General features: G+C 40.3%; 52 protein-coding genes and 1 tRNA gene (2 of these 53 only partly in view). 21 read left to right on the top strand and 32 right to left on the bottom strand.

The window, feature by feature from the left end; all coding sequences use genetic code 11:
* Window positions 1-938, top strand: the 3' portion of a protein-coding gene (locus F984_RS19430; protein ID WP_004711559.1) for an aldo/keto reductase. The gene continues 64 nt to the left of window position 1, outside the view; only the last 938 of its 1,002 coding nucleotides appear in the window; its start codon lies beyond the left edge, outside the window; the stop codon is at window positions 936-938.
* A 47-nt stretch (window positions 939-985) separates the two neighbouring features.
* Here F984_RS19430 and F984_RS19425 read toward each other — a convergent pair whose 3' ends face one another.
* Both F984_RS19425 and F984_RS19420 read right to left on the bottom strand, forming a co-directional pair.
* Window positions 986-1,381 (bottom strand): hypothetical protein, encoded by a 396-nt coding sequence (locus F984_RS19425; RefSeq protein ID WP_004711557.1) that lies wholly within the window; start codon window positions 1,379-1,381, stop codon window positions 986-988.
* A gap of 25 nt (window positions 1,382-1,406) precedes the next feature.
* Window positions 1,407-2,150 (bottom strand): hypothetical protein, encoded by a 744-nt coding sequence (locus F984_RS19420; protein WP_004711555.1) that lies wholly within the window; start codon window positions 2,148-2,150, stop codon window positions 1,407-1,409.
* 226 nt (window positions 2,151-2,376) lie between these two features.
* Between F984_RS19420 and F984_RS19415 the strand changes: the two genes are divergently transcribed.
* Window positions 2,377-3,264, top strand: a complete 888-nt coding sequence (locus F984_RS19415; RefSeq protein ID WP_004711552.1) for a DMT family transporter — start codon at window positions 2,377-2,379, stop codon at window positions 3,262-3,264.
* Here the strand turns inward: F984_RS19415 and sxtR are convergent.
* Window positions 3,261-4,181: a multidrug efflux pump transcriptional activator SxtR gene (gene sxtR / locus F984_RS19410; protein ID WP_004711551.1), complete on the bottom strand. Its 921-nt coding sequence runs from the start codon at window positions 4,179-4,181 to the stop codon at window positions 3,261-3,263. The two genes, F984_RS19415 and sxtR, sit on opposite strands and share 4 nt — an antisense overlap.
* Before the next feature lie 138 nt (window positions 4,182-4,319).
* Here sxtR and sxtP point away from each other — a divergent pair, with 138 nt between their 5' ends.
* The 3 genes from sxtP to F984_RS19395 all read left to right on the top strand — a co-directional run bounded on the left by sxtP (window position 4,320) and on the right by F984_RS19395 (window position 6,101).
* Window positions 4,320-5,564, top strand: a complete 1,245-nt coding sequence (gene sxtP, locus F984_RS19405) for a multidrug efflux MFS transporter SxtP (protein WP_004711549.1) — start codon at window positions 4,320-4,322, stop codon at window positions 5,562-5,564.
* 23 nt (window positions 5,565-5,587) lie between these two features.
* A complete protein-coding gene (locus F984_RS19400) occupies window positions 5,588-5,914 on the top strand; it encodes a gamma-glutamylcyclotransferase family protein (protein WP_004711548.1) in 327 nt (108 codons plus the stop codon).
* 111 nt (window positions 5,915-6,025) lie between these two features.
* Window positions 6,026-6,101, top strand: a tRNA-Thr gene (locus F984_RS19395).
* Between the two features lie 331 nt (window positions 6,102-6,432).
* Here F984_RS19395 and F984_RS19390 read toward each other — a convergent pair.
* The 4 genes from F984_RS19390 to F984_RS19375 all read right to left on the bottom strand — a co-directional run bounded on the left by F984_RS19390 (window position 6,433) and on the right by F984_RS19375 (window position 10,309).
* Window positions 6,433-6,858: a GFA family protein gene (locus F984_RS19390; protein ID WP_002052170.1), complete on the bottom strand. Its 426-nt coding sequence runs from the start codon at window positions 6,856-6,858 to the stop codon at window positions 6,433-6,435.
* A gap of 8 nt (window positions 6,859-6,866) precedes the next feature.
* A complete protein-coding gene (locus F984_RS19385) occupies window positions 6,867-7,694 on the bottom strand; it encodes an SAM-dependent methyltransferase (protein WP_025469367.1) in 828 nt (275 codons plus the stop codon).
* Window positions 7,695-7,698: 4 nt separating this feature from the next.
* Entirely contained in the window at window positions 7,699-8,997 is a 1,299-nt protein-coding gene (locus tag F984_RS19380; protein WP_002052191.1) for an NAD(P)/FAD-dependent oxidoreductase, read from the bottom strand.
* Window positions 8,998-9,436: 439 nt separating this feature from the next.
* Window positions 9,437-10,309 carry a pirin family protein gene (locus tag F984_RS19375; RefSeq protein ID WP_004711542.1) on the bottom strand — a complete coding sequence of 291 codons (873 nt, stop codon included), beginning with the start codon at window positions 10,307-10,309 and terminating at the stop codon, window positions 9,437-9,439.
* Between the two features lie 275 nt (window positions 10,310-10,584).
* Here F984_RS19375 and ycaC point away from each other — a divergent pair, with 275 nt between their 5' ends.
* A complete protein-coding gene (gene ycaC / locus F984_RS19370) occupies window positions 10,585-11,211 on the top strand; it encodes an isochorismate family cysteine hydrolase YcaC (protein WP_004711540.1) in 627 nt (208 codons plus the stop codon).
* Between the two features lie 20 nt (window positions 11,212-11,231).
* A complete protein-coding gene (locus F984_RS19365) occupies window positions 11,232-12,206 on the top strand; it encodes a LysR substrate-binding domain-containing protein (protein ID WP_004711539.1) in 975 nt (324 codons plus the stop codon).
* Between the two features lie 105 nt (window positions 12,207-12,311).
* Here the strand turns inward: F984_RS19365 and F984_RS19360 are convergent, their stop codons facing one another.
* Together F984_RS19360 and gabT are read right to left on the bottom strand one after the other, a co-directional pair.
* The gene (locus F984_RS19360) at window positions 12,312-13,760 is read right to left on the bottom strand and encodes an NAD-dependent succinate-semialdehyde dehydrogenase (RefSeq protein ID WP_002052182.1); all 1,449 of its coding nucleotides are present in this window, start codon (window positions 13,758-13,760) and stop codon (window positions 12,312-12,314) included.
* Window positions 13,757-15,049 (bottom strand): 4-aminobutyrate--2-oxoglutarate transaminase, encoded by a 1,293-nt coding sequence (gene gabT / locus F984_RS19355; protein WP_004711537.1) that lies wholly within the window; start codon window positions 15,047-15,049, stop codon window positions 13,757-13,759. The genes F984_RS19360 and gabT overlap by 4 nt, the downstream gene beginning before the upstream one ends.
* A gap of 156 nt (window positions 15,050-15,205) precedes the next feature.
* On the opposite strand from gabT, the gene pdxR reads away from it, so the two are divergent.
* Window positions 15,206-16,705 (top strand): MocR-like pyridoxine biosynthesis transcription factor PdxR, encoded by a 1,500-nt coding sequence (gene pdxR / locus F984_RS19350; RefSeq protein ID WP_004711534.1) that lies wholly within the window; start codon window positions 15,206-15,208, stop codon window positions 16,703-16,705.
* Window positions 16,706-16,769: 64 nt separating this feature from the next.
* Here pdxR and F984_RS19345 read toward each other — a convergent pair whose 3' ends face one another.
* On the bottom strand, window positions 16,770-18,212 hold the full coding sequence (locus F984_RS19345; RefSeq protein WP_004711533.1) for an amino acid permease: 1,443 nt from the start codon (window positions 18,210-18,212) through the stop codon (window positions 16,770-16,772).
* Window positions 18,213-18,517: 305 nt separating this feature from the next.
* Window positions 18,518-19,066, bottom strand: a complete 549-nt coding sequence (locus tag F984_RS19340) for a helix-turn-helix domain-containing protein (RefSeq protein WP_002117406.1) — start codon at window positions 19,064-19,066, stop codon at window positions 18,518-18,520.
* A 68-nt stretch (window positions 19,067-19,134) separates the two neighbouring features.
* Between F984_RS19340 and F984_RS19335 the strand changes: the two genes are divergently transcribed.
* Entirely contained in the window at window positions 19,135-19,830 is a 696-nt protein-coding gene (locus F984_RS19335; protein ID WP_004711532.1) for an AzlC family ABC transporter permease, read from the top strand.
* Entirely contained in the window at window positions 19,827-20,150 is a 324-nt protein-coding gene (locus F984_RS19330) for an AzlD domain-containing protein (RefSeq protein WP_004711531.1), read from the top strand. Before F984_RS19335 ends, F984_RS19330 begins: the two co-directional genes overlap by 4 nt.
* Window positions 20,151-20,190: 40 nt before the next feature.
* On the opposite strand, the gene ssb is transcribed toward F984_RS19330, so the two are convergent.
* The 3 genes from ssb to F984_RS19315 form a co-directional block, all read right to left on the bottom strand.
* Window positions 20,191-20,775, bottom strand: a complete 585-nt coding sequence (gene ssb, locus F984_RS19325; protein ID WP_002053972.1) for a single-stranded DNA-binding protein — start codon at window positions 20,773-20,775, stop codon at window positions 20,191-20,193.
* 51 nt (window positions 20,776-20,826) lie between these two features.
* The gene (locus F984_RS19320; protein ID WP_004711530.1) at window positions 20,827-22,191 is read right to left on the bottom strand and encodes an MFS transporter; all 1,365 of its coding nucleotides are present in this window, start codon (window positions 22,189-22,191) and stop codon (window positions 20,827-20,829) included.
* Between the two features lie 146 nt (window positions 22,192-22,337).
* Window positions 22,338-23,420 carry a DUF475 domain-containing protein gene (locus F984_RS19315; protein ID WP_002054048.1) on the bottom strand — a complete coding sequence of 361 codons (1,083 nt, stop codon included), beginning with the start codon at window positions 23,418-23,420 and terminating at the stop codon, window positions 22,338-22,340.
* A gap of 263 nt (window positions 23,421-23,683) precedes the next feature.
* On the opposite strand from F984_RS19315, the gene tenA reads away from it, so the two are divergent.
* A complete protein-coding gene (gene tenA / locus F984_RS19310; protein WP_004711529.1) occupies window positions 23,684-24,358 on the top strand; it encodes a thiaminase II in 675 nt (224 codons plus the stop codon).
* Between the two features lie 50 nt (window positions 24,359-24,408).
* On the opposite strand, the gene F984_RS19305 is transcribed toward tenA, so the two are convergent.
* The 4 genes from F984_RS19305 to F984_RS19290 form a co-directional block, all read right to left on the bottom strand.
* Entirely contained in the window at window positions 24,409-24,750 is a 342-nt protein-coding gene (locus tag F984_RS19305; RefSeq protein WP_002053924.1) for a GlpM family protein, read from the bottom strand.
* Between the two features lie 52 nt (window positions 24,751-24,802).
* Window positions 24,803-25,156: a DUF1304 domain-containing protein gene (locus F984_RS19300; RefSeq protein WP_000580161.1), complete on the bottom strand. Its 354-nt coding sequence runs from the start codon at window positions 25,154-25,156 to the stop codon at window positions 24,803-24,805.
* A 66-nt stretch (window positions 25,157-25,222) separates the two neighbouring features.
* Window positions 25,223-26,200, bottom strand: a complete 978-nt coding sequence (locus F984_RS19295; RefSeq protein WP_004711528.1) for a zinc-binding dehydrogenase — start codon at window positions 26,198-26,200, stop codon at window positions 25,223-25,225.
* 3 nt (window positions 26,201-26,203) lie between these two features.
* A complete protein-coding gene (locus F984_RS19290) occupies window positions 26,204-26,806 on the bottom strand; it encodes a TetR/AcrR family transcriptional regulator (RefSeq protein WP_004711527.1) in 603 nt (200 codons plus the stop codon).
* Between the two features lie 294 nt (window positions 26,807-27,100).
* On the opposite strand from F984_RS19290, the gene uvrA reads away from it, so the two are divergent.
* Entirely contained in the window at window positions 27,101-29,935 is a 2,835-nt protein-coding gene (gene uvrA, locus F984_RS19285; RefSeq protein WP_004711524.1) for an excinuclease ABC subunit UvrA, read from the top strand.
* Between the two features lie 33 nt (window positions 29,936-29,968).
* On the opposite strand, the gene F984_RS19280 is transcribed toward uvrA, so the two are convergent.
* Window positions 29,969-31,675: a GGDEF domain-containing protein gene (locus F984_RS19280; RefSeq protein WP_004711523.1), complete on the bottom strand. Its 1,707-nt coding sequence runs from the start codon at window positions 31,673-31,675 to the stop codon at window positions 29,969-29,971.
* A 993-nt stretch (window positions 31,676-32,668) separates the two neighbouring features.
* On the opposite strand from F984_RS19280, the gene omp33-36 reads away from it, so the two are divergent.
* Complete coding sequence (omp33-36, locus tag F984_RS19275; protein ID WP_002054064.1) at window positions 32,669-33,571, top strand: porin Omp33-36; 903 nt, start codon at window positions 32,669-32,671, stop codon at window positions 33,569-33,571.
* Between the two features lie 57 nt (window positions 33,572-33,628).
* On the opposite strand, the gene F984_RS19270 is transcribed toward omp33-36, so the two are convergent.
* From F984_RS19270 to F984_RS19255, 4 genes are all read right to left on the bottom strand, one after another.
* The gene (locus F984_RS19270; protein WP_004711521.1) at window positions 33,629-35,596 is read right to left on the bottom strand and encodes a BCCT family transporter; all 1,968 of its coding nucleotides are present in this window, start codon (window positions 35,594-35,596) and stop codon (window positions 33,629-33,631) included.
* A gap of 166 nt (window positions 35,597-35,762) precedes the next feature.
* Window positions 35,763-36,455, bottom strand: coding sequence for an ion channel (locus tag F984_RS19265; protein ID WP_004711519.1), 693 nt, complete (start codon window positions 36,453-36,455; stop codon window positions 35,763-35,765).
* Between the two features lie 169 nt (window positions 36,456-36,624).
* Window positions 36,625-38,340 carry a cation acetate symporter gene (locus F984_RS19260; RefSeq protein WP_002053821.1) on the bottom strand — a complete coding sequence of 572 codons (1,716 nt, stop codon included), beginning with the start codon at window positions 38,338-38,340 and terminating at the stop codon, window positions 36,625-36,627.
* Between the two features lies 1 nt (window position 38,341).
* Window positions 38,342-38,674: a DUF485 domain-containing protein gene (locus F984_RS19255; RefSeq protein ID WP_002053967.1), complete on the bottom strand. Its 333-nt coding sequence runs from the start codon at window positions 38,672-38,674 to the stop codon at window positions 38,342-38,344.
* 183 nt (window positions 38,675-38,857) lie between these two features.
* On the opposite strand from F984_RS19255, the gene F984_RS19250 reads away from it, so the two are divergent.
* Entirely contained in the window at window positions 38,858-42,355 is a 3,498-nt protein-coding gene (locus tag F984_RS19250) for a hybrid sensor histidine kinase/response regulator (RefSeq protein WP_004711516.1), read from the top strand.
* Between the two features lie 389 nt (window positions 42,356-42,744).
* Window positions 42,745-43,512, top strand: a complete 768-nt coding sequence (locus tag F984_RS19245) for a hypothetical protein (protein WP_004711515.1) — start codon at window positions 42,745-42,747, stop codon at window positions 43,510-43,512.
* A 42-nt stretch (window positions 43,513-43,554) separates the two neighbouring features.
* Here the strand turns inward: F984_RS19245 and F984_RS19240 are convergent, their stop codons facing one another.
* On the bottom strand, window positions 43,555-44,205 hold the full coding sequence (locus tag F984_RS19240; RefSeq protein WP_001023261.1) for a response regulator: 651 nt from the start codon (window positions 44,203-44,205) through the stop codon (window positions 43,555-43,557).
* 376 nt (window positions 44,206-44,581) lie between these two features.
* On the opposite strand from F984_RS19240, the gene msuE reads away from it, so the two are divergent.
* Both msuE and sfnG read left to right on the top strand, forming a co-directional pair.
* Window positions 44,582-45,319 carry an FMN reductase gene (gene msuE / locus F984_RS19235; protein WP_004711512.1) on the top strand — a complete coding sequence of 246 codons (738 nt, stop codon included), beginning with the start codon at window positions 44,582-44,584 and terminating at the stop codon, window positions 45,317-45,319.
* A 44-nt stretch (window positions 45,320-45,363) separates the two neighbouring features.
* On the top strand, window positions 45,364-46,476 hold the full coding sequence (sfnG, locus tag F984_RS19230; protein ID WP_002053823.1) for a dimethylsulfone monooxygenase SfnG: 1,113 nt from the start codon (window positions 45,364-45,366) through the stop codon (window positions 46,474-46,476).
* A 91-nt stretch (window positions 46,477-46,567) separates the two neighbouring features.
* Here the strand turns inward: sfnG and F984_RS19225 are convergent, their stop codons facing one another.
* Window positions 46,568-46,981, bottom strand: coding sequence for an Lrp/AsnC family transcriptional regulator (locus F984_RS19225; protein ID WP_001019411.1), 414 nt, complete (start codon window positions 46,979-46,981; stop codon window positions 46,568-46,570).
* Between the two features lie 105 nt (window positions 46,982-47,086).
* Here F984_RS19225 and F984_RS19220 point away from each other — a divergent pair, with 105 nt between their 5' ends.
* Complete coding sequence (locus tag F984_RS19220; protein ID WP_004711510.1) at window positions 47,087-47,629, top strand: cysteine hydrolase family protein; 543 nt, start codon at window positions 47,087-47,089, stop codon at window positions 47,627-47,629.
* A 42-nt stretch (window positions 47,630-47,671) separates the two neighbouring features.
* Here F984_RS19220 and acs read toward each other — a convergent pair whose 3' ends face one another.
* Window positions 47,672-49,621 carry an acetate--CoA ligase gene (gene acs / locus F984_RS19215; protein ID WP_002053963.1) on the bottom strand — a complete coding sequence of 650 codons (1,950 nt, stop codon included), beginning with the start codon at window positions 49,619-49,621 and terminating at the stop codon, window positions 47,672-47,674.
* 294 nt (window positions 49,622-49,915) lie between these two features.
* Between acs and F984_RS19210 the strand changes: the two genes are divergently transcribed.
* The gene (locus F984_RS19210) at window positions 49,916-50,491 is read left to right on the top strand and encodes a DUF805 domain-containing protein (protein WP_002053807.1); all 576 of its coding nucleotides are present in this window, start codon (window positions 49,916-49,918) and stop codon (window positions 50,489-50,491) included.
* A gap of 113 nt (window positions 50,492-50,604) precedes the next feature.
* Complete coding sequence (locus F984_RS19205) at window positions 50,605-51,576, top strand: mechanosensitive ion channel family protein (protein WP_002053811.1); 972 nt, start codon at window positions 50,605-50,607, stop codon at window positions 51,574-51,576.
* On the opposite strand, the gene F984_RS19200 is transcribed toward F984_RS19205, so the two are convergent.
* From F984_RS19200 to prfB, 5 genes are all read right to left on the bottom strand, one after another.
* Window positions 51,565-52,272, bottom strand: a complete 708-nt coding sequence (locus F984_RS19200) for a 16S rRNA (uracil(1498)-N(3))-methyltransferase (RefSeq protein ID WP_004711508.1) — start codon at window positions 52,270-52,272, stop codon at window positions 51,565-51,567. The genes F984_RS19205 and F984_RS19200 overlap by 12 nt on opposite strands.
* Window positions 52,269-53,561 carry a 3-deoxy-D-manno-octulosonic acid transferase gene (locus F984_RS19195; protein ID WP_004711505.1) on the bottom strand — a complete coding sequence of 431 codons (1,293 nt, stop codon included), beginning with the start codon at window positions 53,559-53,561 and terminating at the stop codon, window positions 52,269-52,271. Before F984_RS19195 ends, F984_RS19200 begins: the two co-directional genes overlap by 4 nt.
* Window positions 53,562-53,729: 168 nt before the next feature.
* On the bottom strand, window positions 53,730-54,788 hold the full coding sequence (locus F984_RS19190) for an alkene reductase (protein ID WP_004711502.1): 1,059 nt from the start codon (window positions 54,786-54,788) through the stop codon (window positions 53,730-53,732).
* A 28-nt stretch (window positions 54,789-54,816) separates the two neighbouring features.
* Window positions 54,817-55,119: an ArsR/SmtB family transcription factor gene (locus tag F984_RS19185; protein ID WP_002053977.1), complete on the bottom strand. Its 303-nt coding sequence runs from the start codon at window positions 55,117-55,119 to the stop codon at window positions 54,817-54,819.
* A gap of 199 nt (window positions 55,120-55,318) precedes the next feature.
* Window positions 55,319-56,414 (bottom strand): peptide chain release factor 2 gene (prfB, locus tag F984_RS19180; protein WP_099143691.1). Its coding sequence is split into 2 segments (ribosomal slippage): window positions 55,319-56,341 and window positions 56,343-56,414, totalling 1,095 coding nucleotides; the frame shifts between segments, so codons are not numbered across the junction.
* A 392-nt stretch (window positions 56,415-56,806) separates the two neighbouring features.
* Here prfB and F984_RS19175 point away from each other — a divergent pair.
* Window positions 56,807-57,574 (top strand): putative porin, encoded by a 768-nt coding sequence (locus tag F984_RS19175; RefSeq protein ID WP_002053751.1) that lies wholly within the window; start codon window positions 56,807-56,809, stop codon window positions 57,572-57,574.
* 42 nt (window positions 57,575-57,616) lie between these two features.
* Here the strand turns inward: F984_RS19175 and recJ are convergent, their stop codons facing one another.
* Window positions 57,617-57,671, bottom strand: partial view of a single-stranded-DNA-specific exonuclease RecJ gene (gene recJ / locus F984_RS19170; protein ID WP_004711499.1) — the end only. Its footprint extends 1,646 nt past the window's final position; the window shows 55 of its 1,701 coding nt (coding positions 1,647-1,701); its start codon lies off the right edge, out of view; its stop codon occupies window positions 57,617-57,619.

Here is a 57,671-nt window from a genome sequence, read left to right as displayed (position 1 = left end):
GAATGAGCTTTGCCTATGGTGCCTCAGACGACACACAAAGCATTGCCACTCTAGAAAAAGCATTAGACCTCGGCATTAACTTTTGGGACACTGCCGACATGTACGGCAACGGTGCAAACGAAGTTTTGCTCTCAAAAGTTTTAGAAAAAAACCGCGACAAAGTGTTCTTGGCGACCAAATTTGGCTTTCGTTATAAAGAAGACAACCTTAACCCACAAAACTCTTTAGAGTCTTATATCGACGGTTCTCCAGAGTGGATTAAAGTTGCGGTCGAAAACAGCTTAAGACGCTTAAATACAGACGTGATTGATTTGTATTATGCACACCGTATAGACCCAAATGTTCCGGTTGAAGACACCATTGGCGCAATGGCTGACTTGGTCAAACAAGGTAAAGTTCGTTATTTAGGACTCAGTGAAGCTTCGGCTGAAACTATTCGTAAAGCGCATGCGATTCATCCGATTGCAGCGGTTCAACATGAATACTCGCTACTTACTCGTGAGTTTGAGCAAACCCATTTGCAAACCATTCGTGAGTTAGGCATTAGCCTTGTACCGTATTCACCACTTTCGCGTGGTTTAATCACCAATACACTTGATGTGGGCAGCCTAGACGAAAATGATTTCCGTCGCCAGTTACCACGTTATCAGGGCGATAACTGGAAAAATAACCAAAGCTTGGCGCAAGCATTTAGCGAGTTTGCCCAAAGCAAAAATGCGACAGCGGCTCAACTGGCTTTGGCTTGGATTTTGGCGCAAGGTGACGACATTATTCCAATTCCGGGTACGCGTAAAATTGAGCGACTTGTAGAAAATGCGGGTGCTGTAGACCTTCATTTAACAGCAGCAGATTTGGCAGAAATTGAAGCGATCATCGCGAGATACCCAAACATGGGCGCACGCTATAACGCTCAGCAACTCGCTGCGGTGAACCACTAATATACAAGCTATAAAAAAAGTCCGACTCTGTGTCGGACTTTTTTAGTTTAGTCTTTGCTATATGTGCCTTGCTGGCGTCCGCCCTGCCAGACTGCATCTAAGGATTTATCCGAAATCGTTAGGCTCTCAGGGAAAATACTTAAATCCTTTTTAAATTTGGCTTCTGGTTTTAAACCAATACAGTCACCGTTTTTCCACCATGTGCCTTCGGCATATTGGTCTAACGCGCCCACGGCAAGCATCCATTTAAACTTGCCATCTGGTTGAAGTAAAAGTTCCGAACCGACTTCCATCACACCATGTAAATAATAGTGCCCACTCCACGCTTCATCGGCCTTTTGGAATTTCACTTCTTTACATGATGTATTTGCTACATCTGCATACACCTGTGCAGACAAAATAACCGTCGAAAGAAGTAGTAAACGTGCAAATATATTTTTCATTATTTAGTTCCTATAATTTTTAAGATTATTTTCCAGACTCAACTTTTAAATAAGTGCCGTCTGCATAAACGTTATGTCCAAAGCCACAGCCCGAGTTGCCCTCGTTTTGTTTAACTTGAATGTAATTGCCTAACTTCGCGTTAGATTTAAAATCAAGCTGAATACGGCAGTCTTCGTCTTTATAAATGGTTTGCTTGGCATTGGTCGGCATTTTGGTGTCAAACTCACCCATATTTGGGCCATAAATTAAACTTCTTATGCCCATATAAACACCCGAATAGCCAATGGCATACTGGCCCTGCTTACGACTTACCGTAATGTGATCCCACTCACCAAAACCTGAGTAACGTACATACTCACCCGACAAGTCATTTGAGGTTTTAGGTGCAGGCAATTGCTGAAGGTTAAACTGGCTAGATTTTGATTTTTCATCGAGCATAAACCATGCTCTTGCCCACAGTGGCTGACCCAATTTGGCATAGGCCAAACCTACGTTATTGTTAGCAACTTCAATATCACGGTCGGTAAATTTAACTGTGGTTTCATCTTCATTGGCTTTACAAAAAGCAGTCCAAGAGGCTTGGTTATGAAAGTTTTCGAGCGCTTTTTTATATTGTTTTTGGTCGTAGTTTTTCTTACCTAAGCTTGCGTATTGCTTCACTTTATTACAGCCTTGTTGTAATTCTTGTTCATAAGAAAACTCAGCATGAGTCACTGCTAAAGCTGAAAGTGTAAGAACCGCGCAACCTGTAATAATCGATTTAATCATTTTTAAAATTCTTTAATAATTAACTAATTATATAATATGAGTTAGCGCTATAAATCACAATTATTTGAAACAAAAGTCTATGAGAAGTGTTTAGTTTTTTATAAAACTGGTTAAATTCACACAGAATAAACTACTGTAAATATTCCACCTTAACTGGTTATTTTAATTGAATATTCATCCAAAAAATCATGTAGACTGCATGTAAAATTTAGGAAGAATTATAAGAGTGAATAATTTAATTATTGGAACCCTATTTGCACTGTGTGCAGCGGCTTTAAATGCGTCGATTGGTGTAATTAGTAAATTACTCATGCATAGTGGTTTAAACCCACAAGACATTGCCTTTTTAAAAACCATTATCGCCTTTTTCTTTTTAAGTGTTTTTTTATTTAAAGTACCTGTCAGCCAAAAGATTGCGTACATTAGCAGCACACCAAGTAAACTCAGTGTTTTTACTCAAATTGCCATATGTGCTTTTTTAGGGATTTTCTCTTTATTCTTTTTTGAAACCATTGCCTATAACCACGGTGCTGCCGCCAATGTCGTGGTGGTACTCATGGCTTCGGCTGCCATCTCTGCCCTATTTTTTGGTCGGTTCATTTTAAAAGAAAGCATCTATATTCACTCTCTTGTTGGAACATTATTGGCGGTTGCGGGTATTAGCATCATTTCGTGGAAAGGTGAAAATAGCCTTTTAATGCTGATTAATGCCTCAATTGCCGGCACTGGCTATGGCTTATTTTCAGTATTAATTAAAAAATTTAGGCTAAATGGTGGGCTGTTTCTTACCAAGTATTTATTGCTATTTGGTAGCGTTTATCTTGCAGTTCCGTTTTTAATAAATTTACACAGCATAAACTTTAATACCGACATCATTTTAGGTTTGATTGGTTTAGCTGTTCTACCAACCATACTCGGGTTTTTCTGCACCACCAAAGCGTTGTCTTATATGAGTGCCGCAAAGGTGCAAGTGACCGAGCTTTCCGAACCTATTTTTGCAGCGCTCATGGCTTGGGTTTTCATTCATGAACAGCCGACTTTATCGTTTTTATATGGCGCAATCTTTATTATTTCAGGCATCTTTTTAATGAATAAAGCACCGAAATCAAACTAGCCAATTTCATCAATTTCGTTGGCGTGGTGGCAAGCCACTTGCACCACACTGGCAAAGTTAATCGCCATTTGTGAAGGGGCATGTTTTTTATAAGCAAGCCCTAAACCCACCGTAGGGATAGGTGCTTTCAAAGAACGATAAGCTACACCCTGTATTTGTAATTGTTTAGTCGACTCGGGAACCAAAGATACTCCTAAGTTTGCAGACACCAACGATAAAATTGACACAATTTGCGGGGCATTTTGTCCAATTTTAGGTTCAAAGCCGCGCTCATGACAGGCTTGTTTTATCGCATCAAAAAGCCCTGCGCTAATTGAAGGTGGAGAGACAATAAAGTCAAGCTCTCGCAGTGTGGTTAAATCAATTTCTTGTGTTGAATCGTCCAGTTTAAAAGACTCGGAAGGTAAAGCAGCAATGAGCGGCTCTGCTAATAATTCTTGCAAAATGAGGCTATCTGGAATATTGCGTGGTGAGCGAATAATTGCGACATCTAAACGGTCTTCAAGTAATAAATCGATGAGCAGTAAGGTATTGGCTTCTTCAAGCTTTAAATCCACTTTAGGATATTGCTGCTGAAAATAGCGAACGCATTTAGGAATTAAAGGATTCAGCATTGAAGTGCCTGTAAAACCTAATCGTAATTGGCCGACTTCGCCATTTGCCACTTGCTTCACAAGGTTTGCTGCATCTTCTACACGCTGCTGTACTGGCTGAATTGCATTTAAAAAGGCAAGCCCAGCTTCGGTCAGCTCCACTCCATGAGGAGAACGAATAAATAGATCTGCACCTAGCTCTTCTTCTAAGTCCCGTATTTGCATGCTTAAAGGTGGCTGACTCATGTTTAAGCGCTGCGCAGCTTTGGTAAAGTTTTTTTCTTCTGCTACTGCCAAAAAGTAGCGTATATGCCTGAGTTCCATTGCTATATATAAAACATATCATGACCTATTGTTAAATATATTAGAAAAATACCTTCTAAATTGCTAATTTTAATTTATCGAATTTTCTCGATGCAGCATGCCTTTAGGCACTGCTCTTTTTTCTGTCATGGTCATGATATGAACTCTTCATCTACACCCAGTACCTTAAACACTGAGGCAACGTCCGTTCTTTCCCGTGAGTGGATTCACAAAGGGACTAAAGCTTATAAACATGCAGGATTTGCTTTATTCCTCGTAGGTTTTGCCAGTTTCTCTCTCATTTATTGTGTACAGCCGCTGTTGCCTGCATTTAGCCAAAGTTTCCAGATTAGCCCTGCGAGTAGCTCTTTGGCACTGTCATTAACGACTGCCTTTTTAGCCATTTCGATTGTGTTATCGAGTGCCTTTTCACAAGCGATTGGCCGTCGCGGTGTAATCTTTACGTCCATGCTGTGTGCCGCAATTTTAAATATTGTCTCGATGTTTACACTGAACTGGCACAGTTTGCTGATGACGCGTGCGTTAGAAGGTTTATTGCTTGGTGGTGTACCCGCAGTGACAATGGCTTGGATTGCCGAAGAAATTGCACCTGAGCACCTCGGTAAAACTATGGGGTTGTATATTGCAGGGACAGCCTTTGGTGGCATGATGGGCCGTGTCGGCATGGGTATTTTGGTTGAATATTTTTCATGGCGCACCGCTTTAGGCTTGCTTGGCGCAATCTGTTTTATTTGCTCAATTGCCTTTTTAAACTTACTGCCTGCTTCGCGTAATTTTGTGCAGAAAAAAGGACTGAATGTAGGCTTTCACATACAAATGTGGCGTGCTCATTTAAGCAATACTAAATTATTACGCCTGTTTGCGATTGGTTTCTTGCTCACCAGTGTGTTTGTGACTCTGTTTAACTATGCGACCTTCCGCTTAAGCGGTGCACCTTATTCACTGAGCCAAACACAAATTAGTCTTATTTTCTTGTCGTATAGCTTCGGTATGGTGTCTTCATCGTTGGCAGGTAGCTTAGCCGATCGCTTTGGTAAAAAAACCATGATGATGAGCGGCTTTGCGCTCATGATTGTGGGTAGCCTCATGACCCTACTCAGCTCGCTTTTTGGCATTATTATTGGGATTGCCTTTATTACCACGGGTTTCTTTATTACCCACTCTCTTACGAGTAGTTCTGTAGGTGCTGAAAGTAAACAAGCTAAAGCCCATGCCAGTTCGCTCTACTTACTGTTTTACTATATGGGTTCAAGTATTGTCGGTTCGGCAGGTGGTTGGTTCTGGTTACACGGCGGCTGGAGTGCGATTGTTGGTTTAACCATTGTATTGTCATTATTGGGAATATTTTTAGTAATTTATACAAAACACGCAAAAGCACATTAATGAGTAATTTAAAGGAAAATTACATGTCGAGTTTATTTGTTTATGGCACTTTAGGCCCTGGTCGCCCTAATGCCCATATACTTGAAAATATTGGCGGACAATGGTCGGAAGGCTGGGTAAACGGAACCCTACGTCATGAAGGTTGGGGAGCAGATTTAGGCTATCCGGGAATTGTACTCGATGATAGTGCTAACCAAGTGCAAGGTTTTGTTTTTAGCTCGGAACATCTAGATGCAAACTGGAAATTACTGGATGACTTTGAAGGCGAAGAGTACGAAAGAGTACCTGTTCGCGTCACTTTAAATAGTGGTGAACATGTTGATTCTTTTATTTATATGTTGAAGCCTTAGGCCATTTTTAAAGCTCAAACGCATAAGCGCTTAAAAATTGATAGAAAAAATCCAAATGCTCATTTTTTGGCTTGTATTTTTTTTAAGAAACTGTAAAATTCACTCCACATCGCCGGCATAGCTCAGTTGGTAGAGCAACTGACTTGTAATCAGTAGGTCCACAGTTCGAATCCGTGTGCCGGCACCATCATTAAACCTCATGAATATTTGATTTATGAGGTTTTTTGTTGTTTGTAGGTTTTGAAATATAGCTTTTAGGTGTGTTGCCTTAGACGAAAAAGAGATTCGTTAATAAGAAATGAAAAAAGCCCAACTTCCTGTTGGGCTTTTTTCGTATTTCGTTACTAGGTATACATCCTGTAATACCTCACGTCCTGATGCCTAAACTTATTATTGTTGTTTTACGTTTTGGAACTTCCTGTTCCTGATGAGTTCATCATAGGTAATTCGCGAGGTCATAGAAAGACGTCAATTTCCTGAATGGATGTAGGAAAAAGCGTACGAGCTTGTCAGAACAGCTACCCTTCTTTCTTCTTCTCTATCATTTTTTCAAAGTGTTTAAGGTTTGGGTTCAACATGTCCCAAGCATAGGCCTGACTCACAAAAACCTCCGCTTTAGGGTGATAGAGACTTGGGTCATCCAAAGTACCTGCGCGTATTGAAATCATTTCAGGAACAAGTTCAGGTAAACCAAAAAGCTGAGAACCACAAGTCGGGCAAAAAGCTCTTTTAATCGGACGGCCAGAAGAACCAACGGTCTCAAAATATTTAAGTTCGCCAGTTATTTTCAATTCAGATTGGTGAAAAAAAGCGATGGGCGCATAGGCTGAACCTGTGGCTTTTTGGCAATCTCGACAATGGCAATTAAAACTATAACGTGGCTCTGCATCGCTTTGATAGCTTACAGCTCCACATAAACATGATCCTTGATATTTAACTGACATGGCACATCCTATTTTTTTATTGCTGTTATTTGAATATAACGGACATATCCATATTGATAGAGTTGTTGGCACAACTTTGCAGTCATTTGAATTTTAAACTTTGCCAACCCTCGACTATGGCTTTGTCCTTGTTGATTTCGAATATATTGTGAAAAACCTAATAATACCTGTTCTGATAAATCTTCGATTTTAATATCTGTAAAACCTTGTTGTTCCAAGGTAGTTTTCAGTATGTCTTCGGTTGGCACAGCATCCCAAGTGACATCCGCTGCTTTAAGTAAATAACGATACTTTTGTCCTTGAAAGGCCGTCATGTTCTCACATGAGTCGGCACGCATTAAGTAGTGAAAACCTAATCTTCCTTTTGAATTTAAAACTGGCGTAACCGAATCGAGAAATGAATTTAAATGACTGTGATAAGCCGCATCAATACAGAGCACCACATCGAAAGGTTGTTTAAATTCAAATAGTTTTAAATTTAAAAATGAGCCACAGAAAATCTGGCTTATTTCAGGAATAAGTTTTTGAATTTTATTAACACAAGAGGTTTGTAATTCGACTGCACTCAGGCTTTTGGGGTGATAGTACTGTAACCAGTGCAATAAACTTGCGCCCTGTCCACAGCCTAAATCAAGTAAATGATCTTTTGAATTTAAATTGACAGCTTGAGCCAAATGGTCGGCCATTTGGCGACAAGCTTCACGGTAGGTTTGGGTATTTTTCCAAAAACCCAAATTTGTCCAAGCAAGCTCTTCACTATCCCCCAAACTTGATGCATCAATTGCATATTTATGGGGAACGAGGCGAGAAAGAGCTGCTTGAACTTTTGTTTTCACAATTTTAGTAACCGAGTTCTGGGGCAACTTCAACCTTAGGCTTTAATCCTACAAATGGTAAAGGTGCACCTAAGATTTCAGCAATATGCATTGCTGAAGTCACGGCTGATTCTAAAATTGGCAAACCATCACATGACCATGAACCACAGTAGAATACTTTACGGTTTGGTTCTAAGTGACGTTGCTGTAGCTCTTTGTTTAAGGCAATGGTTTGTGAGTCTACAACTGCACGCGTTAAGGTCACTTTTGAAATGATTTTTTTAGGGTCAATATCAGTCACTGGACGCCAAGTCTGAAATACAGGATTTTTACCCACAAGCGATGGCTCTACCGCGTTCATCCAAACCGTAAACTGCTGACGAGTAAACTTACGGTCCATCATATAGCTCAGCACTGACCAGTCTTTACGGCGTGGTGGCATTACTGTTGCGTCTGTATGAATAACCAAGTCGCCTTGTTCGAAACGGAACTGTTTAAGCAGATTCATATCTTCTGCAAACTGTTCAGGATTTAAGAACTCTTCAAGTTTAGATGTTGGTGTCGCCACAATAACGCGGTCAAATGTACCTTGGTCACCTTTCTCATTTTCGACCAGAACCTTTTCACCTTGTAGCTCAACTTTTTTAATTGCCGAACCGCTATGGATATCAATGCCTTTAATTAAGCTGTCTACAAATGCAGGTGTACCACCTTTCATACGTAAGAGCATGTCACCATCAGTTAAATGACGCAAAAACTCAAGAAGGTTTTTCGCAGGCCAGTCACCAATTGTTTTTGGGTTACATGTACAAATGGTATAAAGCACCGGCATTACTACACCATGCCAGAATACTTCTTCAATATCGTTCTGATTAATAAATTCAGCGAGAGTAATATCTTGATTTTTAGATTTGAAAAACTGGTGAATCGCAGTTTTTAATTGCAACATCCCTTTAACAAGACGCCAGCCATATTGCTGAATGCCTTTACGGTTATTGATAATTGGGAAATTACCAATACGACTACGAGATGTGGTTAACCATGTTTCCGTACGATCTTCGAATAACCAGCTACAAGACATGTAGGTACGTACTGGAAAAGTTTTAATACCTAAGTGTGCAGCAAGGCTAAGTGTATTTTTCCATAGATGCGGGTTCATAACACGCAATGGTGCATCAATAATCCCACCATCGAACTCAATGCTATGACTGTCCATTCCCCGGCCAGGAAGTGCTTCAAATATCGTGATTGTATGTCCTGCATCTTTCAGGATTCTTGCTGCTGCAAGTCCTGCCATTCCACTGCCAATAATTGCGATATCCAAAATGATGTCCCATTTTTCGAGAATTTTTTTGATTATCACTCATACCCTAAAAAAACACCGTATTAAAAACTACCAGATTTTTATTTTTTGCATCAATTTATATAGAAGAATTTAAACGAATTAGAGAAGCTGTCATTCATAAAATTTTACAAAAGAAGATGAGTGCATAAAAACCTATATTTTTTAAAAATTTAAAAAAATTCTTTTAAATAAAATGAGATAATTTAACTATATTTATATCATTCGTTTTACAAGCAATCCTTTTTGCGATATCATGGCATCATAATAATGAGAACTAAATCACACAAAACAATGCCGACACAATAATGATATCCATCATAAAAATAGAAACTTTACAGCGAAAAAGCCCGCTATTCACACTTGATAGCGGGCTTTTTATTACTTTGCTTTTAAAGATTTTTAAGAACAGCTTAGCAATTTATGCTTCTTGCATGATTGAACCGAATTTTCCACGATTAAAATCATCAATCGCTTCCATAATCTCGGTTTTGGTATTCATCACAAATGGTCCATAGCCTTCGATAGGTTCATTGAGTGGTTGACCAGTCAACACTAGGAATTTAGTGTCTTCTTCAGCATTTAAGCTAAACTCAACTCCCTCACGAGATAAAATCGCAACGGTTTTACCTTCAAGACGGTTTGTATCATTAATGACAACCGCACCCTCTAATATCACCACAAGTGTGGTATGCCCTTCAGGCACATAAAGGGTATGTTTTTGGCCTTTGACCAATTTACCATCCCATACGTTTAATGGACTAAACGTCGTTGCTGCACCTTTTGCATCTGCATATTCACCTGCAATCACACGCAAATGGCTACCGTGCTCGTCTAGCGCAATGTCTGGAATATCTTTAGCTTCAATCGCTTGATATTTTCCAGGGGTCATTTTTGAATGTGAAGGTAAATTTACCCACAATTGCACCATTTCAAACAAGCCGCCATGCTCTGCAAATTCAGGAGAATGGAACTCTTCGTGTAACACTCCTGCACCCGCAGTCATCCATTGCACGTCACCGGTTTTAATGGTTCCGCCACCACCACTTGAGTCTTTATGTGTCACTTCACCTTGGTAGGCAATCGTCACCGTTTCAAAGCCACGGTGAGGATGTGACCCTACACCTTGTTGTTCGGTGGTTGGTGAGAAGTTATAAGGCGCTGCATAATCCAGTAACAAAAATGGGCTTAGGGTTTGGCCTAAACGGTCATAAGAGAACAGGTTATATACAGGGAAACCATCACCAACCCAATGCATGTGGTTATTTTGATATGCACCAAGAAATTTCTTCATCTGATCTCTCCTATATATGTAGGATTTTCTTGAACTGAGATTGATTTTACGCCTCAATAATTGCAGTTTATAGATCAGGATTAGCAACACATTATTTCATATATGAGACAATCATAAAGTTTGCGGGATTCTTTAAAAGATCGTCCTATTTTTAAAATTCTTAATCCTATTTTTTAGACTTAATCACGACAATAAACTCAACTAGCATAATTTTAGGCACGAATGACCTACTTAATAATTTTGATTATTTATTTTGATAACATGAGGATATAAAAATGGCTCAAGATTACGCACGTTTAGACAAGGATAATGCTGCGGTTCTTTTAGTTGACCACCAAGCAGGTTTACTTTCTTTAGTTCGAGATATCGATCCTGATAAATTTAAAAATAATGTATTAGCGCTTGCAGATGCAGCAAAATATTTTAACTTACCGACGATTTTAACGACCAGTTTTGAAAATGGTCCAAACGGTCCTTTAGTTCCAGAACTAAAAGAACTTTTTCCAGATGCACCATTTATTCCACGTCCTGGTCAAATTAATGCATGGGACAATGAAGACTTCGTAAAAGCAGTTAAAGCAACAGGTAAAAAACAGCTAATTATTGCAGGTGTGGTGACCGAAGTTTGTGTGGCATTCCCTGTACTATCTGCACTCGCAGAAGGCTTCGAAGTGTTTGTGATTACTGATGCTTCTGGTACTTTCAATGAATTAACCCGTGATGCTGCTTGGGACCGTATGTCAAAAGCAGGTGCTCAGCTGATGACTTGGTTTGGTATGGCATGTGAGTTACACCGTGACTGGCGTAATGATGTAGAAGGCTTAGGTGCTCTCTTCTCAAATCATATTCCTGATTACCGCAACCTAATGACAAGCTATAGTTTTAATACATCGCAAAAATAAGCAGAATTGCTAAGATTAGAGTGCTTAAGCGCTCTAATCTTAAATTTAAATGGATTGATCTGACATTGATAAGCTCTTTTGATGATTTTTATTATTTCTATTTAGTCGTAAAACACGGCGGCTTTAGTGCGGCCAGTGAAGCCGAAAATATAAGTAAATCCAAACTCAGCCGACGCATTATTGACCTTGAAAATAAATTTAATGTCAGCCTGATTCAAAGAACAACCCGCCATTTTAAAGTGACCGATTTGGGCCAAGAATTTTATGAAGAATGCTGCAAAGTTATTGCTCAAGTTGAATGTGCAGAAAACGTGTTATTAAGGCAAAAAAGTGAGCCTCAGGGTCTGGTAAAAGTCAGCTGCCCGCCTTTAATGATGCATTTTCAAATTAGAAAAATTTTAAATCAGTTTCTAAAAACTTACCCTAAAGTTGAAATATCTCTTGAGCTAACGAGCCGCCGAGTTGATATCTTGCATGATGACATCGACCTCGCGATTCGGACCAATTTCGAACCGAATGAAGATTCGAATTTAATTGTTCGTGATGTGATTAAAACCGATCACTGTCTAGTGGCTTCGCCTGAATTACTACAAGGCCGCACTATTGAACATTATTCTGAATTACAAGAGTTTCCAAGTATTAGCTTAGGTACTCAAAAGCAAAACTATATTTGGCATTTATGCAATATTCGAAATGGTGAATCAGTTGATGTGCCTTATCAACCACGAATCAAAAGTAATGATTTGGCTGGTGTTTATTATTCTGTGATGGATGGTTTAGGTATTGCTGACCTGCCCTTTTTAACCGTTGAATCGGAAATTCGTAAAGGCACACTGGTTCATATTCTTCCTGAATGGAAGTCGAATATTGGCATGTTACAACTGGTTTATGTGTCCCGAAAAGGCCAACGTCTGGTGGTCGAAAAACTCATTGAAACGCTAATTGAAGAACTCAGACGTTTACCTGAAAGCCATGAAGGGTATTTGCCAACTTAAATAAAAAAACCGGTCATGAATGGGCATGACCGGTTTTTTTGTGAAACATCACATACAGCATAGCTGCATGTTTTCGTTCAGAACAAAACGAACTTGTTTTGTTCCTTACTCAGATAAGTCTACGCAGAGATATTTCATTTCGACATATTCTTCGATGCCGAATTTTGAACCTTCACGGCCTAGACCTGACTGTTTTACGCCACCAAACGGAGCAACTTCGTTTGAAATCGCGCCCGTGTTAATGCCGACCATACCGTACTCAAGTGCCTCACCCACGCGCCATTGACGAGCTGTGCTTTGAGTAAATAAATAAGCAGCTAAACCGAACTCGGTATCGTTCGCCATTGCCACTGCTTCATCTTCAGTTTTAAAGCGGAATAGCGGTGCAAGCGGACCAAAAGTTTCTTCTTTAGACACTTTCATGTCTTGCGTTACGCCAGTTAACACAGTCGGTTCAAAGAATGTACCGCCAAGTGCCGAGCGCTGACCACCGATACGAACTGTTGCACCTTTCTCAGTTGCATCTGCAATATGAGACTGAACTTTTGCAACTGCATCTTCATCAATTAAAGGGCCTTGAGTTGAACCTTCTTGACGGCCATCACCAACTTTAAGCTTAGATACGGCTTCAACCAAACGCTCTGCTAACGCATCATAAATACCGTCTTGAACATAAATACGGTTAGCACACACACAGGTTTGACCACTGTTACGATATTTACTTGCCATAATGCCCTGAACTGCTTGTTCGAGGTTAGCATCGTCAAATACCACAACTGGTGCATTACCACCGAGTTCAAGCGAAAGTTTCTTAATGGTTGGCGCACATTGTTGCATCAAGATACGGCCAACTTGTGTTGAACCTGTAAAGCTTAACTTACGAACAATATCGCTTTCGCATAGGGTTTTACCGACTTCAACCGCATCACCACTAATGTTAATTAAAACATCGGCTGGTAAGCCTGCCTGTAAAGCCAATACTTCAAGTGCATAAGCGGTTAACGGCGTTTGTTCTGCTGGTTTAACCAACATAGAACAGCCCGCAGCAATCGCTGGACCTGCTTTACGCGTAATCATGGCAGCCGGGAAGTTCCACGGCGTAATGGCAGCGGTAACACCAATTGCTTGTTTAATTACGAGCAGACGTTGATTTGGTTGAGTAGGTGTTAACACCTCCCCATCAATACGGCGCGCTTGCTCGGCAAACCAGCGAATAAATGAAGCTGCATAACCAATTTCACCACGTGCTTCTGCTAATGGCTTACCTTGCTCAGCCGTTAAAATCTGTGCCAGATTTTCTTTGTGCTCAAGCATGAGGTTGTACCATGCCAATAGCACATCAGCACGAGCCAAGGCAGTTTGCTTTTTCCAAGCAGCCTGCGCTTTTGCTGAACGGTTAATTGCAGCTTCAACCCCTGCGCGGTCATAGGTTTTCACCCATGCCAAAGTTTCACCCGTAGCAGCATCATTCACCTCGATATAGTCATTTGATGCAGGTGCTTCTAATGAAATATCAGGATGTTTTAATAAATACTGCAAATTATTTTGAATCATGCAGATTGCTCCATTGCTTTTGCACTACCTGCTTTTAGTGTCGCAAAACCTTGTTTCAAGATATCAAGAGCTTGACGGAATTGCTCAGCAGGAATGGTTAATGGATATAAGAAACGAATTACATTACCGTATTTACCACAAGTAAGAAGTAACAACCCGTTTTCCATTGCATAGTTTTGTACAACTTTTGCTTGTTCAGCAGTTTCAAGTTCTACTGCAACCATTGAACCTAATGCACGAATATCAGTGACCACCTCACCTGTTGCTTGCTGAATATCTTTAAGCGTAGCAACTAACTCGGCGCCTAACTCATTTGCACGGTCGCATAGGTTTTCTTCTTCAATCGCGTCAATCACGGCATGTGCAGCTGCAACTGCGATCGGGCTACCTGCATAAGTACCGCCTAGACCACCTGGGTTTGGCGCATCCATGACTTCTGCACGGCCCACAACACCTGAAATAGGGAAACCACCGCCCAAGCTTTTTGCCATCGTGATGAGGTCTGCTTTAGTTTCATAATGGTTCATCGCAAACAATTTACCAGTACGCGCAAAACCAGATTGAACTTCATCAGCAACAAGTAAAATACCGTGCTTGTCACAAATTGCGCGTAAACGTTTTAAGAACTCGGCTGGCACAACATTGAAACCGCCCTCACCTTGTACTGGCTCCAGTACAATTGCTGCAACGTCATGTGGCGCAATATCTTCACTGAAAATATCTTCAACGCTTTCAATTGCCGCATCTACTGAAATGCCTTTAGCAGGTACTGGATAACGTGCGTGGAACACACCCGCTGGCATAACACCAAAATCACGTTTGTAAGGCGCAGTTTTACCTGTCATTGCCATGGTCATAAATGAACGACCGTGGAAACCGTTACCAAACGTGATAATGCCATGACGACCTGTATAAGAACGGGCAATCTTCACTGCATTTTCAACTGCTTCTGCACCTGTTGTGAAAAAAGCTGCCTTCGCAGGACCAGCAATTGGCGCGCGTTCATTAATACGTTCAGCTAAAGCCACATAGCTTTCATATGGCGTAACTTGATAGGCAGTATGCGTAAATTTAGTAAGTTGTTCAGTCACCGCTGCAATTACTTTAGGGTGGCGATGGCCTGTATTTAAAACCGCGATACCACCAGCAAAGTCGATAAATTGGTTGCCTTCCTTGTCCCAAAGCGTGGCATTTTCAGCTTTTTCCGCATACCACTGACACATCACGCCTACACCACGTGGAGTTGCTTGCTGTTTACGTGCGTTAAGTGCAGAATGTTGATTATCCATTTGATTCCCTCATATTTTCATCATCAGTTGCAGCTTTGGTTTCTTGCATCCTGTGCTTAATTTTCAGGGTGCTTTACAACGACTGCCTATGCATGTAATTTCGCTCGTCTGACGCCAACTGACGAGAGCCACTTTTTAACTGTAGGAGAGAGCCAATTGCGTAGTTTACTTGGAGATCATTTGCTGCAACGACTCCAACAGGACACTGAAGGGAAACTACATCAACGCCTTTTCCGTTGCCTGCGTAGTGCCATTATTGATGGAGTCATCCAGCCGAAGACTCGTCTACCTGCATCACGCGATTTAGCCAGTGAAATTCATGTTTCGAGAAATACGGTACTGAGCGCCTACGAACAACTACAGGCTGAAGGCTACTTAGAAGCACGGACAGGACATGGCACTTGGGTTGCCGAAAAGTTACCAGAGAGTTTTTTAAATACACAAAACAAGAAAAAAGTAGTTTCTAGTCCAAGTGTTCAAAGTTCTTATGCCCTCTCGCAGCGTGGTTCAAACTTATTAGGCTATGCTGCGGCCTCGCCACATCAATGGGGTGCTTTTGTTCCGGGAGCACCCGATGTTACCGAGTTCCCTCATCATATTTTTAGCCGTATTCAAGCACGCTTAAGCCGCGAACCGGACATTAACCGCCTGATTTATAGCAACGCTGGTGGCTGTATAGAGCTTCGAAGTGCGTTGGCAGATTACTTACGTGTTGCACGTTCAGTTCAGTGCGATGCAGACCAGATTATTATTACCGAAGGCATTCATCAAGCGATTGATTTAGTCTCACGTGCACTCAGCGATATGGGAGATAAAGTCTGGATTGAAGATCCCGCTTATTGGGGAATGCGTAATACATTACGAATTAATGGCCTCGATATTCAGCCCATGCCTGTCGATGCTGAAGGTATTATTCCTGAAGAAAATCCGGCAAAGCCGCCTAAACTCATTTTTGTCACCCCTTCACACCAATATCCGCTTGGCTCACATTTAAGCCTTGATCGACGCAGACAATTGATTCAAATCGCACGTCAGCACAATAGCTGGATTGTAGAAGATGACTATGACAGTGAGTTCCGTTTCTCGGGCCAGCCTTATCCATCTTTGCAAGGCTTAGAAAATAACGCACCTGTTTTATATATGGGCACGTTTAGTAAAACCATTTATCCATCTTTAAGAATTGGATATTTGGTCGTCCCTAAGCCGCTATTTTCACCGCTACGTATTGTCGCAGCTGAGCTTTACCGTGGTGGGCATTTGCTTGAGCAAAAGGCTCTCGCTGAATTTATTCGTGAAGGCCATTATGAAGCGCATATTCGCCGTATGCGCCTGCTCTATGGTAAACGCCGTGACTACTTGGTGAGTTTAATTCAACGCTACCTTGGCCCCGAATTTATTCATGAATATGACGAAGCAGCAGGGTTACATCTGGTTTTAAAACTGCCAAACACTTGTGATGATGTCGCGATTGCGGCGACTGCGCTTGAACGTGGTGTCAAAGTTCGTCCACTTTCACAATACTACATGCAGTCGCATGCACACGCCGAACGTGGACTGCTGATGGGCTTTGCCTGTGTAAATGAAAAAGACATGGTGATGGCTTTTGGTGTGTTGCTCCAGTGTTTACGTGAAGCAGGTGTACCTACGCTGAATTAAAGATTCTTGCGTATTAAGACAAACAAAAAGAGCCTCACAGTGAGGCTCTTTTTTATTTAAAAATTTAAACTAATTTTTCTTCATGGCTATGAGTTAAATGTGTCGCTCTACGCTCTTTACCCCAACCTAGCTTTTCAGACAACAATCCGAAGAACACAATAATGCCGAATAGCGCTGTAGTGTAAATCACTTCTTTAAAATAAGTACCTTCAATCAACATGGTAAGAATTGCACCAATAATTGCAAAGATCACCAGGTAAGTTAAGTAAGGGAACATCCACATTTTAAAGTCAATTTTCACGCCTTCAGCTTCTAATTTTTTACGCATACGAAGCTGAGAATAAGCAATGGTTAAGTACACATATAGTGTTGCTGCACCAGTCGTTAGCATGAAAAAGTCATACACATCCATACTCTTGGTTGCAGTTAAAATCACGGCAATTACAGAGAAGAAGCATGACACAATCACGCCCACCCACGGACTACTTTTACTGTTTACAGAACCAAAACTTTTCGGTGCATCACCACGTTTAGACAACGAGAATAACATTCGTGAACATGTGTAAAGCGCCGAGTTAAAACAACTACATACCGACGTTAACACTACAAAATTTACGATATGGCGCGCGCCCGGAATACCAAGAGCAGACAACGTAACGCTATAAGTACCCCAAGTCGAATCTTTCAAAAGTTCATTATTGTGAGGAATTAAACATACCGCAACAAACATTGATCCAACGTAGAATAAAATAATTCGCCAAACCACAGAGTTTGAAGCTTTACGAATTTCTTTAGATGGATTTGCAGACTCTGCCGCTGCTACAGTCACAATTTCAGCGCCAATATAGGCGAACATCACCCCAAGCAAGGCGGTAATCACTGATGAACCACCATTTGGCATAAAGCCTTGAGAGGTTAAGTTACTAATACCAGATGCAGCCGGATTGCCCCAAGGCCATAAATGCATGATCGCTAAGCTACCAATCACAAGGAAAACAACAATCGCGATCACTTTGATGAGTGCAAACCAGAACTCGAATTCACCATAATTCTTGACGTTTTGTAAATTAACAGCAACCAGTGCACCAATCACCACGGTCATATAGACCCAGATCGGTATAAACGGGAACCAGTTATTTAAAATTTTTCCTGCTACATAAGCTTCCCAGCCCATGAGCATTGCCAGTGTACACCAGTACAACCAACCAATTGAAAATCCTGCCCAACGGCCAATCGCACGATCCGCATAAGTTGAAAAAGAGCCACTGTCGGGATTTAAAACGGCCATCTCGCCTAACATACGCATGATGAACCAAACGAGTAAACCACCTAAAGCATAAGTTAGAAAAACCACCGGACCAGTGTTGTAGATAATACTGCCTGAGCCAACAAAGAGAGAACCACCAATAACCCCAGCAATCGAGATCATGGTTAAGTGGCGTGATTTAAGTCCATGTTTTAAACTTTGGGAGTGATTGGCTTCAGAACCATTTTGATGAGCTGCCATATCATTTTCCTTAATATATGGAGGATATCGGCTAGTCTCGGAAATCCTCCGAAGCCAAAAAATATCCCCTAAAAATTTAGCCGTTCTGCTCAACTCCTAAAACAGAAAATTCACTGAGCTTATCCGGCGCTTCCGTATGCATACTTCCAATGGCTTTAATTTGTCGTTTCGGCTCTCAAGAAACGAGAGCCATTTTTGTAATAAAAGAGAGAGCCAATTGCAAAATTTATACGCAAAATTGGCCCTTTTTGTATTAAGTGAGGCTAAATAGCTTTTAGTTTTTATTTTAAGCAGTTTGAAATACTTTAGTTTTGTTCAGAAATTAATAACGCTTTTGTGCCTGTTTCCAAGGCTCTAAATATATGTTTTTGATCAGCTGGATAACAAATATAATCTCCGACGCCAAGCTCAACCGCTTCATCAATTAAACCCACCAAAGCTTTACCTTCAACCACGATAATATGTTCTACAGAACCGACCGGATGTGGTTCTGAAAGTCGATCTTCACCCGGTTCAACAATCAATAAATACACATCTCGACGCGCATGGGGTGGACAGGTCGCCAACAAAATTGCTTTGTAATTGGCAATCTCCGAACTCACCGTTGGCCCATCGCCACAGCGAATGACTTGCACTTGATTGCTCGGTTCTTCCATCAGACGTGCAAATGGAATATTGAGTGCAACACAAAGTGCCCATAAAGTTTCAATGCTAGGGTTACCTTGCCCTGCCTCTAATTGAGAAAGTGTAGATTTGGCAACACCTGCACGGCGTGCAACCTCTGCCAATGAAAGCCCTGCTCTTTGGCGTTCACGCGTTAAACCTTTGGCAATAATTTCAATTGGCTGAGACATTCACCACACCCGTTCTATAAAAAAAACGATCGTTCGTTTTGACAAAACAATCAGACTTATTCATTATAATGGAAAATCGTTCGTTATATCATGCTATGTCTACATACTCTCTGATTAAAAAACTTAGTAAAGACACTACTCGCTCGATTTTCTTTGTGTGTCTAGCAACCAGCGTGGTTGGTATGTCTTTAGGTTCACTCGCTGCAAGTTATGGCTTAGCACTCTGGATTCCACTTTGCCTGTCCGTATTTGTGCTCGCAGGAACTGCTGAATTTATTTTTATTGGATTCTTGGCGGTAGGTGGTAGTCCAATTGCGGCTGCAATTGCAGGACTACTCGTCAATTTAAGACATCTACCTTTTGGCATTGCGGTCAATGAACTGATCCGAGGCAAATTCTCTCAGTATTTTGGGTCTCACATCATGAACGATGAAAGCGTTTTGTTTGGCATGGCACAACCTGACTTCGAGACAAAAAAAGCTGCTTATTGGTTGTGTGGTATAGGCATTATGCTGACTTGGCCACTGGGTGTCACGGCTGGCTATTTTATTGGGAGTGCTATTCCAGACCCAAAAACATTTGGTTTAGATGCCATTTTTCCTGCCATTTTAATTGCTCTTACTTTTAATGCTTTAAAGAATAAATCGACTCGAAAAGCTGCATTTGCCGGATCAACTTTAGCACTGATGACTACACCTTTTTTAGCCCCAGGGCTTCCAATTCTGATTTCGCTTTTTGGCTTAATATGGGGTAGAAAGAAATGAGTCAACAGTTACTTATTATTTTAGGTATAGCTCTACTTGCACTTGGAACGTATGGTATTCGTTTTGCTGGTTTCCACTTAGGTGCCAAGTTTTCGTTTTCTGAAAAATACCAAGTTTTACTCTCAAACGGCGCAACCGTTTTGCTCTGTGCCATTGCGGTGTCCACAACATTTTTTGAAGGCCAACATTTCGCAGGTTTCGCGCGTATATTTGGGGTGGCACTAGCACTGTTCTTGGTTTGGAAAAAAGTTCCGCTTTTATTGGTGATTTGTTTGGCCGCTGTTGGCACGGCACTTCTACGTTTGCTAGGAATTGAATAATAAAAAAGGCGAGATAAACTCGCCTTTTTTGAAACTTTGATTAGAACGGTAAATCGTCGTCTAAATCAGCTGGTGCAGACGCTGGTTGTTGCGGCGCTTTAGGAGCAAAACCACCACCTTGCGGGCTGTTGCCACCATTACCGAAACCACCTTGGCCACCATAACCACCGCCATTGTTTTGACCGTAGCCGCCACCTTGGTTGTTATTTTGATAACCGCCACCTTGTTGAGGTGCGTTAAAACGTGGTTGGTTAAAATCATTACCGCCAGCGAAACCTTGTTCACCTTGTTGACGAGCATCTAACATTTGCATCTGGTCGCCACGGATTTCTGTAGTGTAACGTTCCTGACCATTTTGGTCTGTCCACTGACGCGTACGTAATGAACCTTCGATATAAACCTTAGAACCTTTACGTAAAAACTGCTGAGCAATTTCCCCTAAACGGTTATGCAAAACAATACGGTGCCATTCTGTTTGTTCTTTACGTTCACCTGACGTTTTATCGGTCCAAACTTCACTTGTCGCGATTGAAAACTGGGTTAACGAGCCCCCATTTGGAAAAGTTTTTGTTTCAGGATCACGACCCAAAGTACCAACCAAAATAACCTTATTTACACCACGCATTAGCTGTCTTCATCCTATTCATTTCTATGTTTTACTTTATAAGAGTTATGCTTAAATGGCTACCTCTTTACCAAACAACTGCGTTAAATCACGTCGTGCAGCATCATCAAGAGACTGTTTATCGACTTTAATATAAGCAACTTGCTGGTCAGGCATCACCACAACTTCTTCAATACCACGAATTGCCAATAGCTGTGTGGTCCACTCATTCACCTGTTGCACTTGCGGCAATGGCAACACAATCGATGACAAATACCGCGGCTGAGCTAAACCAAAACTAATTAGCAGCCATATTATAGCAATCCCTGCTAAGACACTCCATCCAATCGCAGTATTATGTAACATCAATAATTGACCACCTAGTGTGCCACCAAAAAAAGCACCTAAGAACTGGCTACTGGCATTTACCCCCATCGCGGTGGCTTTCGACTGAATTGGAGCAGACTTTGATAACCAAGATGGTAATAATGCTTCCATCACATTAAAAGCGATAAAGAAAATACCTAAGCCTGCGAGCAAGACATATTTGGACTGATAACCAAATATCAGTAATAGTAAACCTGCAATAATGCCTGTAATTGCGGTTAAGAAAATGCCGCGCATTTTGCGGTATTTCTCAGCGATGATAATGCTCGGAAATGCAAAAAATAAACTAATCACCAAGAGTGGCAAATACACTAAACCATGGCTCGCCAAAGGAATATGGGCAAATTCGATAAGCTGTGAAGGCACATAAATAAACATGGCTGTCAGTAATAAGTGCAATGCGAAAACTGACACGTGTAAACGGTTTAAATCACCCATTTGAATGACTTGTTTAAGCTGTGCCATATAGCCTTGCTGATAATTACGATGATGGCGGGTCACTTTAGGCACCAGCAATAACATCAAAATCGCAATTAAGCCCATAATGGTTGTCACAAAGAACAAACCAGAAATACCAACAAGACTGGTGAGCCAAGGCCCTAGACTAAATGCCACCACAAAAGACAGACCAATACTCATACCCATGGCAGCCATGGCTTTAGTACGCTGCTCTTCACGTGTCACATCGGCTAAAAGCGCCATGACCACTGCCGAAACTGCCCCAGCCCCAGCGATAGCACGACCAATAATTACGCCATAAATCGTGTCTGATAAACCCGCAATTGCTCCACCAATAGCAAAGAGTAGCAGGCCAAATACTACAAGTGGTTTACGGCTAAAACGGTCAGCCAGTAAGCTAAATGGAATTTGTAAAATAGCCTGACTTAAGCCATATATACCCACAGCCAAACCTATGAGTGCTGGAGTCGCATATTGATATGACTGCCCGACTACAGAAAAAACCGGAATAATCATGAACAGACCCAACATGCGTAGTGCAAAAATACTACTTAAAGCAAAAGTTGAGCGGCGTTCCAAAGCATTCATCATATCAATACACGTTATCAAACTAGGCAAATTATAAGCCGATTCGTTTCTAAAAATACGGGAGAGATGATTTAAAATAACGATTTCGGCTTAAAAAAATAAAGAGGCATTTAGCCTCTTTATTCTATCGAACTTTACTGAAAATTAGCTTAAGACGATTCTTGTTCACGTTTTGCATATTGGATAGATGCAATTACTGCCCATGCAATAAATGCAACACCAATGAGGCCTGTCACGACTTCTGGTATATGTAAACCTGTACCACTTGCAATCATAATGAAAGCCAATGCACCAATCGCATAATGTGCACCATGTTCTAAAAACACATAAGCGTCTAATGTGCCCTTTTCAACAAGATAAACCGTCATTGAACGAACGAACATTGCACCAATTGCAAGACCTAACATAATCACGACAACGTCGCTGGTAATGGCAAATGCACCAATTACACCATCGAAACTGAATGATGCATCTAACACTTCAAGGTATAAGAAACCACCCAAACCGGCTTTAATCACACCAGAAGCAGCGCCCGAACCGTCTTGCATGACTGCATTACCATCTTCATCAATTTCAGGTTCTCCGCCCAATAAATGACTAAGAACTTGTACACCAATATAAACCACAATGCCCCAAACGCCAGCCATTGTCACAGCTAAACGCTCATGATCTTCAACATAGCCCGCCATTACAATTAATGCGATGAGTGCAATAAAAACCGACATTGCTGGTACATTGGCTAGGTCAGATAATTTAACTTCAAGCCATCTAAACCAATGGGTTTCTTTCTCTTCATCAAAGAAGAAGTTTAAGAAAACCAACAATAAAAATGTTCCACCAAATGCAGAAATTTCCGCATGGTGAGCCATTAAACGTTCAGAATAGGTTTTTGGATCATTGAGTGCCATTTTAGCAACTTCAATAAAGCCCATGTCGGCAGTCATAGAAACAATCAAGACAGGGAAAATCAATCGCATACCGAAAACGGCGATGAGAATACCGACTGTCAAAAAGATCATTTTCCAAAAATGATCCCATCCACGAAGTACCGATGCATTTACGACAGCATTGTCAAAAGATAATGAAACCTCCATTACAGCTAAAATTGCAGTAATAGTTAAAGCTTTAAACATGGTCGACACGCCAGCTTCAGGTCCATGGGTAAAACCCCAGTAAGCGGCGAGTGCTAAACACACCACCGTAAAAAATATCGAAAATCGGAAATGCTTCATGGATCAGACCTATACCAAGAACTAAATTTAATCTTTATTAAAAACCGCGGCTATTATATCGATAATTAACCACAAAACGATGTTGTTTTATGCCGTTATTACCTTTACTTTATCTTCATGTTTAATAAAGAAATTTATAATATTTAATTAACTTGTTAATCGTATTAAATATTTTCTTGCGATATATCTATCATTATTATTTTTGTATTTTAAAATTGATTTAAAATCGAGGTTAGCTATCTTATTTTAAATGGAATGATTTTATGCTTTTTTCTCAAGAACTCTGGCAACGTAATTTAAATTTATATCAAAAAATTCTCGACCTGCCTTTTAATCAGGAACTTGCTAACGGTACTTTAGATAAAGAAGCTTTTTGTCATTATGTCATTCAAGATGCTCAATACTTAGTGGCGTATGGTCGCGTACTGGCTGTTGCAGCAGCAAAAGCCTTTGATGCTGACGATATTATGCAGTTTTCAGATGCAGCTAAAATTGCAATTGTGGTTGAGCGCAGTTTGCATGATGACTTTATGAAAAATTTTGGTGTCACCAAAGAAGAATTTCAAAATACACCACTGACCTTAGCAGGCCATCATTATACTTCATTTTTAACAGCAACGGCTTGGTCTGAAAGCTACCCTGTTGTACTTGCTGCACTGTTACCTTGCTTCTGGATTTATGCCGAAGTCGGTAAAGATATTGTAAGCAAATCAATTCCTAACAACCCTTACCAAGCATGGATCGATACCTACGCAGGTGAAGAATTTCATACCGCCGTTCGTAATGTGATTGCCACTATAGACAAAGTTGCTGCACGTTGTGATGCAGATACTTTAGAGAAAATGCATGCTGCTTACACAATGGGTGCAAAACTTGAATGGTTATTTTGGGATAGTGCCTACCATCAAAGACAATGGTTAGGTTTAGATCAGATCTAAAATAAGATGAGGCTCTGACCATTTACTTCGTTAAATGGTCAGTCTTTCATTTAACTTTGGAACAACTGCCAACCATAAATTAAACCTGCCGCAGCGACCACCCAACATAAGGTTGCCAAGCCCAGACACGACCACATCGACACGCGTGTTGCCAGCATGTAAACCGCAACTAAATAAATGGCATAAGGAATAAGTGACCATAGACCAAACAGAGCCGTTTTTTGTAACGCTTCGGCTCCTTTTTGCTGAAAAACAATCACATGAGCAATTAAAGCAAAGGTAGGAAAAAGCGGGACTAAACCTGCAATATAAAATGCCTTACTTTTCGATAAAATCGAAATAATAAGGACAACCCCAGCCCCCAACATACACTTTAAAAATAACGCCCACATGCGCTGATCCTATTTGGTCATTTCCATTTCAAAACGCTGTATTTTGCGCTTTTTAAAGAAAATTAACAGCGGCTAATGCAATCAATGCAGGAACTGCCTGAATATAAATAATCTTTTTACTTGCAGTCAGCCCACCATAAATACCCGCAATCAGTACACAGCCTAAAAAGAAGTTAGCAATTGATGTGGCAAATGGCGCATCAGCCAATAAAGACCAGAATAAACCTGCTGCTAAAAAGCCATTATAAAGACCTTGGTTCTGTGCCATGACTTTGGTGAGTTTTGCTTTTTCGGCATTATTTCCAAAGGCTTTCATGCCATAAGGTTTGTCCCACAAAAACATCTCTAACACTAAAATATAGACATGTAATATTGCGATAAGCGCAATGAATATTTGTCCGATCATACGTTTTTCCTTTTTATTTTAAAGATATGAAAAAAGATCAGTCTCTCGACTGATCTTTTTTATGTTTTACGGCTTTAGTAATACCTTGCCTTGACGAGCACCCTGCGTTGCTTTTTGAGCAGCAGTTTTAATCTCATCAAAACTAAATACACCTTCTACAGGCAAGATTAATTTTTTCTGAGTCGCTAGTGTTAGCAGCTCAACGATCAGTTCCTTTTTACGTTCTGCAGGCATTTCTTTATTGACCACACTCGCCCAGAAACCTTTTACTGTCGCTTGTTTGAAAATCAAATCGCCCGATGAAATCTGCATGGTTTCGCCAGTCATACTACCAAATGAAACGAGTAGGCTATTTTCACTCAGTAAATTCAGCATTTCGCCACTTGCTGTTCCACCAATCGAGTCCACACCAGCAATAAGAGGTTGGTCACCATGAATCTGTTTAACTTGCTCTTTCCAATTCGGCTGATCAGTCGCAACCCCATGTTGGATGCCTAATGCTTGCATCTCGGCAATTGCATCAGTACGACGAACCAGATTAATCACAGGTAAACCACGTGCCTGTGCAATCATTGCAACCGTTTTACCGACTGCACCATTTGCCGTGTTTTGAATGAGCCATTGTCCCGGTTGAACATTTACAAAGTCGAGTAGCATGAGTGCACTAATTGGCATACCAATCAGTTGTGCTGCTGTTTCATCATCAATTTCATTATTTAAAGGAATAAGGCCTTGAGCTGGTGCAATAAAGTATTCAGCCCAACTTCCATGCACAGCTGCCACAGCAATACGCTGGCCTACCTGTACATGAGTAACGCCTTCACCCAAGGCATCTACAATACCAACTGCCTCACTGCCACCAATTGCAGGTAAAGTTGGCTTATAGCCATAATTTCCACGTACAGTCCATACATCATGATTATGGATAGGAGACATAATGGTTTTAATACGCACTTCGCCTGCTTTCGGTTCTGGCTTTGGCATATCCGCCTGCTCTAAAACGTCTACAGGTTCGCCAAAATTACGATGGATAATACTTCGCATGCTTTATTCCTCTATCGGTTTTAAGAGTTGTTGGGTGGTTTCTAAGGCTAGGTATAAATGCGCTTTGTCTTGCGACAGTTTTGTGAGTAAAGCAGCACCTAACCATAACTGATACATGACTTGCGCAGTTTTTAAAGGCTCAATATGTTTTGGAATTGAACCTTCTTGTTGACCTTCTTTAATTAGCAAAGCCAAACGTTGCGTTAGTTTGTGTACGCCTTCATTGAGAATCTGGCGCATATCTTCTGATAAGTCCGAAACCTCGGCTGCCAGTTTCACAATTAGACAGTTTTCAGCCCAGCTACCATTTACTGGATCATCAATCCACGCCTGCCATAAGGCCATTAAACGGGCATGGGCGCTTTGCTCACCGTGCTGCCAAAGTTGTTCCATACGAACTTTATAGTCAGCCATGTATTGCTCGAGCAACGCACAGCCGAAAGCCTCTTTCGAAGCAAAGTAGTGATAGAACGACCCTTTAGGTACATCACAAGACTTTAAGATTTCTTGCAAACCAACACCGACGAACCCTTTACGTAGTACTAGCTCAAAGCTGGTATCTAGAATGTGTTGTCGTGTAGTTTCGCTTTTGTTTAATCGTTTCATACATTCATCATAAACAACTATTAGACCAGTCGTCTAGTAAAATTATGATGCTTGTGAAAATAGGCTAAGAGTAGAAATGTAGAGTGAGGAATGTTAAAAATACAATCTGCTTATTTAAACAAATTTTGTCGATTGTCGTTTAACCGTCACAATTTGTCGCTTTAAATCATTTTGTAGCACTTGAACAATTTTAAATCGTTATCATATAGGGTCTGTTGTTTATAAATAGCCATATCTCCCTGTGACTAATCAAACAACACCTAAATTTTCATCAATACATAATTGAGATGTTTTATGAGCCAAAGTCATATCCGTATTCGAGGCGCACGTACCCATAACTTAAAAAATGTGTCTCTCGATATTCCACGCGATAAATTTGTGGTGATTACGGGGCTATCAGGTTCAGGAAAATCTTCTCTTGCCTTTGATACCTTGTACGCCGAAGGACAGCGCCGTTACGTCGAATCACTTTCGGCCTATGCCCGTCAGTTTTTATCGCAAATGGAAAAACCTGAAGTTGACTCGATTGAAGGTTTATCACCAGCGATTGCAATTGAGCAAAAATCTACCAGTCACAACCCACGCTCAACCGTCGGTACCATTACCGAAATTTATGACTATTTACGTTTGCTTTATGCCCGTGTCGGTACGCCTTATTGCCCTGAACACGACTTGCCTATGGTTGCGCAAACCGTTTCTGAAATGGTCGATGCGGTAAAAACGCTTGAGGAAGGTACAGCACTTATGTTGCTTGCCCCAGTGGTACGTGAGCGTAAAGGTGAATACAGCAACCTGTTCGAACAACTACAAGGTCAAGGTTTTGTTCGTGCCCGTGTAGATGGCGAAATTATTGATATTGATACGCCACCGGAACTCGACAAAAAGAAAAAACATACCATTGAAGTCGTTGTTGACCGCTTCAAAGTACGTGATGACTTAGGCAACCGTATTGCTGAATCATTTGAGACCGCACTACGTTTAGGTGGTGATATAGCAGTTTTATCGTGGATGAATGGCGAACACCCAGATCGCGTTTTTTCTGCAAAACACTCATGTCCTGAGTGTGATCGCGCAGTTGCTGAACTTGAGCCACGTTTATTTTCATTTAACAACCCGTTTGGTGCCTGTCCTGTTTGTGATGGCTTAGGTACACGTAGCCATTTTAGTTCTGAGAAACTGATTCCAAATCCTGATCTTGCGATTAGCGAAGGTGCTATTCGTGGTTGGGATCGTCAACGTCCTTATTACTATTCAATGCTGCAAAAAGTTGCCGACCACTTCGGTTTTCAACTTGATACGCCTTGGAACCAGTTAGATAAAGACACGCAAAAGAAATTTCTACAAGGTACTGGCAAAGAAAAAATCGATTTAAGTTATATCGATGAACGCGGCCGCAAACATACACGCGTACAACCTTTTGAAGGAATTTTGCCACACCTTGAGCGTCGCTACCGTGAAACTGAAAGTAACTATGTACGTGATGATTTAGCTCAATATTTATCTAATGCAGCATGTGATGCATGTGGTGGTTCACGTCTAAATGAAATTTCACGGCATGTTCGTGTAAAAGATAAAACCATTGCAGACATTACCCGCATGTCGATTGGCGATGCAGAAAGCTATTATCAAGATTTAAATCTTGAAGGTGCTAAAGGCGAAATTGCCGATAAAATCTTTAAAGAGATTCGTGAGCGTCTGCACTTCTTGGTGAGTGTTGGTCTGAACTATTTAAGTCTGGCTCGTTCTGCCGAAACACTATCGGGTGGTGAAGCTCAGCGTATCCGTTTAGCCTCGCAAATTGGTGCAGGTTTAATGGGTGTCATGTATGTCCTTGATGAACCATCAATTGGTCTCCATCAACGTGATAATGACCGTTTATTACAAACGCTAATTCGCTTACGTGATTTGGGCAATACAGTATTAGTCGTTGAACACGATGAAGATGCAATCCGTGCAGCTGACCATATTATTGATATCGGCCCGGGTGCTGGGGTACATGGTGGCGTTGTCATTGCTGAAGGAACTTATGAGGAGCTGGCTAAACATGCCGACTCTCTTACAGGTCAATACCTTTCAGGCAAGCTTAAAATTGAGGTGCCAAAAAAACGTACTCAATCGCCACGTCCAGATGAATTCATCAAGCTTTCAGGTGCATCAGGCCATAACTTAAAAAATGTCGATTTAACTATTCCACTTGGCATTATGACTTGTGTGACTGGGGTTTCAGGTTCGGGTAAATCAACACTGATTAACCGTACGTTACTACCACTGGCTGCAACACAGCTTAATGGTGCAACAACCTTAACAGCTGAAAAGTTCGACTCGATTGATGGTCTACAACACCTTGATAAAGTCGTTGATATTGACCAAAGCCCAATTGGCCGTACACCACGTTCTAACCCTGCAACGTACACAGGGCTATTTACACCAATTCGTGAGTTATTTGCTCAAACCCCAGAGGCGAAAGCCCGTGGTTATAGCGCTGGTCGTTTCTCGTTTAACGTGAAAGGCGGACGCTGTGAAGCCTGTGAAGGCGACGGCATGATTAAAGTCGCGATGCATTTCTTACCAGACATGTATGTACCTTGCGATGCTTGTCATGGTAAACGCTATAACCGTGAAACACTTGAAGTGGGCTATAAAGGCAAAAACATTTCTGATGTTTTAGAAATGACGGTTGAAGATGCTGCTGAGTTCTTTAGTGCTATTCCAGTCATTCACCGCCGCTTAGAAACCTTAACTCAGGTCGGTTTAGGCTATATTCGTTTAGGTCAGGCTGCTACGACCTTATCTGGTGGTGAAGCTCAACGTGTAAAACTCGCACGTGAGTTAGCAAAACGTGATACGGGTAAAACGCTCTATATCTTGGATGAACCAACAACAGGTCTGCACTTCCACGATATTGCCAAGCTACTCGATATTTTGCATGAGCTACGCAACAAGGGTAATACTATTGTGGTGATTGAACATAACCTTGATGTGATTAAAACAGCGGACTGGGTTGTGGACTTAGGCCCTGAAGGTGGCTCAGGTGGTGGGCAAATTATTGCTGAAGGTACACCTGAACAAGTCGCTGAGGTCAAGATTTCCCATACGGGTCGTTTCTTGAAACCGATGTTGAAGCAATAAAACAAAAAAGCCGGAAAGTGATTTCCGGCTTTTTTATCCCTCTACAACATTTCGTCCCCGAGCTTTAGCTCTTAAGAGTGAACGATCTGCTTTTTCTAACAACTCCATCCAGCTGGTCGCTCCAATCGCAAACCCTATACTGACTGATACATGTAATTTTTCATTTGAGCCAGATAAATTAATTTCTTCTAAAGCAATCGCAATACGAATTTTTTCCGCCAATAGACGCGCATCTAAAAACGGCACCTGTTCTAATAAAATTAAAAACTCATCACCACCATAACGCACAATTAGATCAGAAGCGCGTACATTTGCTTTCAATTGATCGGTAATACGCTTAATCACTTGGTCACCAACAATATGACCATATTGATCATTCACATCTTTAAAGCGATCTATATCAATAATCATTAAACAAGTTTGTGAAAACTTTTGAGGATAGCTCTCAACAATTTTTAAATACTCAGATAAAGCTAAACGGTTGGATACACCAGTTAACGGGTCTGTATTGGCAATATTTTTAAGTTGGAATTCAAACGCATCTCGCTGCTTAAGCATTCTTTGCAAACGGTCAATCGCTTCAAACAGTGAAATGAACTCACCTTTTTTAGGGTTCAATTCATCTACTGGATAATCTTTGCTATGAGACAAATCAAGAATTAAGGTACGGGCCTGAATAAGAGGCTCAAATACCCGCCTCTTTGCATAAATTAAGGTAAGTAAAGCAGCTGCTAACGATATGCTAGAAATAAGCAAAGTAAGAAAGAATTTCTTTTTTGCCAAATAGTTTTCTTGAGATGCAATCAAGACACTTTTATTAAGTAGAAAATTTTGTAAATCAATAACTGTTGTAAATTTATCAACGATTTGGTCTGTAAGTTCAGTTCCATTTAAATGGTAAGCCTCATGCTTCTGGCTTTCTTCTAAAAGTTGGCCAACAATAGGCACACCTTTATCTAAAAATTCAGTTTTAACTCTTGCATAAAGGCGATGATATTCAGGAGTTTTGGCCTGCTCAGACTGTAGCGTATCTACAAGTGCCCATAAGTACCGAGCTTGTTGTTGAGTCTGCAAAGAGCGCGCCCGATTATCATTGGGTATGGTTTCTTTAAACGTCACTGGCGCAATAACATTAGATGCGGTACGACCGGCCTGATCACGCATGTCAGTTAAAACCACAATCAAAGTAAAATAGTTATTAATTTGGCTATCTTTACTTTTTAGCTGCAACATAAGCTTTTGCAAAATTTCCCGACAACTATCCCAAGCACCAAACATACCCAAAATGGCATTATCAAATTGCACAGAGGTTCTTGCCTGTTCAGGTGTTGCGGCATAATAGTCGACTACAGCCCGCGCCTGTTTCAAATCATCTTTAAATTTAGTATCTAAAATACGTGCTAAATCGGAATAACCCTCTTCTTCTAAAATACGAATAGTTTCATTAATTTGCTGATCGACAGTAAGCCGATACTCTAATAACTTCTTCTGATTTTTTAAAAAGTCGGCAGCGTTACTCGACATTAATTTATTTGCTGGCGCACGTTCTTTAGATACCTTATTTGCAACTTCAGCAATCGACCTTAAGCTTTTGATTTCAACCAACGCTTGTTTAGTTTTTAAATATTCTTGATAACTGCTGACAATAAGAGGCACAGCCATAAACAGTAAGGACAGAATAATGACCAACATAAAGAAAAATAGTCGATTACTGATATGTTCTGAACGTAATCCTGACATTTCTAGCTGGTACTCCGTAAATGCCCTACCATCATCACTACTATAAAATGAAGTAATTAACCCGCATCCTAGCACTTTAATGAGCAGAAGTTCAGCAACAAAGTTTGAATAACGCAATATAGGTCTTCATCGTTTGTATTTCATGAAAATCTGATCGAAAGAGCAAATGATGGCTATAGCAAAACTCCATTTTACAGCTGAAGTAAATTTCGCAATTCTATAGTTAGCTTCTTTTTCCTCTTGGATGCCTCTCCCAGCATCCGAAACCCAGCTCTAAGCTGGGTTCTTTTTTTATACAGACCAAAAAGAAGAAATTTCATGTAATTTTTTTAATAAATGTTAATGTTTTCTTATAGATAAAAAAAAGCTCAACCTTGGGGAAAGCTGAGCTCGTAAAGTCTGATGTGATAACACATCGTATCTGGGAAAGTACTACCAACTATAAAAATGTTAGATAGTGAACTTTGCAATTGAATTGTGTGACTTATCTCTAATTTTGTAAAGTTGATTAAATTGATCAGAATTAATTTTTTAATCGTTTTTTTGATTTAAAAATGTTTTTTTTTAGTCTTATTCAATTATATAATTATTTTAAATAGATAGATTATTTAGATAAACTTATCAAAATAATGATAACTATTCCTCAAAATATATGAAAATTGAAACAAGAATAATATTCGAACGACTATTTATTAAACGAATCGACAAATTTATGAACGTTAAATCCGATCAATAAAATCATTTTTTCCAATTATAAATGTAATTATTTTGAAACTATTTAAAGGCAAATCCTTATGAATGTTAAGGTTTAGCTTCTTGTTAATGTTCATTTTTTTAGCAGGTTGACATAAGACACTCTGATTGTTTATTTTTTAAACATTTTTAACATAAGTGTCAAATTTCCTTAACATTACGTTTCATCTATTATTGACTTCATAAATTGTTACAATACAATGACCCCAGCTTTATCTCTTGTTAATGCTGGAAATGATTATGAAAAAACTTGGTTTAGCCACTGCTGTATTATTAGCCATGACCGGTGCTCATGCTTATCAATTTGAAGTTCAAGGTCAATCTGAATATGTTGACACAACTGCAAACGATAAGAACTACACTGGTGACGTTGCTGGTACATTCTATTTGAAAAATGTTGATACAGCTAAGGGTCCTTTAGCTGAAGCAGCTTTCTTAAACCAAGCTTCTAGCGTGTCTTTAGGTTACAGCTATCAACAATATGACCAAAACAACGGTTTAAACTACCGTGTAGGTACATACGGCGTTAAAGGTGAGGCTTACGTTCCAACTCCTTATCTTCCTGTATACGCTAGCGCTACTTATAACCACACTGACGTTGACGGTAAAAACGCGATTTCTCGTGATGACCAAGGCGACCGTTATGCTTTAGAAGTTGGTGCAATGTTGTTACCTAACTTCTTGATGGCTGTTGGTTATACAAGCGTAGCTAACCAATTTGCTTTAGATAACTTCGGTATCATGGGCAACGGTATCTACTCTGCTGTTAACCAAACTGCTGCAATCCAAAACGATCAAGATGCTGTTACAGCTCGTGCTAAATATGTAGGTCCAATCGACGGAACTAACATGGCAATCGGTTTTGAAGCTGCTGGTGCTTTCGGTCAAGAAAACCAATACGGTTTAAAAACTGACCTTTACTTAACTCCTAAGTTAAGCGTTGGTGCTGCATTCATCGGTAACGACGGCGTAGCAAACATCAAAGGTAATGACCTTGGTGAATTCCGCCAAGCTTGGGGTGGTAACGTAAACTACTTCATCACTCCTGCTCTTGCAGTTGGTGCGTCTTACATGAAAGCTGACGTTAAAAAGTCTAGCTACGACACACAAACTATCGGCTTAAATGCTAAATTCCGTTTCTAATTTAATTTAGAAATTGAATTAAAAAAAGGACTCAATTGAGTCCTTTTTTTATGGCTATTAACTACGTACGATATTTAAGAAATGTAAGTGACGTTCGTACTGGTCAATAATGTCCTGAATCAAATCTTCCTGAGTCCAGTCCATTACATCGTAGTTCTGCCCACCCTCTCTCAAAAATACTTCGGCTTGGAAATATTGGCCATCTTCTGCTTCTGTACGACCAATTAAAAAACTTGGTGGTACTGTTTCACGTGAAACAACTTTATAAATAAAATTAATTTCATGATGATGATCGACTCGAAGCTGCATACCATCTTCAACTTCACTAATTGAAACTTCAAGATGACGACGTCTAAACTCATGCTGAATATTTTCAAAAGCACGTGAAACCTGCTTTTCAATATATTGCTTCACCTCTTCTTCACTATGAGGATAGTGCATGATCAAACCTAATCGTTGTTGCCAACTTCTCGGGTTATGAATAGCACGTGGGGTAATACGAGCTTCCTGAATTGCTTGCATTTTCGTGACATCAAGATGCAAAGCTTTTATTAACCCCCAACTCATCAAGAGCATGACTACAGTAAACGGCAACGCACTCATAATAATTGAAGACTGCAGTGCAGCAAGACCGCCAACCAAGAGTAAAATAATAGCCAGCACTGCCATCAATACTGTCCAGAACAGACGCTGCCAAGTTGGTGAATTTTCAGTTTTTGCTGTTAAGTAGTCAGTAACGAGTGCTCCCGAGTCCGCAGAAGTCACGAAGAATAAAACCACTAAAATAGTAGCCAGAATATTCATGACACCTGACCATGGCAAGTGCCCTAAAAACTCAAATAGAGCAACTGAGGAGTCTTGCTGGACAGCCTGAATGAGAGTGGTTTGATGTTCATGGATAATGCTAAATAACGCGGCATTTCCTAAAAAGCCCATCCAAATGATGGTAAAGCCTGTCGGAATAAGCAGAACACCTACAATAAACTCTCGAATGGTACGACCACGGGAAACCCTTGCGATAAACATACCCACAAATGGTGACCATGAAATCCACCAAGCCCAATATAAAATGGTCCATCCCCCAATCCATCCATTTGGCTGATAAGCATATAAATTGAATGTCATGGTAAAAAGGTTAGATATATATTGCCCAGTATTTTGAATAGTAGTCTGAAGTAAATAAATACTAGGGCCAGCGATAAAAACAAATACTAATAATATTAAAGCTAAGACTAAGTTTAGCTCTGATAAACGTTTAACCCCTTTATCTAAACCTAAGAACACAGATAATGAGGCTAAAATACTCACAAAAATAATGAGTAGAACTTGAATATTGGTACTTTGCTCGACACCAAATAAATAATGTAAACCAGAGTTAATTTGGGTGACACCAAATCCGAGAGAAGTCGCTACACCAAATACCGTACCAATGGTCGCAAATATATCGATACTGTCGCCCCACGGCCCATAAATCTTTTTACCAATGAGCGGGTAAAGGGCTGAGCGGGTCTTTAACGGTAAATTATGACGATAAGCAAAATAAGCTAATGCTAAACCGACCACAGCATAAATTGCCCATGCGTGTAAGCCCCAGTGGAAAAAAGTCACACGTAGAGCTTGCTGAGCTGCATCAATTGTCTGCGCATCTCCACTTGGTGGATTGACATAGTGCATGACAGGTTCAGCAACACCGAAGAACATTAAGCCAATACCCATACCGGCAGTAAACAGCATGGCAAACCATGAACCATTACTATATTCAGGCTGGCTATGGTCAGGACCTAATTTAATCCGACCTATCGCAGAACAGGCAATATAAATGAGTAAAATAAGAAAGAATGCAACTGATAGAACATAGAACCAGCTAAATGAATCGGTGATCCACTGCTTTAACTGTTGCGTTAAAAGTTCAAAAGAACTCGGAGCGATCACGACAACTGCTAGGAACAAAGCAATAATAATGACCGTACCCAAAAAGACATTGGGATTAACATTTGCGAACCAACTCGTTTGTTTGGAAGGCATAAATCCTCCATGTTATTTTAATGAAAAGTGACAGGCATGAAGCCAATAAAGACATTCAGGAATGAACAAAGTTATATCTTTCAATAGAGAAAGCCGATCATACTGTAAACAAACTTAATTAATATTGCAGTTACAAAGGTGTAAATAAATTAAAACACCTCCTTCTTTATTTATCAGAAATCTTTTTAGGGGCGTGTGAAATATACTGTAAAGCGATCAAACGCGTAACAATTAATGCCAAGTACATAACACCACAAAACATTTGTAACATCGCTAGAACACGTGCTGGTGGACTAAGGGGCATGAGGTCAGACAATCCTGTCGCTGACTGCAAACTAAAGCTTAAAAATAATAGATCTAGCCAAGTTTGTAAGTGATAAACATGGTTTGGATTTTGGAAGCTATTTGGAATTAGCAACTGACAAATGTTGTATAAAAAAGCAAATCCCCAAGCAATTAAGGTAAAAACAGCTGCTGCTGCAAACAGCTCATCTCGTGTCAAATATCGGTCAGCAAACATATAACGAAATAACCCATAAGCTGCCGAGAAGTAAGCTAAAGCTTCACAGCTGTGAGCAAAAATCTGGATGGTTAAATTGCTGTAGCCCAATAAAATAAACACTGACGATATAATTGCGCCACTTACAAAGGTAAGTCCTAAAAAGGTAAACATAGGTGTTTGACGAATCACTTTAGCAATAATGAGTAAAGCAAGTACTCCTAATGCCCAAGTTAAGGTTCTATAAACCTCATTATCAAAAGTCAGCATAGCCAGAATAAGTAAAATGAATTGCACAAACAGCAACCATGCAGAAGGCAATAATCGAAAGCTCGCCCAGAACTCGATAATAGATCGCATTTAATTATTTTCCATTTTTTCATTATGTTTTGAATTATAGAAAATCATACTGTACAAAAAATAGGATAAACAAGTTGTTCTTTATTAAGGAGCTTCTTTTCAATAACCTTTAGGAGAAAAACAAAAAAAGCCCCGTAGGGCTTTTTATGACAAGTTTAATACATTCTGATTAGTGGTCTGATGCACCAGAAGCACCAATACCTGTCATTGAACGTACATATTGTGCGTCGAAAGCAGCACGTTCTTTTTTCGCACGTGCTGAGTTATCAGTCACTGAGAAGAACCAACAGCAAAGGAACGACAATGGCATCGCAAACAATGCAGGACCATTGAACGGGTTAATTGGTGTATCTGAGATTTTTAAAGTATCAACCCATACCGCTTTAGATAAGATGATCAGTACAACAGCTGTTACCAAACCAACCACCCCACCAATCACAGCGCCACGTGTGGTTAAACCTTTCCAGAACATTGAAAGAACAAGTACCGGGAAGTTCGCACAACAAGCCACAGAAAACGCTAAACCTACCATGAATGCTACGTTTTGCTTTTCAAATAAAATACCCAAGATCATGGCAAAAACTGCTAAACCAAGCGTCGCGATTTTTGACATACGAAGTTCAGAAGCTGGAGTCGTTTGACCTTTTTTAAATACGTTAGCGTATAAGTCGTGTGAAATTGCAGATGCACCTGAAAGTGTTAAACCAGCAACAACAGCAAGAATCGTTGCGAACGCTACTGCTGAAATGAAGCCCATGAACAAGTCACCGCCTAAAGCGTCACTTAAATGCACAGCTGCCATGTTGTTACCGCCAACCAGCTCAAGCTTTCCTGTCATTGCCATTTTCGCAACATCAAGGAATTGCGGGTTGTTTGATACAAAAAGGATCGCACCGAAACCAATAATGAAAGTTAAAAGGTAGAAGTAACCAATAAAACCTGTTGCAACGACTACAGATTTACGTGCTTCTTTTGCGTCTTTTACAGTGAAGAAACGCATAAGAATGTGTGGAAGACCCGCTGTACCAAACATGAGTGCTAAACCAAGAGACAAGGCATCAATTGGGTTTGCAGCAAGTTTACCAGGACCCATAATTTTTGCAGCGTCGGCAAGGCTTATGTTATGGACTTTACTGAACACTTCAATAGATTGGGTGAACATATTGCTGAAACTGAAACCTACAGCTTTCATGACCATAAATGCCATAAAGGTTGCACCGCTCAGTAACATGACCGCTTTAATGATTTGTACCCATGTGGTTGCCAACATGCCACCAAAAATTACGTATGCCATCATTAATAGACCAACAATGACTACAGCAATGTTGTAGTTCAAACCAAATAGCAATTTAATCAGCTGACCTGCACCCACCATTTGCGCAATTAAATAAAATGCAACAACTACAAGTGAGCTAAAAGCAGCTAAAGTACGAACTGGTTTTTCTTCAAGACGGAATGACACTACGTCGGAAAGGTTATATTTACCGAGGTTACGTAAACGCTCTGCTACCAAGAATAAAACGATTGGCCAACCGACCATGAATCCCAGAGAATAAAGTAAGCCATCAAAACCAGAGCTAAACACCATTGCAGAAATACCAAGGAATGACGCCGCTGACATAAAGTCCCCCGCAATTGCCAAACCATTTTGGAAACCACTAATTCCGCCACCAGCCGTATAGAAATCTTGTGCTGATTGAGTTTGTTTTGCAGCCCATTTAGTAATGAACAATGTGAAACCAACAAAGATGACAAACATGATGATGGCATGCCAGTTGGTTGCTTGCTGCTCAGCTTCACCTAAATCCGGGCCTGCCATAGCAACTGTTGAATATAGCGATGCTGCCGCCAATAAGGCTTTCGCTTTTAATGAATTCCATTTCATATTAGTGTAATCCTTTCTCGTGCGTGATGGCCTCGACTTCCTTCAACGCTTCTTCACTCAACTGATCAAGGGTGTTATTCGCGATGTAGGAATACACGCCACAAAGTACGAAAGATAAAATGATAATTCCTATTCCAAGAGGAATCCCCCATGTCGTTACACCGCCACTAAATGAACTCATCAAAAATTCTTTGTTGTAGCCTACAAGTAGCATAAAGCCCACGTAGAGAATTAACATGATGATGGTGAGGGTCCAACTTAATGCACTTTTTGTCTTGACCATTTTTTGAAACTTTGGATTACGTAGAATCTGTTCCACTTGGCTTTGATCCATAACCAAACTCCTTACATAGTGCCCAACCTTGGTCACTTTTTTTTAATGTATTTTTTCATTATTAAAGTTAGCAAGATTACCTCTAAGTCGTAACTTAGACTTTGGTCGTTAAAATTTAATCAATTTATAGCTTTGTATCGGCATAGGTTATGATAGACACACGGTTTCACTTATGTAGGTCATATGAACAGCTGGCTGATTATTGGGGTGCTCACTCTTTATATTGCGCTTTTATTTGTCTGTGCTTTTTTTGGTGAGAAGCATGCCAGTCGTCTTGGCACACGTGGCCGCATGTTTTTATTTAGTTTAACTTTAGGTGTCTATTGCTCATCATGGACATTTTATGGGGCAACCGGTGCAGCCGTACGTGAAGGCGTCATCTTCTTGCCTATTTATTTAGGCCCACTGTTATTTGTCTGGTTTGGTTATGATATCTGGCGGCGTTTAGGTCGAGTACGGCAACACCATGCGATTTCGTCAATCGCTGACTTCGTCGCAGCGCGCTATGGTAAAAGTGGTGTACTCGCCTCTCTAGTCACTATTCTGGCGGTTATCGCGATTATCCCCTACCTCGCGTTACAGCTCCGTGCAATCGCTTTAAGTACCTCGGTCATTATGGAGCAAAGCTCGCATATTCATACTACGACCAACAGTGTGTTATTGCTCACCAGTGTGCTTGCGATTTTAGCCATGATTTTTGGTACACGACAGATCGCAAATACGGAACAGCATGGCGGCCTCATGCTTGCAGTTGCATTTGAGTCATTTGTGAAGTTATTTGCCTTACTTTGCGTCGCTTTATTTTTTATTTTTGAATCACCAGCTAACCTCAGCCAAATGACCTCTGATGTAAACCAGACTTTTCAGGAGGTTCAGCTCTTTGGTGTACCTGAAACTTTCTGGATTCAAACTTTACTGGCAGGCTTAGCCATTATTTGTTTACCACGCCAGTTTCACGTGGCGGTGGTCGAGCTACGCGATGAAAAGCATATTCGCGGTGCCCGTAAATGGTTCGCGGTTTATCTCATTTTAACTATTTTAGCTATTATCCCAATCGCAAGCTGGGCTTTGCATGCCGCGCCGAAATTCCTAACTGTACCCGATGTGGCTGTACTGTCACTGCCGTTAAGTTACAACCAAGAATGGCTCGCTTTACTGGCCTTTTTAGGTGGCTTTTCAGCTTCGACAGGTATGTTACTGGTTTCATCAGTTGCATTGTCTATCATGCTCAGTAACGACTTGATTATGCCTGCCTTATGGCGTTTTAAATTGCTGTCGCGTCATGATAAACATTTACCTAAAGTTCTGAAGTTCAGCCGTCGTATCAGTATTGTCGCAGTGATGCTACTTGGCTTTTTATTTTTCCATTTCTTTAATGATATTAACCAACTTTCAGTTTTTGGTTTATTGGCATTTAGTGCTGTAGCGCAGTTTGCTCCGGCACTGATTGGTGGTTTGTACTGGCGTGGCGGAAGCCGCCAAGGTGTCTATGCAGGTCTGATTGTTGGATTTTTAATGTGGAGTTATACCTTACTCTTTCCAACAATTTTGCGTAGCTTGCCTGAAGCCTATCAGGATGCTGCTCAAAGTATTTTGCTTTTTGGTCCTTTTGGCATTAATGCCTTACGTCCGGAATCTTTATTTGGTTTTGAGTCATTTGCACCTTTAACTCACGGTGTCATTTGGTCACTTGGTTTAAATATTGTTTTATATATCTGGATTTCAAAAATTTATCGACCAAGTGTGGCAGAACAAATTCAGGCAGAAAGCTTCTTCTACTATGAAACTAAGCCTTTACCATCACCGCACACATCTACTGATTTAACCTATCTTCCTCATGACGCGGCCCGTTTAAAAGTAGGTGATTTATTTGCCTTGGCAAAAAGAATTACAGGTGAGCAACCCACTACACAAGCGTTCGAGAACTTTTGTGAGCAAAATCATCTCACACTCAATCCAAATACAATTGCCAATGGTATGTGGTGGCGTTTTACCGAGCAATATCTGGCCGGTATTATCGGTGCTGCTTCTGCACGTACTTTGCTCACGACAGCCATGATTAATAACGGCCTTGCTTTGGGTCAAGTCGCTAATATTTTAGACCAAGCATCTCAGTGGCAACGTTTTAATCAAAATCTGCTTATGACCATGATTGACCACATGACCCAAGGGGTAAGTGTGGTCGATAAAAATATGTGTCTAGTCGCGTGGAACAACCAATATTTAAAACTATTTGGTTATCCAAAAGACCTTGTTTATGTCGGCTGCCCAATTGCCGACCTGATTCGTTATAACGCTGAACGCGGCGAATGTGGCCCCGGTTCAGTCGAAGAGCATGTACGCAAACGTCTTCACTGGATGAAAGTCGGCAGCGCCCACGAGTTTGAACGTATCCGTAAAGACGGCCGCGTTATTCAAATGCGAGGTAATCCAATTTCAGGCGGTGGTTTCGTCACGACATTTGCCGATATTACGGCCTTCCGTGCGAACGAAGCCGTACTTGAAGCTCGCGTAAAAGATCGGACTCAACAGCTTGCTGATGCCTTAACTGAACAACAGCTTGCACGTGAGCAAGCTGATATGGCCAATATGTCCAAGAGCCGATTTATTGCTGCGGCAAGTCACGATCTATTACAGCCTATGCATGCTGCTCGTCTGTTTAGTACTGTTCTTGAGCAAAGCATTTCGACTGAAGAAGACCGCCAAACCTTACAGCAACTTGACCGAGCACTCTATGGTGCAGAAAGTATGCTGTCTGCCCTACTCGATATTGCACGTTTGGAAGGCGGCACCATACAACCAAAAAGACAACCTTATCCGTTGCATGATTTACTCAGTGACCTTGAGTTGCAGTTTAAATCGATTGCCGCTCAGCGGAATATTTCACTAAAAGTCCACGATGTGTCTTTCTGGATCGATACTGACCCGCAGTGGATTCGTCGTATTATTCAAAACTTTGTCAGCAATGCCCTACGCTATACCGCCAAAGGTCAAGTGGTAGTAGGCGTACTTCGTTCTGCACAGCAATCTGGTCATATTCGAATTGGGGTTTGGGATACTGGACCTGGTATTGCTGAAGAACAACGAATTAAGCTATTCCAAGAGTTTGAACGTTGCGGACATTTATCACCTTGGGGTGAACAAGGTTTAGGATTAGGTCTCGCCATCGTACAACGTATGACAGGTTTGCTAAATTACCCTGTTCATGTTTACTCGGAGTTGGGCAAAGGCTCATGCTTTATGATTGAGGTGCCTATTGTCGAGCCACCAAAAGTAGCAACACCAACTGTACAGGCCGTGCCTTTAAAAACAAAAGCCTATCGTATTTTGTGCCTAGACAATGATGAAACGATTCTGGAAGGTATGAGTAGTTTATTAGGTCGATGGGGTTATCAAGTTTTTAAAGCCACTGAACCTGAGCAAGCTCTAGACATTATTCAAAAAGAGAATATTCAGGTTTGGCTCATTGACCAGCATTTAAATAACAATCAGCTTGGCGTTGATTTTATTAATCAAAATCGTCAAGAAGATGTTCCAGTTGCCTTAATTACAGCGGACTCCCACCCCGAGTTACCACAGCAATTAAAAGAACTAAATATAGTTCTACTTAAAAAACCACTAAAACCGGCCTCATTAAGAGCGTGGTTATCTGGTCTTAAAATTGCTAGTACGACAGACTAATCATTTATCGCTTCCCAACTTTTGATAAATTTGGGGAGCGATGCTTGGCAAAAATGTTTAGCTAAATTTAAGCCAATAGGCAGAAATGCTCAAAATGTCTACTTTTACTCAATAAATTATTGACCAAAATTTCCAAAGATTCTTTTTCTATGGCAAAGCTCACCTTTTTTGTAAGTGAACACTTGTACACTTAGTTACAATTTAATAAGTCATTGTTTTTACAATTATTTATTTACTAAAAATCACCATATACGACTTTAGTCGTATTCTACTTGCATTCTGCATGACACATAAATATTCAAAACACATTTTATTCGTCTGACGATTTATTTGAACTTATTTTGCCTGATCGCCCCCCTGCTCATGAATTAACGCAAAGGACCACTGCCATGAATATTTCTGATAACAGCCCACAAGGCCAACTTTCTTCTCAACAGTTTTATCGCCAATACAGTGCCAATGCCTTACTTCCAGAGTTAGATTGGCAAAGTATTTTTCCGCACAGCAAGCTGAGCAAAGCACATATCAAAGCTCTTAATACAATTTATCAGTGTGCTGTGCCCCTCGCACTTAATGTATTCCATGATTTAAATTTTGATGTATTTGCACCTGCTGCTTATCATCCGCAAGGTTTGGGCTTATTTGACAAGTTAGCGCAACAAGAAGAGAACTTCTTAAAAGTCCTCACTGCTGAAAGTGAAAATCTTGATCATGACACACGCCATCAAATCTGGAGCATGTTACTCCGCGGTGGTGCTGTTCTGGTTTTCAAGGCTTGGCTTGGCCATGTCAAACTCGGAGAAAACCAGTTAGATATGACTCAGTTTGATGAACTTTCTGACTTGCTCTTTATTAAGACACCTCCACATCAACTTGCTGAGCGTTTGCATGTAGATGAAAAAGCAAAACTTGACCATATCTTCTTAATGTATGGCAATGATATTTTTCTTGATCGGTTCAATAGCCTAGAAACAGCAGCACTTTTTGTTGATTTAGGGGTTTATGATGCAGCTTTCTTAAGCTTGCGTGATGACCGTGTAGCTGAATATTTAAAAAGTAAAGGCTACGTAACTCAAGAACAAATTGATGATTTGCAATGTGCTCTTAACCCACTGTACTGCGACAGCCTAACACCTAAGCAAGATTGCCTTGCTTAAGTGGAACATATAAAAAAGACCTCCATTGAGGTCTTTTTTATTTTAGATTTTTTTATCTTCAATATTTAATGCGCTAATTGCTAATACAGCTTGGGTACGATTTTGTACACCTAATTTTCTAAAAATAGCGGTTACGTGCGCTTTAATGGTGGCTTCTGAAACATCAAGCTCGTAAGCGATCTGTTTATTTAACAAACCTTCCGCAACCATCATCAAAACACGGAATTGTTGAGGCGTTAACGACTGAATACGTTCAGCCAAAGCAGTTTCATCTGCCGCTCTCGGGTCAAGATTAATATTTGATGGAAGGTTTGGTGGTAACCAGATTTCGCCATCTAGAACTTGACGAATCGCTTCACCAATATGACTTGGATGAGCAGATTTAGGAATATAACCCATTGCACCATGTGCAATCGCACGTTGAATAATTGACGCTTCTTCGTGTGCAGAAACCACAATAATTGGAATAGAGGGATATTGTGCTCTTACATAGACCAGAGCAGAAAAGCCTGAAGCACCTGGTAAGTTTAAATCAAGTAATACCAGATCAGGTTCTGCCCCATTTTCCAAACGCTCATAAAACTCATCAACCGAAGCTGTTTCATGAATTTGTGCCTGTGGCAGGCTATAACGTACTGCTTGAATCAAAGCATGACGAAACAAAGGATGATCATCAACGATTAAAATATTCATAAGCGATTAAAGTAATCTTGAGCATAAGTATGGCCTATTGTAACCCTACTATTTAGATGAAAGATATGCTCATCTTATCCATTTTTATGCAAAATGTTGTTAAATACAGTCCTTTGCTTCATTTTTCAGTTGTTTTTTACCTTTTAATCAAAATTAATCTATTTTTTATATAAGCTTCATTTTTATTCTAAAAAAGATATCACCAATAATTATATAAAATAAAAACAATTGTTTAACTTACTATTAAATTATAAAAATCAACTATTCGGGTTTTATATTTAAAACTGATAAGGTTGACCAATTTCGTTATTTTACAGTTTGCCGTCATTGTTGATTAATAAGTCCAATGTTGTTTTTTAGGCTTAGGAACCAAATCATGACTGGTATCGCATCATCAAAACCTTTAAATATTGTTGCTGTTTCTGGTGGCTTAAATACCCCATCTAAAACCGAAAGTCTGGTTCAGGCCATTCTTGATGAGTTATCTGAAGCAATTGATATTAAAGTTCACTTTATTAAATTAAGTGAAATCGGACCATTATTAGGCGGCGCATTTTATCGCAATCAACTCCCTCAACGTGTACAAGATGACCTTGCAGCAGTTGAAGCAGCAGATGCCTTGATTGTGGGTACACCTGTCTACCGTGCCTCTTTTACCGGTCTTTTCAAACACTTCTTTGACTTCGTTGAACAAACTGCATTAGTCGATGTACCTGTACTTTTAGCTGCATCAGGTGGTAGTGATCGCCATGCTCTGGTACTCGAACACCAACTTCGTCCATTGTTCAGCTTCTTCCAAGCACAAACTTTACCAATTGGCGTATACGCAACAGATCGTGACTTTACTCCTGAATATACAGTGAAAAGTGAGCAACTAGCTGACCGTATTACACTGGCCGTAGCACGTGCATTGCCAATTCTAGAATGGGCGCCAGCAAAAGGTAAACGTGCTGAGGTGGTTAAACCTAAATCTCAGCAAGCGAATCAAGAGCTTGGTATTAACAAGCAAATTGAGCAAGAAGAAGTATTACCTTCAGCAGCTGTACCAAACCTTGATGCAGCAGAGTCTCGTTTGCATCACAAGTCCGGTAAATCATTAACGCATGTTGCCTAAGCGCAATATAGCTAAATAAAAATAACGAATGGGGAGAGAGCACCATGACGCAATTACAACAACCAATTAAATTTGCTTATTGGGTACCAAATGTAAGCGGTGGCCTTGTAGTGAGTAACATCGAACAGCGTACAGACTGGAGTTATGACTACAATGTTCGACTTGCACAGGCTGCCGAAAACAATGGTTTTGAATATGCGCTCACTCAAATTCGTTTTACGGCGGGCTATGGGGCAGAAAACCAGCATGAGTCTGTGAGTTTCAGTCATGCATTACTTGCAAAAACTGAGAAACTTAAAGTGATTGCGGCGATTCTGCCCGGCCCTTGGAAACCGGCTCTTGCAGCTAAACAGCTGGCTACGATTGATTATCTAACCGAAGGCCGCATTGCTATTAATGTGGTAAGTGGTTGGTTTAGAGGCGAGTTTGATGCGATTGGTGAAGAGTGGCCTGAGCATGATGAGCGTTATGTTCGCTCTGAAGAGTTTATTCGCACGCTAAAAGGAATCTGGACCACAGATAACTATAGTTTCGATGGTAAGTATTACCAATTCCAGAACTACACACTTAAGCCAAAACCTCTGCAAAAACCACATATTGAAGTCTTTCAGGGCGGCAGTTCACGTGCAGCAAGAGATATGGCGTCTCGTGTATCCGACTGGTATTTCACCAATGGTAATACTGTAGAAGAAATTCAAAAACAAGTCGAAGATATTCGCACCAAAGCAAAAGCCAATAATCACCATGTCAAAATTGGGGTAAATGCGTTCATTATTGCCAGAGATACCGAAGAAGAAGCTAAAGCAGTACTTCAAGAAATTATTGATAAAGCCAATACTGAAGCAGTCAATGCATTTGGCGATGCAACTCGTGAAGCGGGTGCGGCTTCACCAGAACAAGAAGGCAACTGGGCAAAATCAACTTTTGAAGATTTAGTTCAATATAACGATGGCTTTAAAACCAATTTAATTGGTACACCTCAGCAAATTGCAGAGCGTATTGTGGCGCTTAAAAATGTAGGTGTCGATTTGGTTCTTTCCGGTTTCTTACACTTTATTGAAGAGGTGGAATATTTCGGAGAAAAAGTTCTGCCGCTCGTTCGTCAGTTAGAACTTCAACAGGAAAAGGAGGTAGAAATCCCAGCTAAATCAGCCTAAAAAACTCCAGTTAAACAGCGCAAGATAATAAAAACAACAAATTAAAATAAAGTTTTATTGGCTCCAAGACTCGGCTTGGAGCTTTTATTTTTTAAGATTTCTCAACTTCTCGAACAACAGTTTCAACTGAATAGCGGCACCATTTTGAAAGAACCTCAATAAATTCATTTAATGCTGCAGGTTCAAAATGACTCACAATCATATAACAGGCATTACCCATAACCTTAAAGCATTCATCAATCTGTTCGTATTGCTTGACCAAATTTTCAATTTCTTCAAAAGCGCGTTGTTCATTTAAATGCAAATGAATAAATTGTTTATGTAGGTATTGCACAGCAATGGTGTAGTTTTTGATAACTCCTGCATCCATCAACTGGGCTATTCGAGCACCTACAGCCTGCCCCGTTCGATGGACACGCTGACCAATTTCTTTATTTGTTAAACGGGAATCTTGCTTGAGTAATGCAATAATTTTTAGATCAATCGGGTCTAATTCAATATTCATTTTTCATGGCGAAAGAAAACTTGCGATAATGCTTTCATTTGACTATAGCCGATTTTTCAAGCAGAGAATAATCTTGTTTTATCTCATATCAACAAGAGTGTTCTCATGAAACAAGCACTGTTAGTTATCGATGTACAAAATGATTATTTTAAAAATGGCAAAATGGAATTGGTTGGACCAGATCAAGCGCTCGATAAAATAAAACAGCTCGAGCAATATTTTATCGAAAAAGATTTACCGATTATTTATGTGCAACATATTAACCCGCCACAAGCCAGTTTTTTTCAAGAAAATACAGATGGGGTTTTACTTCATCCCGAACTGCATGTTCATAATGATTCATTGGTTGTAACTAAGCATTATCCCAATAGTTTTTTAGAAACTAATTTAGAAGAACTTTTAAAAGCGCACCAAATTGATCAACTCGTGATTACAGGCATGATGACACATATGTGTATTGATTCAGGGACACGTGCAGCCAAAGAGCTTGGCTATCAACCTATCTTAATTGCAGATGCCACCGCAACACGTGATTTAAGCTATGCTGGAAAAACCGTAAAAGCTGAAGACGTGCAAATAGCTTTTTTAACTGCGCTTAGTACATTTGCAAATGTACAAAATACGACTGACTTTCTAGCAAGCTCTTAATGGCGCTTAATAAAAAAGCCCCCTTAGGGGCTTTTTTGGAGATTATTTTTGTCTATCGGGATAAACCGTGGCAATTAACTGCTCTACTACAGCAGGTTCAGCTAAGGTTGAGGTATCGCCCAAACTATCAAGCTCGTTTGCCGCAATCTTTCTTAAAATACGGCGCATGATTTTGCCAGAGCGCGTTTTAGGTAATGCTGGTGCCCAGTGCAATGCATCTGGTGAAGCTACTGGCCCGAGTACTTTACGTACCCAGTTAATTAACTCTTTACGCAGCTCTTCCGATTCTGGAACACCCGCCTGTAAGGTCACAAAAGTACAAATACCTTGTCCTTTAATATCATGCGGCATACCCACCACGGCTGCTTCTGCTACTGATTCATGCGAAACAAGAGCACTTTCAATTTCAGCCGTACCTAGACGGTGGCCTGAAACGTTTAGGACATCGTCAACACGACCTGTAATCCAGTAATAACCATCTTCATCACGGCGAGCGCCATCACCTGTAAAATAAGTATTTTTGAAGGTTGAGAAATACGCCTCAATAAAGCGGTCTGGGTCACCCCAAATGGTACGCATCTGACCAGGCCATGAATCTTTAATCACAAGGTTACCTTCAGCTGCACCTTCTAATTCATTACCTTCACCATCTACAATGGCTGGTTGAATACCAAATAAAGGACGCGTTGCCGAACCTGGTTTTAAAGCTGTTGCACCCGGTAATGGTGCAATCAAAATACCGCCTGTCTCAGTTTGCCACCATGTATCAACAATTGGGCAACGGCCTTCGCCGACAACATTGTAGTACCAGTTCCAAGCCTCTGGGTTAATAGGTTCACCAACCGAACCAAGTAAACGTAAACTGCTACGATTACTTTCGCGTACATACGAATCACCTTCTCGCATCATGGCACGAATCGCGGTTGGCGCTGTATACAAGATAGAAACTTTATGTTTATCGACCACATGACCAAGACGTGCCCATGTTGGATATTGAGGTACACCTTCGAACATTAAGGTGGTCGTACCATTTGCCAACGGACCATAAATCAGATAACTATGCCCTGTAATCCAACCAATATCGGCTGTACACCAATACACATCGTCTTGTTTTAAATCGAAGACTTCTTTGAAAGTACTGGTTACATAGACCAGATAACCGCCTGTGGTATGCAACACACCTTTGGGTTTACCTGTTGAGCCTGAGGTATAAAGAATAAATAAAGGGTCTTCTGCCTTCATTGGTTCTGGAGGACAGTCAGCATCCACCTCCATAATAATAAGGTGATACCACAAATCACGGCCTGGCTTCATTTCGATTGGGTTTGCATTACGGTAAACCACAATCACATTTTCAACACATTCGGTACCCGGCAATGCTAAAGCCAAATCGACATTTTCTTTAAGTGGTAACAGCTTACCGGCACGTAGGCTTGAGTCTGCGGTAATTACAAGTTTAGCTTGGCTATCTTCAATACGGCTTGCCAACGAGTCTGGCGAGAAGCCACCAAATACCACACAGTGAACTGCACCAATACGGGCACAGGCTAACATGGCAATTGCAGCCTCAGTCACCATTGGCATATACAGCACAACGCGGTCACCTTTACCAATGCCATATTTCTTCAAAACGTTGGCAAAGCGGCAGACTTCATCGTGTAATTCTTTATAAGAAACGATTTTATGACGAGAAGGATGGTCACCTTCCCAAATAATGGCAGGTTTATGTGGATGTTCTTTAAGATGCCTGTCCAAACAGTTTGCTGACACGTTCAACTCACCATCAGCAAACCACTCAATTTTGAAATTGTCTTTGTCAAAACTGGTATTTTTAACTTGGGTAAATGGCTTTATCCAATCGACAATTTTAGCTTGCTCTGCCCAGAATTCATCTGGGTTCTCGATAGAGTGTTGATAACGTTTAAAGTAGTCTGCTTCAACAGTACGAGCTGTTTTTTTAAATTCCTCTGGTACTGGATAGATCTCATTCATACGCAACTTCCTTGATCTTGTGCATCCCATCTCGAGACTGTGGCTATTATTTTACTGGATTTTATTTGTATGCCTTTTCAGTATGATGACTCTCTCAAAGTCAAAACAATCCGACTTTGGTCATATATTGATCACTTACTCAAACATACGAAATTGTGAACATTTTTATAAAATTAAGTTGATTTAAAACATTTGTCTATAGCTTTTACTTTTATAATTTTTTTAAGTTTTGATGGTTTTGACCATCAACAAAGTTTATTTTAGCTTTTAGAAGCAGTGCAGGAATAAAATAAGATGTTTGCCGAAACTCCCTCTTCACGACCACCAGAGCTTCCGTTTAAAGACAGTCCTTTTTCAATTCATGGTCGCTTTAACCGCATGAGTTATTTAGGTGGATATGGCCTAATTTATTTAATTACACTTATAGGTTATTTCATTTTAGCTTCCTTTCTTGGAAGTTTTCAGCTTTCAAGCGATCTATTTAATTTTGAGTTTTATAGCTCTCTTTCCGGCGTAAGTGCCTTAGTAGTATGGGCTTTTTGGCTATTTTTGATCTACCTCAATATTATTCTGGTCGTTCGGCGCTTACACGATTTAAATAAAAGTGGCTGGATGGGCCTGCTGTTATTTATTCCGGTGGTTCAGTTCTTTTTTATGATCTATTTATTACTTGCTTCTGGTACTGCAGGCCCAAATCAGTATGGCCCTGTTCGGCCTTCAACCTTTATCGAGAAACTGATGGCTTGGCTTATTTTAATCGCTATTTTAATTAGCCTTATTTCTACCGCAGGCTTTTTTTACTACTTCTCTGGTACCGATACTATTCAAACCCCAACACAAATTTTACAAAAAGGAACGCAATACTTTTAATTAAAAAACACTTTATTATTTAGATGAACTCATTATAGTAGGCGCACATTTTATCTCCTACTATGATGAAAGCTAAAAAAGCTTTCATGAATTTATTTAATTAGAGACTTGTCGTGGCTGATGAACAAAAATCCTTAACGGATGTTGCAAAAAATACAGGCGAACTTTTGCAAGAAGCAGGTACTAAAACCACTCAAACGGTTTTAGCACATACCGAGAAATATCATGATGCCTATACTACTATCGACAAAATCGTAGATAGTTTTTGGGAACGTGTACCTTATATCTGCATTGCGATTACCGTTTTTATTATTTTTTGGCTACTGACCAAATTATTTAAATTCTTTGTGCGTAAGACTTTAGAAAATCGTTCTTATACGCGCCAAAATTTGGTTCTTGTTTTAAACCGTGTCGGTAGTACAGCAATCTTATTCTTTGGTTTCTTAATTGCTTTAGTCATTATGATTCCAGGGTTTACGCCAGGCCAACTCATGAGTGCATTGGGTATTGGTTCGGTCGCAATTGGTTTTGCATTTAAAGATATTTTCCAAAACCTGCTTTCAGGTATTTTGATTTTATTGAGCGAGCCATTCCGTATTGGCGATTCGATTGTAGTGAATTCACTTGAAGGAACTGTAGAAGATATTCAGATTCGTGCAACGTTCCTGCGCTCACCGGATGGCCGTCGTATCGTTATTCCAAATGCAACCGTTTATACGAGTGCTTTAACGGTAAATACGGCTTACCAACAACGACGCTGTGAGTTCGTAGTCGGTATTGGTTATGATGACGATGAGCAAAAAGCGAAACAAATTATTTTAGATATTCTCAATAATGACCGAAATGTACTCAGCCAGCCTGCTTTCTCGGTTAACGTGACAGCTCTAGCAGACTTCTCGGTTAATCTTACGGTACGTTGGTGGATTAATACCACTGAAACAGATATTTCGTCATCTACAAGCACTATTCAAGCTGAAGTAAAACAAGCCTTCAATGCAAATGGCATTAATATTCCTTACCCTATTCAGGAATTAAAAATGGCCGCTAATCATTCGCCATTGAATGCTGAGAACTCAGCTAAATAAACGCCCTAAAATATAAGAAATAGACGTTTCGGTTCTTAAAATACGGTTGCCTAAGCTCATCGCTTGGCAGCCGTTTTTTATAAGTAAATCAACTTCATAAGGAATAAACCCCCCTTCCGGCCCAACCACTACACTACAAGCATGGCTAATATTAATTGGCATACTCTGCTCAGCATAAGGATGAGCCACGTAGGCAGGAGATCCTTCTGAAATTAGGGTTGGCAAAACGTCTTCAACAAAAGGTTTAAAACGTTTATACATTTGAATTTCAGGAACAATTGTGTCGCCTGCTTGCTCAAGTCCAAGCGTAACGTATTGATCAATTTGCTGTAAAAATGGCGTTTGCCAATAGCTTTTATCAACGCGATAACTATGAATTAGGCTTATCTTTTCAACACCTAAAGTCACACTATCCATAATTAAACGGCGTAAAACTTTTGGTCTTGGCAAAGCCACAATTAAATGAGCTGGAAGTTTTGCTGGTACTGCTTCTTCACGAATAGGCCGTATACGGACTTCGTGCTCATTCATTGAAACAATTTCAGTGATATAACGGACGCCGTTGCGAATACCAACTTTTAGGTTCTGGCCGACCGTGATATCAAGATGTTCACGCAAATGCTGTAATTGACGTTTTGAATGGATAGACCATGTATCCGATTGAACATCTTCAGGTTCTAGTAAAACAATATTCATGGTTTTTCGGCCAAATACCGGTTAATCACCCCTATATGTTTTTGTAGCGAACCTTGATTACGCTGCAATACTTTATGCGCCTGTACCACTAGCTGTTCAGTCGCCTCAGGCTCTGCCAGACACGCTAGCCAAATATCAACGACCTGCTGTGCATCTTGAGCGATAAGCACAGCATTTTCATCAATAAATTCATCAACAATCGTTTGAAAGTTAAAGTAACGTGGTCCAACCACTGTAGGTATATTTAAAACCATAGGTTCTAAAATATTATGTCCGCCACCTGGCTCATTTAAAGAACCACCTACAAAGCACACCTGACTTAAGGCATACCATAACCAAAGCTCCCCCATGCTGTCGGCTAAATAAACCTGTGTGCTCGCATGGATACTCTGTCCCATACTTCTACGATGCGTAACTAAATTTAAATTTTGGCAAATTTCAAATACTTCGTCGAAACGTTCAGGATGACGAGGCACCACAATACACACCAGCTGACGGTCTGAATTTAAATGAGGCGCAAGTGCTTCTAAAATTTGTTGTTCTTCAGGTGCATGTGTACTGGCAATCGTCACAACCTGACGATTTGCCAAATACCACTGCTGATGCAATTGAGCAGCTTGCTTAATAAAAGCCTCAGGTGCATGAATATCAAATTTAATATTTCCAACAACCTGACTTTTATGCTCGTCTAAACCAAGTTCGACATAACGCTGACGGGTTGCGCTATCTTGTGCTAATACCCAATCGATTTGCTTTAACATACCGGCAGTTAAACTTGAGACTTTACTATAGCCTTTTGCTGACTTTTCAGATAAACGAGCATTAAGTAATAAACATGGTACATGCTGTAATTTGGCTTGATCAATTAAATTTGGCCAAAGCTCAGTTTCAACTAATGCTAAAAGTCTCGGTTTGTATGATTCGAAGAATTGTTTTAAAAGAGGCTTTTGATCTACAGGCAAATAAACTGCTTGGAATAAATCTAGATATGGCTCTTTTAAAAAAAGTGACTTAGCGCGTGCCTGACCAGTTTTTGTAGTATTGGTCACTAAAACTGGCTGGCCTAGTTTGAGATAGTGCTCAATAAGTGGCTGCGCAGCATTGGTTTCTCCAACTGAAACCGCATGAAACCAGATGGCTTTTATATTTTTCGGATCTTCAAACGGCCCAAATCGTTCCAGACATTCCTGATGATATAATTCCAGACTTTCTGCACGTCTTTTTATTCGCCAACGATAAAAAGGTTTTAATAAATGGAGTGCTGTGTTGTACCAAAATGGGGTCGCCAAGCGGTTTGCCTCAAATAGTCAAAATTTAAAAACTGGGGAAAATATAACATAGATAAAAAAAATGGCAGAGTTTCGATACCTAAACTCTACCATATACAAGAAAAGTCATTGACTGAACTCACAAAAGAGCAAGTTCAGCAAATAGTAAATCTAAATAAAATAATGATTTTAAGAAGCTTCTAAAGCAGGATAGTCCGTATAACCTTCAGCACCTTTAGCATATAAAGTCGTTGGTTGGAGCTCATTTAATGGTAGACCTTGTTCTAAACGTTGTAATAGATCAGGGTTAGCAATATAAGCCTTACCAAAAGATACAGCATCTGCCTGACCTTCACGCAAAATACGTTTTGCTGACTCTGGTGTCAGGTTTTCATTGGCAATCCACACGCCATTAAATTTTTGACGTAATTGTGGACCGATACTATCGGCTGCTTCATATTCACGAGAGAAAATGAAAGCAACATTACGTTGACTTAATTGTTCAACCACATAACCGAATGTCGCTAGCGGATTTTCATCACCCATATCATGAGAGTCGCCACGCGGTGCAATATGTACACCTACTCGGCCAGCGCCCCACACCTCAATAAATGCATCAACCACTTCCAATAACAAGCGGGCGCGGTTTTCAACTGGACCGCCATACTCATCATCACGTTGGTTGGTATTACTTTGAAGGAACTGGTCAATTAAATAACCATTTGCAGCATGTAATTCAACACCATCAAAACCTGCTGCTTTAGCTAGTTCTGCTGAATGTTTATATTGAGCAACAACTTCTTTAATTTCTTCAATCGAAAGCGCACGTGGTTTTACATATGGGCGTTTAGGGCGTAATAAACTTACTTCACCCGCAGGTTGAATTGCACTTGGAGCAACAGGAATATCACCATCCAAAAGTTCAGGATCGGAAATACGACCCACATGCCAAAGTTGAACTACAATTTTTGAACCTTGTGCATGAACTGCTTCAATAATCTTATTCCACGCTTGTGCCTGCTCTTGTGACCATAGTCCAGGGGTGTCTGCATAACCCACAGTTTTTGAACCAATCACTGTTGCTTCAGTGAGAATGAGACCAGCATTTGCACGTTGCTGATAATATTCCACCATTAAGTCGTTTGGAACACGACTTTCTCCACTACGTGCACGTGTTAATGGGGCCATTACCAGTCGATTTTTAATTTCAAAATCACCAACTGTTAAGGGAGTATTGAGTTCAGCCATGATCGCCTCGACTTACACTTTATTTGTTTTAAAGTGTTTGTTTTAAATGTTCGATATATTGCTGAATCAAAGCTTCGTTACGTGAAAAATAAGACCATTGTCCATATTTTTGGACCTGAATGAGACCGGCCTGCTGTAATACAGACAAATGATTGGACATTGTAGACTGAGCTACTTTACCCAAACGTTCAATATGACCTGCGCAAACCCCTTTTTCAAAACTACCACCACATTCTTCTACCGGTAAATAATGCGCAGGTTCCTTTAACCATTGCAGAATCTGCCGACGAAGAGGATTGGCTAGGGCTTTGCTAATTGCATCAATATCCATAGGCTCAACACGTCTTTTAAACGAACAAAGCTTTGTTCAGCATTTCGAAAACATAATATCGCATTTTTTCGATATTCATATCCATTTTTTTCGATATTCATATCGTATTTTTCCGATTAACTTCCGAACACTGAACTGCTTTGCCGTTTTAATCGCTAAAAATTTAAGAGTTTAAAAGAACTAAAAGTTCAAAAGACTCTTACAACCCCTGCTTTAAACTCGCTTCAATGAAGCGATCAAGATCACCGTCAAGAACTGCACCAGTATTTGAGTTTTCAACACCTGTACGTAAGTCCTTAATACGAGAGTCATCAAGTACATAAGAACGAATTTGGCTACCCCAACCAATATCAGACTTCGAGTCTTCAAGTGCTTGAGCTGCTTCATTACGTTTTTGCATTTCTAGTTCATACAATTTTGCACGTAACTGTTTCCATGCATGATCACGGTTCGCATGTTGTGAACGTTGGTTCTGACATGCAACCACAATACCTGATGGAATGTGCGTCAAACGAACTGCTGAATCTGTTTTGTTAATGTGCTGACCACCTGCACCAGATGCACGATAAGTATCGGTACGAACATCAGAAGGATTAATATCGATTTCGATATTGTCATCAACTTCTGGTGAAATAAATACCGCAGAGAATGAAGTATGACGACGGTTACCACTGTCAAATGGTGACTTACGCACTAAACGATGTACACCAGATTCTGTACGTAACCAGCCATATGCATATTCACCTTCAACGCGAATCGTTGCAGATTTGATACCTGCTACATCACCATCAGATACTTCCATAAGTTCTGCTTTAAAACCGTGACGTTCAATCCATCGCATATACATACGTAATAACATTGAAGCCCAATCTTGTGCTTCTGTACCGCCTGAACCTGCTTGAATCTCGACATAGCAAGGATTCGGATCCATTGGGTTGCTAAACATACGGCGGAATTCAAGTTTTGCTAATTCTTCTTCGGCAGCGCCAAGCTCAGATTGTACATCTACCAGCAAGCTTTCATCATCAGCTTCAACAGCTAAATCCAGCATTGCTTTTGCATCTTCAAGCTGTGTAGATAAACCATCTAAAACGTTAATAACGTTTTCTAGTTCGCCCTTTTCTTTTGCCATTGCCTGAGCACGGTTTTGATCATTCCAGATCGCAGGGTCTTCTAACTCACGTAAAACTTCTTCTAAACGTTCTTTTTTCAGATCGTAGTCAAAGATACCCCCGTAGTGTTTGGCTACGATCAGTTAAGTCTTTCAATTGGTTTAGATAAGGATTAATTTCCACGCGAGTGTTCCCATAAAAACAGATAAACAGTCGAATATTTTATCATAGCTATGGTTATCTTCGAACCTGCTTTAATTTATAACTGTCATTTCAATTTATAAATTTTTTAATTTTCTTTCAGAAGATTTTAAGCTTAATTCGTAACATCCCCATACAAAATTGGGTACTTTTCCAGCATTTTTGAATTTCTACACAAAATCTCCTCAATTTTAATAAAATAAAACATTATGTTTTTATGTTTTAAAATCAATATCTTAAATTAAATATAGTTACAGAAAAAGCACATGGTTACAGTCCGGTTACTTGCCCAAGATTGACGGTAAATGTTTTTGCTCTAGACTAAAAGTTGTAACAAAACATTTATAAAATCGTTTTTAGAGGGGAGAGATTCCATGAAAAAACTAGCAATTGCATCAGCTCTTTTATCTGCACTTGCAGTAAGTGGCGCAGCAAACGCTTACCAAGCTGAAGTTGGTGGTTCTTACACTTATCTTGATCCAGATAACGGCAGCAGCGTAAGTAAATTTGGTGTTGATGGGACTTATTATTTCAACCCTGTTCAAACACGTAATGCACCGCTTGCTGAAGCAGCATTCTTAAACCGTGCAAGCAACGTTAACGCACACGTTAACTATGGCGATAACAGCGGTACTAAAGATACTCAATATGGCGTAGGCGTTGAATACTATGTTCCTAACACTGACTTCTACCTTAGCGGTGATGTAGGCAGAAATGAACGTGAAATCGACAACACAAACTACGACCAAAAAGTTACAACTTATGCTGCAGAAGTAGGTTACTTACCAGCACCAGGTTTGTTACTTGCTTTGGGTGTTAAAGGTTATGATGAAAAAGACGGTAAAGACGGCGCAGATCCTACCGTTCGTGCGAAATACGTAACTCAAGTTGGTCAACATGACGTAAACCTTGAAGCGTATGGCGCGTTTGGTGACCTTGACGAATATAAAGTTCGTGGTGACTACTACATCGATAAAACTTTAAGTTTAGGTGTGGACTACTACAACAATGACTTAACTGATAAAGACGAATGGGGCATTAATGCTAAAAAATTCTTAAATCAGCAAGTAAGTCTTGAAGGTCGTATTGGTTTCGGTGATAACGACAACACTTATGGTGTTCGTGCAGCATACCGCTTCTAATCTTACCTAGATTTAAAAAATTCGCTCAATTGAGCGGATTTTTTATTGATTTAAATGCACAATTCGTAGCTGTAAGCTCACATTGCCATTAAAAACG

Origin of the sequence: Acinetobacter nosocomialis NIPH 2119 (genome assembly GCF_000368085.1) — a bacterium.
Classification (GTDB): Bacteria; Pseudomonadota; Gammaproteobacteria; order Pseudomonadales; family Moraxellaceae; genus Acinetobacter; species Acinetobacter nosocomialis.
The sequence above is the reverse complement of the archived record's forward strand: the minus strand, read 5'-3'. Positions and strand labels throughout refer to the sequence as shown.

Coding starts and splice junctions, on each gene's coding strand:
- ssb (WP_002053972.1), bottom strand. CDS start 20,775: ATGCGTGGTGTAAATAAGGTTATTTTGGTTGGTACTTTGGGTCGTGAT.
- F984_RS19255 (WP_002053967.1), bottom strand. CDS start 38,674: ATGGATCAAAGCCAAGTGGAACAGATTCTACGTAATCCAAAGTTTCAA.
- F984_RS19245 (WP_004711515.1), top strand. CDS start 42,745: ATGAATATTTCTGATAACAGCCCACAAGGCCAACTTTCTTCTCAACAG.
- F984_RS19185 (WP_002053977.1), bottom strand. CDS start 55,119: ATGGATATTGATGCAATTAGCAAAGCCCTAGCCAATCCTCTTCGTCGG.
- F984_RS19315 (WP_002054048.1), bottom strand. CDS start 23,420: ATGAAGCATTTCCGATTTTCGATATTTTTTACGGTGGTGTGTTTAGCA.
- F984_RS19300 (WP_000580161.1), bottom strand. CDS start 25,156: ATGATCGGACAAATATTCATTGCGCTTATCGCAATATTACATGTCTAT.
- F984_RS19335 (WP_004711532.1), top strand. CDS start 19,135: ATGGAAAATCGTTCGTTATATCATGCTATGTCTACATACTCTCTGATT.
- F984_RS19250 (WP_004711516.1), top strand. CDS start 38,858: ATGAACAGCTGGCTGATTATTGGGGTGCTCACTCTTTATATTGCGCTT.
- F984_RS19240 (WP_001023261.1), bottom strand. CDS start 44,205: ATGAATATTTTAATCGTTGATGATCATCCTTTGTTTCGTCATGCTTTG.
- F984_RS19400 (WP_004711548.1), top strand. CDS start 5,588: ATGTCGAGTTTATTTGTTTATGGCACTTTAGGCCCTGGTCGCCCTAAT.
- F984_RS19270 (WP_004711521.1), bottom strand. CDS start 35,596: ATGCCTTCCAAACAAACGAGTTGGTTCGCAAATGTTAATCCCAATGTC.
- sxtP (WP_004711549.1), top strand. CDS start 4,320: ATGAACTCTTCATCTACACCCAGTACCTTAAACACTGAGGCAACGTCC.
- F984_RS19190 (WP_004711502.1), bottom strand. CDS start 54,788: ATGGCTGAACTCAATACTCCCTTAACAGTTGGTGATTTTGAAATTAAA.
- F984_RS19305 (WP_002053924.1), bottom strand. CDS start 24,750: ATGTGGGCGTTATTTTTAAAGTGTATGTTGGGGGCTGGGGTTGTCCTT.
- F984_RS19320 (WP_004711530.1), bottom strand. CDS start 22,191: ATGATGAATGCTTTGGAACGCCGCTCAACTTTTGCTTTAAGTAGTATT.
- F984_RS19200 (WP_004711508.1), bottom strand. CDS start 52,272: ATGAATATTGTTTTACTAGAACCTGAAGATGTTCAATCGGATACATGG.
- msuE (WP_004711512.1), top strand. CDS start 44,582: ATGACTGGTATCGCATCATCAAAACCTTTAAATATTGTTGCTGTTTCT.
- F984_RS19260 (WP_002053821.1), bottom strand. CDS start 38,340: ATGAAATGGAATTCATTAAAAGCGAAAGCCTTATTGGCGGCAGCATCG.
- sxtR (WP_004711551.1), bottom strand. CDS start 4,181: ATGGAACTCAGGCATATACGCTACTTTTTGGCAGTAGCAGAAGAAAAA.
- F984_RS19390 (WP_002052170.1), bottom strand. CDS start 6,858: ATGTCAGTTAAATATCAAGGATCATGTTTATGTGGAGCTGTAAGCTAT.
- F984_RS19280 (WP_004711523.1), bottom strand. CDS start 31,675: ATGTCAGGATTACGTTCAGAACATATCAGTAATCGACTATTTTTCTTT.
- F984_RS19220 (WP_004711510.1), top strand. CDS start 47,087: ATGAAACAAGCACTGTTAGTTATCGATGTACAAAATGATTATTTTAAA.
- F984_RS19290 (WP_004711527.1), bottom strand. CDS start 26,806: ATGAAACGATTAAACAAAAGCGAAACTACACGACAACACATTCTAGAT.
- sfnG (WP_002053823.1), top strand. CDS start 45,364: ATGACGCAATTACAACAACCAATTAAATTTGCTTATTGGGTACCAAAT.
- F984_RS19175 (WP_002053751.1), top strand. CDS start 56,807: ATGAAAAAACTAGCAATTGCATCAGCTCTTTTATCTGCACTTGCAGTA.
- uvrA (WP_004711524.1), top strand. CDS start 27,101: ATGAGCCAAAGTCATATCCGTATTCGAGGCGCACGTACCCATAACTTA.
- F984_RS19360 (WP_002052182.1), bottom strand. CDS start 13,760: ATGATTCAAAATAATTTGCAGTATTTATTAAAACATCCTGATATTTCA.
- F984_RS19330 (WP_004711531.1), top strand. CDS start 19,827: ATGAGTCAACAGTTACTTATTATTTTAGGTATAGCTCTACTTGCACTT.
- gabT (WP_004711537.1), bottom strand. CDS start 15,049: ATGGATAATCAACATTCTGCACTTAACGCACGTAAACAGCAAGCAACT.
- acs (WP_002053963.1), bottom strand. CDS start 49,621: ATGAATGAGATCTATCCAGTACCAGAGGAATTTAAAAAAACAGCTCGT.
- F984_RS19420 (WP_004711555.1), bottom strand. CDS start 2,150: ATGATTAAATCGATTATTACAGGTTGCGCGGTTCTTACACTTTCAGCT.
- F984_RS19295 (WP_004711528.1), bottom strand. CDS start 26,200: ATGCGAAGTATTATCCATCGTAATTTTGGCGAACCTGTAGACGTTTTA.
- F984_RS19340 (WP_002117406.1), bottom strand. CDS start 19,066: ATGTCTCAGCCAATTGAAATTATTGCCAAAGGTTTAACGCGTGAACGC.
- tenA (WP_004711529.1), top strand. CDS start 23,684: ATGCTTTTTTCTCAAGAACTCTGGCAACGTAATTTAAATTTATATCAA.
- F984_RS19210 (WP_002053807.1), top strand. CDS start 49,916: ATGTTTGCCGAAACTCCCTCTTCACGACCACCAGAGCTTCCGTTTAAA.
- F984_RS19225 (WP_001019411.1), bottom strand. CDS start 46,981: ATGAATATTGAATTAGACCCGATTGATCTAAAAATTATTGCATTACTC.
- F984_RS19425 (WP_004711557.1), bottom strand. CDS start 1,381: ATGAAAAATATATTTGCACGTTTACTACTTCTTTCGACGGTTATTTTG.
- F984_RS19345 (WP_004711533.1), bottom strand. CDS start 18,212: ATGGCAGCTCATCAAAATGGTTCTGAAGCCAATCACTCCCAAAGTTTA.
- F984_RS19265 (WP_004711519.1), bottom strand. CDS start 36,455: ATGCGATCTATTATCGAGTTCTGGGCGAGCTTTCGATTATTGCCTTCT.
- F984_RS19375 (WP_004711542.1), bottom strand. CDS start 10,309: ATGAAGAAATTTCTTGGTGCATATCAAAATAACCACATGCATTGGGTT.
- ycaC (WP_004711540.1), top strand. CDS start 10,585: ATGGCTCAAGATTACGCACGTTTAGACAAGGATAATGCTGCGGTTCTT.
- omp33-36 (WP_002054064.1), top strand. CDS start 32,669: ATGAAAAAACTTGGTTTAGCCACTGCTGTATTATTAGCCATGACCGGT.